Source organism: Dyadobacter sp. LHD-138, from assembly GCF_030929615.1.
GTDB lineage: Bacteria > Bacteroidota > Bacteroidia > Cytophagales > Spirosomataceae > Dyadobacter.
Map to the genome: position 1 here is coordinate 1 of NZ_JAVFVU010000052.1, position 40,475 is coordinate 40,475.

Below are 40,475 nucleotides of genomic sequence, written 5' to 3' on the forward strand. Positions count from 1 at the left end.
CTTGTGGAAGTCTGGTTTGGAATTTTCACCAGAAAATCATTAAACGGAGCCAGTTTTAGTAGTACTCAAAAACTATGTGAACATATAAAAGCTTATGTAGATTCGGTTAACCAAAACCCAATTCCATTTATTTGGAAGAAAAGAGAGATTAAAGGAAGTCAACTGAAAATAATATAGCTAACTTTCGCAATTAGATGCTAGCTTATGCAGCATAGGTGGCTGTAACGTCAGAATAGGAACATCAAAGTAGCCGTTCAGATTATTCAAACTTATCTCATGCAAAAACGGAAGTGTGCGCTGAGTGACTTCTGCGTAAATGAGAGGGTGTCTTCATTTCTTGCTGCACAAATTTGATCATGAACCAGCTACATACCTTTTCATCTCATTGGGTGTTTTACCAAATATTTTTCTAAATTCTTTACTGAAATATTTACTATCCTCAAAACCTATCATCGAGGCAACTTCGTTGACGGGATAAATACCTGATTCCAGCAGTTTTTTGGCTTCATTAAACCGGATAGATTTAACAAATTCATTAACTGTCATGCCCGTAAGCGACTTCATCTTTCTGTACAGCACAGACACACTCATTCCTATCTGTAAGGCTAGTTCATTTACGCCAAAACCGGGGTCAGACAGGTTTTCGACAACAAGGTCCCTAAGCTTGGCGATAAACGCTTCGTTTACATCCCTGGCAATGCTTTGGGGCGCGTCATTATCCAGCAACACCGACTGACGGTAACGCTTTTTCTGGTCATCTCTTAACCGGATCAGGTTAGTGATCTTTAATTCGAGAATCCGTGGATCGAAGGGCTTGACCAGATAATCATCAGCGCCAGCGGAAAGTCCTTCAATGATTTGTTCATTTTGGGTCCGGGCCGTGAGCAAAACCATCGGAATGTGCGAAGTTGCGACGGTGCCTTTCAGCCGGCTACACACTTCAAGCCCATTCATCTCTGGCATCATTACGTCGGATATAATAATGTCTGGAATATGCTCATTGGCCAGTTCCAGTCCCTGAAGACCGTTTTCTGCTTCCAGTGTCTTAAAATCTCCCTCAAAGAGCTCCCTGATAAATACACGCAGCTGGTCATTGTCTTCAATGATCAGGATGGTGTTAGTTTGTTTCGTATGCGGAATATTGTTAGCATCAGGCATCGTCATTGTTTCCGCCAGCATTTTATCAAAATAACCGTCGTTTTTCAAAGCAATCTGATCCGCAGAAAAGTGCCGGTTTTCACACAGTATCCGGATGGTTAGCTTCGTTCCGCCTGGTGACGACTCCGTAGCAAGATGGCTCTCGGCTGTGAGGTAGCCATGATGCTCTTCAACGATACTCTTGGATAACGCCAACCCGATTCCGTAGCCGGGCTTTTCAGAATCCGCCTGGTAATAATAAGTAAACAGTTTTCGCAAATGGTCATCGGATATCCCTTTGCCATTATCTGCCACAGAAATGATTACTTCATTCGAAATTTCGGTAACAGATACTGCGACCTTGCCCCCCTCGGGCGTGAACTTGTAAGCATTGCTCAGCAGATTATAAAATACCTTCTGCATCTGGGCGATATCAAGCCACAGCATGACTGGCGTTTCCGGGCTAACGAAGGTTGTCTGAACATCCTTCTCATTTGCCGTGTGCTCAAAGGCGGCGACCACACTTTTAATAATTTTGACCACATCATGCTCCCGTACTTGCAGCCGGAGGCTACCACTCTGAATTTTACGAAAATCCAGCAATTCATTGACCAGTAACAAAAGTTTATCAGAACTATTTCTCGCATAACCCAGGAATTTTTCATTGTTTTTGCCTTCGGCAGACTGCTGAAAGGCCTTTTCCAACGGGCCGCTGATCAGTGAGAGGTGTGTTCTGATTTCATGGGATACATTGGTAAAAAAGTCGAGCTTAATCTGGTTCAAAGCATTTTCCCTTCTGAACAAGCTGCGGATCCAGAGAAACCGGGTGACCGTATAAAGGCCAGCAGCGATCAGAAGCACGTAGAAAAGATAAGCATACCATGTTTTCCACCAGGGTGCCAGAACCACGATGCTCACTTTAAGCGGTTTTTCAGTCCAGAATCCGTCGCCATTGGCAGCATAAACGACAAGCGTATACTTCCCCGATGGCAAGTTCATGTAAGTAGCTGATGGCACCGACACTTCGTTCCAATCCTTATCAAAACCCTCCAAACGGTAACGATACTTGTTTTCATGTGATCTTGCATAGCTTAGAAGCGCGAAATTCAGGGTGAAAATGTTCTGATCATGCCTGAATATCAACTCTTCCCTACCCCTGACGTCCTGCTGCAGTATTCCGCTCTCATCATTGGCTTTGACAGTCTTATTAAAAAGCCTAAGCGAACTCATGGCGATGGATTCAGGTCGGTTGTTAGTCAAAACTTTCTGTGGATCAAAGGAAAACATCTCCTGACTGGTGTTGAAGAATAGCGTTCCTTTATCATCCTTCGCTGCCCCCCTCAGTGTAAGCGTGGCTTTTCTGGGTAGACCATCAATATCATTATACGACTGTATTGTCTTATTATCGGGATGAAACCGTATCAGACCGTTTCCGCCACTAATCCATAAGTAGCCTTTACTATCTGCCTGAACGTCACCTAAACCCTCCGTTAATACCTTGAAGGTATTACTTACAGGCCTGAATTGATTGTTTTTAGGATCAAAGTATTTCAGCCCCTTTGCACTCGCAAGCCATATTCTTCCCTTCCGATCTTCACTGAAACGCCAGACGGAACTATGCAGAACAGCTTCGGGAGATGCATTTTTGTCGAGAAGGATTCTTTCTACCTGCTCTTTGCTGTATCTTATAAGCCCTACGTAATTATTTCCTCCAAACCAAATGTTACCACCTGAATCTTCAAATATGCTTTCTACGCTCTTGTCGCTGACCCAGTTGCGAAAGGTCGAGGTTCCTTTGTCAAAAGATAGTATACCCGCGTCCCCACCAAGCCATAACTTTTGATGTTTATCCTGGAATATGGTGTACACATCGTTTCTTTCAATGGGGACACGCCCTAAATTAGGCATCTTGTATGCCTTTTTGAGACCTTTTTTGAAGTCATAACTATAAAAGACTCCTGCTCCCCCACACCAAAGAATACCCTGTTCATCAACAAAAAAATGGTTGAAATTTCTGGCGAATTCCATTTCCAGATTAAAACTCGTCGTTTGGTTAGTAACCCGGTCATAAAAGACTATTTTGGTTTTGTCACCCGCCAATAGCCAGGGCTTTTGGTCGGGTGTCAAACCCATCCATGAATTTGTGAATGCGTTTTTCGTGACGCGGTTGCTAAAGAATGGCCACCTGGAAAATGCGGGCGCGGACGTATTCATATAGTCAAGTCCGACATAGTAACTCCCGATCCAAAGGCCACCTTGCCGATCTTTGAAGATGGACATCAACACATCGTCAGCCAGACTTTGATCATTACCGGGATCGTTGACATACCATTCGGCCTGAAGTGTTTTTACATCAAAATTGACTAATCCCGACATGGTCGCTATCCACACTTTTCCATGCTTGTTAGCTGCAAATCCTGAGAGGTCAGGCCAGTCTCCTGCACTGCTCTTGAAACTGGATATGAGCTCGAATGTTTGGGAAGAAATATTGAACCGCATCATTCCACCTTTCCTGATCCCAAGCCAGATGCTTCCGGATGCGTCATTAAAAATATGCGTAAAGTCATTGATCAAAGGCAACCTTGGGTCCGGGTTTGCTTTAAAAATTTTTGCTTTCCCCCGATCAAACCAAACCAGGCCATTGGAGGTAGCCAGCCATAATTCCTGATTTGCACCGGTTGCAATACCATGGACGGCATAGGCAGATTCCCCCGGCCTTTTCTGGAGAAAATGGCGGAAGTTTGTCTTGCCGTCTTTTAGTTCAACCCGATCCAGTCCGTTTGCTGTTCCAATCCACACGTTTTTCTGTTTGTCTTCAATAGTACAGTAAACCGTCTCCGAACTGATAGCACCTGATTCTGCGTCGTTTGGCTTAAATGTTTGAAAAGATTCACTTTGCATGTCATAACGGCAGAGCCCGCTCCTGGTACAGACCCAGACATCACCACGGGAGTCACAAAGCACAGAAGTGGTGTAATTGGAAGCCAGTGTTGTGGAATCGTTGGGATCGTGGCCGAAATATCTGAAAGTATGCGCGTCATACTTAAAAAGCCCTTCCGTTGTAGAAAACCACATAAAGCCCATTGGGTCCTGAGAAGCCGCAAAAACTATGGCACCGGGAGCTCCTTGTTTATCAGAAATGTGCTGAAAAACCTGGGCAAAACAATTCTTCGGGATGGCACACAACACCAAAAACAGCACAAGGAGTAGATGTACAAAATATTTCACCACAACAGACAGATGTTTGATCGAAAAAATTCTAGTCGGATTTACATTCACAAACATACATTATTGGTGAATACTTTGCATAAAAACGGCACACCAATCATCCATTTGACAATTTATCACCCCAAAACGACCAAAAAACACCCATTGAATTCACTAAAATACTTTAGACTCTGAAAATAATAAATCAAACTTATTCGATATTCCTGCATGAAATAGTTCTAATGATAATCATGCAGGAATGCAGACAGCAATTAAACCGTTCCCGGATATTACCTTCCCGGCCATCCCCTAAATGACCAGCGTCCCCTATCAACTGGCTTAAATCACGAAACATGAAGCAACTTACAGGATCAGAAATGACCAGCCTTCACGAACCGATGACTAAAACTGTCGCCGTTGTCGTAAGATACACGGATATAATAAATTCCTGTTTTGAGTTTTTCCAGACCTACTGATGTGTTTGAACCAGCGATCATTTGCGGACCGATAACGACAAGACCTTTTACATCGACTCCTGCTGAAAAAAGTCCTTCAATTTTGATAACATCACTTACAGGGATCCGGTATACTTTAACAACATTTTCGGAACCAAAACGCACTGAACGAATTGCTCTATGTCTATATAAGTCTGTAATAATTTACACCGAAAAAAGGGCTTTCATGCACATAGGAATAAGTCTGAGCAGCACCGCGCCTCGTTCGTTACACTTCCTTAATAATTGAATTTTCGGACATCAGCCGACCATTCAATTTCAAAATGATTATTATTTTTTTCAGAGATTGTTTCCCAAATCAGTAACATTACTCATATCACAGCCTAACAAACCCATTCCAACCAGGTTTGAAGTACCACTGAAAGCGATACGCATACTACTTACTCCACGCAAGTCCGGGGCTTCGCCAGCAGGTCAAAGTCAGATTGGAACATAGTCGCGTACACTTTACACTAAACATATCCTCAAACCGTAATATCGAGCAATTTCTCGCTGATAAAAAAAACAGTTGCCCATGAAGGCAACCGTTTCCCACTTACCGAGGTACATACATGCTCCAAACTTTAACATCTCCGAAGAGATTATTTTCTCACCATGAGTTTGAGTACTTCTCTGCTTCCGTCAGCTTTCTCAATGTGCACTAAGTACAGACCATCTGCCAGGCTTATTTTAATACCCTGACCAGACAAAACACCTGCATTTTCCCATACTGTTATCCCTGCCGTGTTTAGAACTTTCACCGATTTTACCTTACTGAGATCAAGATCTTTAAGAACAAAGCGGTCGGAGGCCGGGTTTGGGTAAAGCGAAACATGTCCGGAATTATCCAGCCTCAAGCTGCGGATTGAGCTCATGGCAAAGGTTCCGTCCTTGTCCACCATCCTGAGACGATAGTAATTAAGTCCATCGTTTAAATCAACATGTTCGTAACGATAATCCTTCTTCACATTACGCTCTCCTGTGGCAGTAACTCTGCCCAGCGCTGTCCAGTGTTTCGCGTCGGGGCTATGCTCCACCTCAAAGTAATCACTGTTCTCCTCTTGGGCCGTACTCCACGTCAACCTGGCAACACTGCTTTCTAATCGGGCAACGAAGTTAACGAGTTTGACCGGCAGCGGATTACCCCAGCTAATCGTATAGTTTGCCGGGGTGGGATCTACTACTCCGGCTGCATCGACATAGGCATACCCAAAAGTGGTACTGGTATAACCTGTTCCGGTAAGTATGAGACTAAATTGTGAAGGATCATCAAACAAAGTGCCATTGGCTACATCAGTCGCTGATACCAGCACAGGGAAGCCGAAACCATAATACCATAATTCTCCTTTTGTGGGCAGCGATGTAATCACCACACCCCGCGGGTCATTTACAGTGCCTGAATTACCCGTATAGGTCCCATCTTCGGGATCGCTGCCTGTCATCAGCGGACCACCACTGCCATCTAAGACCAGTTCATCATTCGCAGCTGGCTGGCTAGTTAAAACATGCGAGACAGGATTCGTATTCGGCTCCTGGTCAATTCCAAAGTTTACCGGATTAGTGGTGGTCCCGGCTGCTACTGTGCTTAAATCTCCAATGGCTAAAAGACCTGTTTGGTTTACTATATCAACAGAAGTGGTACCGCCACGGTTTGTACCGGTGTACTGGTAGTTGTTGAGGGGGGTATCTCCTGCGACAATATTCGTGCCAACACTTTGGCTGCTATTTGTTAATGCTATGGAATAACTGCCCGATGCTGTCAGAACGCTTTTGGGTATCTCCAGGTTATATGAACCGTCTGGCTGTATTTCGACTGATGCTATTACGTTACCAGAAGGGTCGAGTAAGTTGGCCCACAAGCCATTGGCAACACCGCCTTCACCTGCATCGGTTACACCATCGCCGTCTGCGTCTATCCATACCTGGCCAGGAATATTTATTGCAGGACCACAAATTCTGTTAATGATTACATTATCTGTGCTTACACATCCTCCCAATGGCGAAGTAATCTGCCATGAAAACTCATAATTGCCTTCCTGCGTCAAACCTGTAACGCTGGTTGAGGGACTGGTTGCATTTGCGAAAACAGGCGTTGATCCCACTGGTGATGACACCAGAACCCATTGTCCACTACCTGCACCGGGAGAATTTCCGAGCAGGGCTACCGTAGTTGGGCATAGAATGGATACATCACTCCCTGCATTCGCATTGACCCGGTTCTCTACATGTATGGTAAAGGTATTGGTCAGTGACGTCCTCGAACAGGCATACTCTCCGGCCAGAAATGCACCTATTGCACTACCAGCTGAGGGTGCTGCTGTGATCCGAAACACATAATCTCCGGCAGTAGTCAAATTACCGATCGTAGCACTGGTAAGCGTCGTTGCCCGTTCGTTCGATGTGCCATAAGTTGGATTCCCCGAGCCGGCCGGCTTGGATACTACAGTAAAATTGTAAACCCCTTGAAAATCCTGAAAGTAACTACTGTTAACCACCCCCTGATAAACTGCCGGCAAGGGGATATTTGCAGATATGGCTCCGGTTCCCGGATAGCAAACACTCTGGTCGGCCACTGCTACATTTGGTCTGTTACTATCTGAAATATGGATGTAATAACTCTGAATTCTTCCGCAGGATCCCGAGAAGCTTGCATTGATATTGAACTTGTAAGTTCCAACCTGCCAGCCACCGGCCGGAGGAGTTACCGTGGCGACTCTGTTGGCTATTCCTGCACCACTCACAACGATAGAAGCGGGAGCACCGCCCGGAGGGTTGATACCAATGGAGGTAACCGATGTTGTAACGTTCGCAGCATTATCCAAGGGGTCAATATCAAAGTAAAACGTTTCGGGCGTAGTAGAACCAACTTTGCTGCTACAGTGCAGCTCTCCGCCGGAATTTCCGCCAGAGTATACAACCATCTGTTCAGGGTGTCCGGCTACCTGAAAGTTGAGCGGATGTGGTGTGGTGCCCGTATATGTAAAAGCAATTTCGGGGGTTGTGTAGGTTCCACAGCTATTGGCTACTGTTAAAGTAAATCGGTACAACCCGTCAACATTCATACCATTGAAGTACATTCTTCTCGTATCATCCAGGCGGTTAAAACTGATAGCACCGCCAGCAGGTTGGGCAATCACGTTTACAGTAATGGTCGTGCCATTTGCCACCGTCCCGGCCGAACCAGCGTAATTGGTATTGAAAGTAGGTGAAGCCGCCAGTAGATCGATATAATGATCCGGATCGACGGGATTACGGCATACAGTTTTTGTTGCAGGTGGAACTATTATCGGATTTGGAACAAATCTTACAACGGTAGTGTCCTCGTAACTGCAAAGGCCATCGGCAGACGCAATCTTCAAAATAGCCCAATAGGCAGGGTCTATTGGGTGGTTCGCTTTATTGGTCAAAGAAAACGTGGGCGTGGCAGAAGCGGTGCTGCTGAATTCAGAATTCGTGGATACTGTTGTACCATTCCTGTTTTTGCTAAAGATATTTACAGACCTCCATTGACCCACAAAACCGGCAGGTATTACGCCTGCTAAAGGAGTTGTTCCCACAGTGGCGCAAATCCCGGTAACATCTGCCCCAGCTGTAAATGAAGCTGGCCTCGCACGGGCTGTAATGGTAACCTGGCTAGTCGCTGTTCCTGTACCACATGCGTGGCTGAGTTGAAACACATAAGCACCGTCCACTGTCATACCTGATACATTGGTGGTGAATTCGGTGGGTGAAACAATCGTTGGAATAACAGGCCCAGAAACAAATGTCCAGGTTGGGCCTCCGGCTCCAGCATTGTTTTCAACCCCTCCTACCAGGGTCGTACCGGATCCACAAACAAGAGCATTGCCACCAGCATTTACACTGCAGTCCTGTCCAAGCAAGAGAGATGGCATGAAGAGCCCCAAAAATACTGCGATAATAAAAGTGCTCCTGATTAGGGCTACACGGGTCGCTTCCGTAGGATTCAAGCGAGTAAATGGTTGTTTCATGGTTGCTGATTTACGTGAAATTCATTTAAAGTGATGAAATGGATTACATCTTGATCGAATGGCAACAAACCATAAATCTTAGCTGATTAAATTTACAGCCAGGAAAACGATCACAATGTCTGAGAATTTTTCAGGCAGAGAGAGAACAAATACAGAATGGATTGCTTTTGATAACAAAGTTGTTACTTTGTCGCCTTCGGAATTCGGTTACTGTCGACATTTCCGCGAGAGTCGCCTTTGCTTTACTCTCAATAGCAATTATCTGAACATCTGTAACTAACCCGTCTCCTCGGATGTGTTGGTATATTCTTATCCGTTCATAAGTCTCAGGAAAAGGCAAAAAAAATATTGGGAAATTTGAGCATGCAGTATGTTTAAGTGTAACGATGAATAAGATGTGATCAATTATTCTGAATAGTGAGTTAAGCGTTTGAAACTTTCCATCCGTCTTTTCAAAAAATTTATTTCTGGTATTGAAATAGTTCCAGGCTGTTTGTTTAATTAATTGTAAATGTTAAATTTTTTCTACACATGCATGGGAGAGAATTTTAGCTATTTCAGGTGATTATCTTATCAATTATATTGTATTGTTAAGACACAGGCCTTAATTCGCAAATTGAGGGTATCTTGAGAAAAGAATACAGTTCTCTAACCAAAGTATATTGAAGTAGAATTACTTCTATCAAAAACTTGGAGACACTTTGGATTGCTACGCATTTCAAAGGTCTAACACCAGCACGCCAAAAAACAAGAAAGGCGTGAGATCGAGATCCCACGCCTTTGCTTTTCCGAAGTCAAAACCGACTCTGTATTGCGCTTTTACTTCACTAAAAACGTACTGGTTTGTACTTCTCCGTTTGCAGATTTGACACTTAAAACATACAAGCCCGATGCAAGACCGCTCACATTCAGCTCCCGTTCCTTACCAAGGTTTTGCTGCAATACCCGCACGCCACTCAGGTTATGTACTTCCGCGCTATAAGATTCTGTACCAGCAAGAGCGATTGTAAGTTTGCCGCCGGATACCGGATTGGGATAAGCAATCATTCTTTCTACCGCAGCCCCGATATTAACTGACAGTATTCTACTGAATGCAAAGGTTTCATCCAAATCCACCATTTTCAAACGATAGTAATTTCTACCGTTTAATGGGGAATCGTCATTGAACTTATAACTTCTGGTAGATCCACTATTGCCGCCACTTGGAACGCTGCCCAAATGTTTCCATTCCTTACCATTTGCACTGCGCTGAATTTCAAAACCCCTACTGTTTGTTTCGCTGGAAGTAGACCACCACAATGCAACAACCTTATTTTCAGGCCTTGCCTCTAAACTGATCAGGGTTACAGGCAGTGGCGTATAACTTGCAGATCCGCAGAATGCTCCGTCGTTGTTTCCGGTATTGCTGCTGGTAGCAACCAAAGTAGCGGTGCGGCTCGAGATAGCAACCTTAAACAGGCGGCCAGTACCGTTGTCAAATACCATGAAGTTACCAGCGGCATCAATGAAAGTGGAACCAAAAGCCGTAGAAGTCTCAATTCCAGCACCTGAAACAACTCCACTCAACGAAGATGTTCCGGTTAGTGGGTCCAATACCATAAGATTACGTGGGCTTCCGCCGGTGTTATCGATTAGACCATAGATTTTACCATCCAGAGGATTGTACGCCCAATCTGATACAGATCTGCCTGCTGTGGTGGTACCCCAGGGTGCGGTGGTTTTGGCAGCAAAGGAATTCGTCGGATCCAGGATGCTGAGATAAGTACTGCTGGCGGGATCAATATCTATCGTTACATAGCTTGAAGCACCTGACAAGTAAAGGTACAGGTGACCGTTGAGGTCGGCTGTGCCAACATTTACTGTAGAAAGTGTCGAGGTCAGGCCAGGAATTGTATAGCGCTGCGTTAAGCCGTCTGATCCAATCTTGATCAATTCATCGGTTGCATTGTCGTAACCCCATATCAGATTGTCCTTCACGTTAAACGCAATACCATTTATATTGGTGCCGGCAAAACTGCTGGCCAAAACACGACTGCCATCCGTTTGATATTTATACAAACTGCTACCATCTACGATCTGGTAGTAAATATCACCGGCACATGGAAATGGTGCTGGCCCTGAAACTGCAAGCCAGGTAGCGCTGGCTTCACGGAATGGGTAGGGATTATTTCCTTTGCTAATCCCTAAAAATCCCTGATAAGTAGCTTTGGGATAACTATCACATGGTTCATAAACCAAGAGATTATTTACATTCCAAAAGCCTGGTTGGTTGTATACGACACGTATGGAAGCAACTGCATTTACAGCACTGGTAACCGAAACCGTCGCTGAAGCCGGTGCTGAAGCAAAGGTAATGGTCTTATTGCCTGCGTTATAGGTAACCCCCGAACCCGTTACAGAGTTAACCGTTATACCCGCCGGAATCTCTAGCGTATACACTCTCGAATATCCTCCGTCATTTGTCAGATTTACGACAAAATTCTGCGCAACTCCAGGTGCCACACCAGATGAGGGTCCTGTGATGGAAAAAACGGGTTCTACCGGAGAATTAAGGGAGGGAATGGCAGCTTTGGCGTCACCGAAAAGTCCACCAAAATTTCCGTTTGGGTTGCTATTAGTATTATCTATTGCACTTTGTACCTCAATGAAATTATCGAAGTTCGAAATTGGCTGGGGCGCATGAGATAAAATATAAACAATTCTTGCAGCGATAAGCTGATCAATTGGCTCCACAGTTCCATTCTCGTCGTAATCTGTACGTACCGTCGGATGAAAAACAAATTGACCCGGAAAATCACTGTTGCCAATTGAAGGCGCATCTTCGCCATAATCCGTGCAGAAAGATATTTCTGAGGATACCAACTGTTTGGATCCATTGAAGTAAGCTGTTGCTATTGGCACAGCCCAGTCCGGATAATTTTCAAGTGCAATATAGGAGTTAGGTGTAATAAAATTTGTCCAGTAGGCAACCTGAAAACCAAATGGCGAGGTTACTACCTGATCTCCGGTCGTATAAGTTATCTGTATATTAAAATCACCGCTCGCAGCAGGAGTAGGGCTCACAAAAGTAACTGTGACTGGGCCTGTGTACGTACGCGTTTGTAACAAGTAGCTTGCTGCATTCGCATTATTGATTACCTCGGCGGGTGTGCCAGTAGCCGAGGTGCCCGGATAAATTTTGATAACGGCGCCAAGGGCTGCCATTGTTAGTAAATCAAAACGCAAAACGACACGACCTACCGTCCCGTCTGTAAATTCCGGATTAATGGTAACGGTTTTGAGCGGGTAAGCTGCCGTCATTGGGTCATCGGTTCTCAATCGCCCAGCGGTGGCATGATCACTTCCAGTTTTTCCGGCCGGAAGAGTCGCAGGAAAAAAAATGTCATCAGAATCGCTCGTAAAGATAAAGGCGCGCGTGCCTCCATCCAATACCGGGCAAGGCTGGGCATTGGCGAAGGACAGTGTCATCAGTAATAAAAGAGTAATAAAAACGCTACTGCTGAACCACCTGGTCCGCAGGATGTGTGAATAGTTTACCATGGAGAAGTTGTTGATTTAAGTTGTAATCATTTGACAGGAAAATAAATTTTCTAAAAAGACGCGCGGGCAAAACATAGGCATACCAGGCTCTTGTTAAAGGTTAAATCCAGAGCATTTTTCTCCTATACCGACCGGCACCATGCAGAACGAGCCAACCGTACGGATTTTCAATAACGATGGCCGGATCGTAGTTTTTTCTTCATACTAGAGGTCATTTAAGTTTTGAGGATTGCTTTACGGTACTAACTGATATATAGCACACTACCGGGTACTTTATACAATTAATTCTAGCACAAAGTAACCGATTTCAAATGATCGGAACGGGAGACAGAATTATCGATTTATGGCGAAAATATTGTCATTTTACGTTTTCAGACAATATTTTCCTACTGGTAGATTTGTATCCAAGCAGAAAAACCGCTAGCCAATTCCGAATTCCTATAGAATATGCTTTACAACTACCCGATCTTCACTTCGTTTAACCCGGCACGACTTGCAGTATTTCCTCAATTTGTCAAAACCCGGAAGCCCTACTTTTTATTCCCCAAAAAAGCAAAAGCATAGTTAAGCTGAACGGCAACAATAAATGCAATACTTGCATAGGTATCGATGAAACATAACAGCGCTCCTGCAAGATATAATAGCTGCGCGGATATAATTCTCTTCTTGATTGGGCCGTAAACCGCATCCCTCATCTCACTGGCAATGAAATGATGCCGGTTGGCATATTCCCAGTTGATATACAACATCACCCCCATCAGCAAAATATTCAGCCAGTACAGAAATATTGAAAATTTAAACATAATGTGATCCCCTAAAAAAGCGGTGGAAAACGGAAGGGTCGATACAAATAGCAGAAACAGTAAGTTGATCCAGTTCAAATTCCGGTCGCTGGTTTTGATGTATCTGAATTGCGCGGATTGCCCGGTCCAGAAGATACCGGCTGTCATAAAACTCAAAAAATAGACGAGAAATTTGGGCATCAATGCCCAAAAGGCGGCCGCCAATTCCAATTCTGTAATATGCTCCTCAAATTCGGGCACTTTTATTTCCAAGACCAAAAGTGTCATGGCTACACCAAAAACGGCATCGCTGATCGCATCGATACGGCCCGCACTTTGTCCTGATAATTTATTATATGTTGTCATGATTGTTGTTTCAAAGATTAATTCTTACAAATGGGCCTATGTTAAATTCCTTTTCCAGATGCTCGCTCTTTCCATGCTGACCCGCTTCAACACCTAGTCCAAAACCCAGTTTTTCATTGTATTGCAGACCTGCTTTTACTTGCTGGGTACTAAAAGCATGACCGTGCTTGTAGCTGATAGCCGTTCTTAGTTCGGATCGGAACACAAGTCTCCACTTTTCATTGATCTCGGGCAGGTAACCCAGAATTACCAGCATATGTCCGTCCGGATCTTTGGTAACCGCAGAGGAAAGATTGGCATAGATCAGAAGTGCCTCGGTTTCTTTCATGTACTGAACACCAAGTCTGGCACTGAACGGATACACCGACGACGCATAGGTACCGGCCGTAATCCCAAAATGATTTTTGAAATTGTAGGAAACCGTATTGTAATTGACAAACTCGGGGTGATCCCTTTTGTACGCAATCAGATGCAGCTCACTCCTGGAAATGACGCTCCACCGGTTTGCCTTGTCAATGGGTTTCAGAAAAAAGAACTCCGACGTAAACCCCTTATGGCCACCGAGCATGTCAATATAATCCTGCGATTGCGCCTGAGCACGTAACGAAAAAAGCACAATAACTACGACAAGTAAAGTTTTTTTCATGAATATGATTTGTTGGTAAAATGAGCTTCTGAACAGGTTTTGTCTCTCATGTACTGCTGACCGATACTCCCTACAGGCTACTCCATAGCAATCCCAGCCAATTCCGCGGTGTGGATTTGGCCCGAAAATATCAGGTCCCGGAAAAGAAAAAATATAAGCCGCTTACCAATACCGGCTTGCGGTGACGCCCAGGATTAGTAGCTGGCCTGCCCGATTTCGAGTTTGGTTATTTTGCCGGTATTATCGATCGTGAACCTGAAATAAGTCTTGAAGTCTCCCCACTGATCGCTATGGAAATTTCCGTAGACAGCCGTTCCGTTATGCTCCACCTTATCAATGGAAGTAAAACGTTCGTGCCCGATCGCATTTTTATTAAAAGCAGCAAGGTCACGTTTATTTCCGTCATCGTAAAAAGAGGCATTAGCGGCAAAGGCCGAAGACCAGGCTTTACCGTCTCCCTTTTGCAGGGCATCAATGGCGGCTTTCACTACCGGATCTGTGATTTTGTCGGTGTTCATGTTGGTTTGGTTTTTAGTTGATGTTAACTGTTGTGCACTGACCTTCTCCATAAAACAGAGACCGGCGAAACACAAAAAAATGAGGAGCCTCATCTTAGTTCGCTTTAAAAAGATCTGCAAACGGATACCTCAGATAGATGATGACGAGATTCATCAGCAGGAAAGGCAACTCGATCATGACACCTTTCAGATCGCGGTCCAACAGGTGAAAACAGATGATCAGCAGGATTCCGGCAGCCATCAGAAAATTCCCCCAAACGAATGTCCTGGGATGCAAAATAAGCAAGGCGCTCAGTAGCGTGACGCCGCCGTTCAGCATTAAACCGGTTTTACTGACATTCCATTTTTCAAACATTTCAAGCATCTCAGGTTTGCCTGAACACATGGCCCAGCCCTGTTTGAAGCCCATAAAAACTGCGCCAAGGATAAGCGCAGCGTTGATAATTTTCAATACCATAATTTTCCCGGTTTTGATACAGTGATAAATTAGATGCTGAACAGACCGTTTCTACTTAAAACGGCTGTCCAGCATCTGTTCCCAGATAAAAATTATCTGGTTGTATAACCCCCGTTGGCAAAAATGGTTTGCCCGGTGATCCACCATCCATCAGTTACAAGAAACTCCACCAAAGGTGCGATGTCTTTGATGTCCGTCAGCCCGCCTAAGGCAGAAGCTGATTTGTGGTAGGCTACAGCGTCATCGCTTTCCTGTCCATAAAAGAAAGGCGTATCCATCGGCCCCGGAGCCACCGCCGTTACCGAAATACCACGGCTTCCGAATTCCTTCGAAGCGGCTCTTGTAAAATGCTCCACCGGCGCCTTTGCCCCTGCGTACGTAGAATACAAACCCGTGTAAGCCGCCAGCAACGACGTAACGACCGTACAGATTTTTCCGTTGTCGTTGATCTTCTTACCCGCTTCCTGCAAAAAGAAGTACGCGGCTTTCGAATTGACGCCAAACATGACGTCATATTCTGCTTCGGTTGTCTCCGTGAAAGGCTTTTTCAACACCATTCCGACCGTATTGATCGCAATGTCAATACCACCAAATTTTGCGATCGTTTCATCAAAGAACTTTGTGATATGGGCAACCTGTGTAAGATCACCCTGAAACAGGAAAGCTTCGGCTCCCAGCGCCTGCACGGCTGCCAGTGTTTTTTCGCTCTCTTCCCGGGATGCCTCACTGTTGTAGTGAATGGCCAGTTTTGCTCCCTTTCCTGCAAAATCCCTGCTTAACAGGGCACCCAGATTTTTGCCCCCACCGGCAATAAGTACTACCTTGTCTGTTAAATTAGCTGTTGACATATGATTGTTTGGTTAATGGTATGCAAAGAGATATCCCCGGTCATCACTTTTGTGAAAACCATCCGGACTGTTGATCAGGTTGCCTTTTCTTTAATATAGAACTGGCCTAATTAAAGTCCTCTGAAAGTTGTCCTTGGCTTGTCAAAGCCGAAAGAAGCAGCCCAGCAATAGGTAATTTAATTTTCACGTTTATATATTTATGATTGTTGATAAAATGCACAAATTTGACGAGACACATCTCAGTGGTGTCTTTGATCACCATCCGTAAAGATTTCCCAAGCTATCTTTAAACGATAATTTTGGCTATTGTCTGAAAGCAATATTAGGGAATAAGGTAGATCTGTATGGTAGATAATTTTGTTAAAAAAGGATCTTTATCTTGTCAAAATGAAATAGATGACAAAAAAGAACCGGTTCGTCGTTTTTTTTTACAAGGTCATGAAATGGAAGCTAAAACTTTTCTCGTAGTCGCTTAACTATTATTTTTTCATCTTATTCGGAATGGAAGATATCTTTTCATGAATTCTGCACCGGCTTGTGATAACCAATTACCGCCTGGAAGCAAACACCTGGTGTCTTTTCATGCTAGATAAGTTGCTCGGCCAACTCGACTACATTACGCTTAATTTCCATGGGTGTTTTTCCGAAAGTTTTACGGAACTCCTTGCTGAAATATTTGCTGTCTTCGTATCCGACAGCCGTTGCCACCTCGTTCACTTGATTAATTCCAGTCTCCAACAATTGCATGGCTTTCTTCATTCGTATCGTTTTCACGAAATCATGAACCGTAATTCCAGTAAGCGACCGGAGTTTTCGGTAAAGCACCGAAACACTTACACCGGCCTGAAACGCCATCTGATGTACGCCAAAGTCGGGATCGGAAATATTATCATGAGCAAGCTGCCGTATTTTATCAAGGAATGGTCCTTCCGACTCACCCTGTTTGAGCGGCGGCGAAAGCTCCTCTGGATACTGCCCTCTCAAGGCTTTTCCAAGATGGATCAGATTGTCTATTTTGAGTTCCAGGATTTTACTATCGAGTGGCCTTGAAATGTAGTCGTTTGCACCGGCACGCAATCCTGCAAGCTCCCTTAGTTCGGATCCCTCCGTATCCAGCAAAATGAAAAAGATGTGACTGGTAGCACTGTCTGACTTTAAAATCTCACACACCTCAAGGCCACCCAAGAGTGGAACCGACATCCCGCAGAGTATCAGATCCGGACCTATTTTTCTGGCTATCGCGATACCATCCGCTCCGTTATCGGCCTGGACAACATGGAAGTACTTTATGAGCACATCCTTACAGAAGTTACGAACATCTGTACCATCCTCTATTACTAAAACAATCATTGCGTTTTTAGAATTTACATTATTGCAGAGGCGCAACAAATTGCTTGGTCATGCAACCCTTATTGCGCTTAACATCAAACCAACAATCTTACCCGGCAGTGGTTTGCAAACATAGTTCCCGAAATACTCACCATCAAATCACGCAATCGCCAAACGGACCTAAAACATAAAATTCACCCAAAATAGACAAGAATTTCTCCTATGTTTAGCCACAACATCGTACGTTCCAATCCGCTCATAGCCGATACGCCAAAACTGTTTCCCCATTAACAAGATTTCGTGCAAAACGTCTAAGCAATTGAATAAAAATCTGGCTACAAATACGATACATAAAGTGATGCATTTCCCCTATTGCATTATCCGGCCGAAAGCTGGCTTGTGTTCCCTGACAAACTACTTCCCGATCATCATTTTTTAAAAGTTATTATCCCGACCAGCCTGCCACGTTAGATAGAAGATAAAAACATACTAAAACGACAACTATTTCCCCCTTGTATATGCTGATATAATAGCAAATTGCAGTAGGAAATTTATCATCAAAATAATTCAAGTACTGAATTGCTAATCAGACCAAATTGTATGAATAGTTACAAGAAAAATAAGGACAATTCATTTGCCATAATCGATAACCGGCCTATGTTTAGCGCTGGTCTTAAAAGGTCGATTCAATCAATTACGTCTCACGATGAGGTTTCAGAATACGGATCATTCAATGAATTATCCTGGGACAACCCTCAAATTAAATACACCAGCTTTTTTATCAAAGTAGGAAGCAGCCCCTTCAACACGATGGTAAAAAATATCCGCAAACTTAAATCGTCCAATAAGTCATGTAAGATTATACTTTATGACTATCAGCTATCCATCAATTACATTATAGCTTTCTTCGGTGAAAAAATCAATGCCTATCTGCCCGACAATTTCGATGAAAACGAACTAAGGGAATGCCTGATTTCGATAGATGCCAACAGACTTTATATCAACAACCAAATCGCTATGCAGCTACTGAAAATCAAGCCATCACGAGGAGTTAACAAAAATATCCGGCTCACCGTGACAGAAACCAAGGTGGCAGATTTCCTGGTCCAGGGGATGAGACCCTCGCTTATTGCAAAGGAAATGGACCGAAAAATCTCTACCATAAGCACGATCAAATCAAACATCTTCAAAAAGACCAATGTAGATAACATTATTGATCTCAGGGTAGTTATGGACAGTGCCGCAATGGGATTTAGTATCTGACACGTAGTACATTGTACGGCAGAACCATGATCTTTCGGCTGTCAGACGAATCTTAATTCTGATTTAAGCCCCTGTCCTCCCGCATCAAAAAATTGGTATTAAATCACAGCTTTTGATAAGCGCTGGTTATAAATTTTATGGCTTTCTCTTTTGCGGGAAAGCCATATCACCAAGAAAGAATGTTTCCTGGTAACAAAAGCGAGGGTCGGTGAATTGCTTCTGCAATCCACCGACCCTCGCTTTTAATTGGTTTGACGCGGTTTATTTTACCACAAACGTTTTACTGTAAACATCGCCACCTTCGTACACGACTTTCAGTACGTATACCCCAGCAGGTAAACTCTTAACATCCAGTGTCACGCCGGAATTTCTCAAACTCAGAACTTCCAGACCAGAAATGTTTAGTACAGAAACCTTGTGTGAACCGCTGCGAGGTAAATTCAAAGACAGACTTCCATTCACTACCGGATTAGGATATACGAATAGTGAACCTTTGTCTGATTCGAACTTCACCGCCGCAATGGAACTGTAACGGAATGCGTCGTCCCAGTCGATCTGTTTCAGGCGGTAGTAATTTGTTCCGGCCAGCGGAGTCGCATCTGTAAAATTGTAGCTTAAAGCTCCTTTACTATTGCCTCCTGTCTGATTTTCAACAAAACCGAGCGTATGCCATGCCCGAGCGTCAGCACTTCTTTGAATTTCAAATCCTCGGTTATTTACTTCTTCGGTGGTTCCCCATTTAAGGCTCGCAACGCGTTCCTCTTTGGCTGCATTGAAATAGGTCAGCGTAACAGGAAGCGGGTTGGCCGAAGTGGTCGACAGATAAATAAACGACGAGAAGGAAGAAAGGTTATGGAATTCAACATAATTCACGCCGTCTTCAACGCCGGTGGCATCTGGTGTCAACTGGGTTGTTTTTGTTCCATCCAGTGATCCCGAGCTATAAACATTCCCCAGTACCTCATCAGCAGTTCCTTCGTATTTGAACCATCCACTTACCTGCGCGCCTGAAACCTGTGTGGCCGCCAGCTCCGATGCAGCGTAGTACACGCGCACCTTACCACTTGTGAACGGTGTTGCCGATGCATCGGTTACCGTCGTGATACGTGGCATTAGTCGGGTGGTTTTGGTGCCATCCTCATAGGTTACGCCTTCCGGAGTCACTTTTACAGTCAGGCCGTTCAATACGGCCGGCGCGATGTTGGATGCCGCGAAGAATTTCAGCGAATTGTCATCCGTTTTACGGAAATACGTCCACTCGCCAGTACCGCAATTGTCGTTGTATTGCGTAGTCTGCTCAACAACCGCTGGCAGATACACAGTACCCGTTGTAATCGGTGTCACTTTTGCGAAAGTGAAGTAGCTTGCACCGGCTGGGAAGCTGTGAACGGCTTCGTAATCTGTACCATTGACCGTCAGCGGTGTAGATGTCACATTGCTAGAGAATGCAGCATCCGAAGCAAAAACGATCACATACCCTGCGCAGGCGTCATTGGCCAGCATAGTCGTTCCGACAGATGCCACCGGGAAGCGAACGAGTACATCCGAAGTCACGTTTGCATTCTGTACTTTCCAGATGCGGTTCATACGACGTGCGTTGTTGATACTACCTGAGTAAACAAACGCCGTGTACGTGCTGGCTGTGTTTGTCATGGCCTGCGTGTTGCCGTTGTCACCCCATACCAGGAACTGACCGTCGGTTAGCTGGCTGGTATTAGCATCGTTGGTTGCAGCGATACCACCCAGACCGATTGTCACCTGGTTGTTGGTGTTCGTATGCTGGCTCCGGCTTTGCTTCTGATTCAATGCCGATAAGATATCATTACCAATCCCTGCCACGTTGGTGTAGTAACCCGCATTGGCCGTAGCATCCCAAACTACAATGTCCTTAGAGGTCGTGTAGTTGTTGCTGTTATGCAACGTAAGCCCATACTTGATCGCCAGATAGGATTCAACCTTATTCCGTTCCGCAGGTGTATTGTTGCCATTACCATAAACAATTACCTCACCAATGTTTCCGACAAATCCTGCATTGTCACTTCCATTACCTGAGAAAACAGTCGATCCTATCGCATGTCCACCGGTCATCTGTCCATTGACTGCATAGGTTGCAGTAGTTCCGTTTGCAGCACCATTCAACCCCTTTGCAGCAGTGGTGTTGGTAAACGTATTGTACATGATGCTAGAATTACCCGCAGCATAATTGATATTCCCCGGATTTGCAAAATAGGTCTGCCCCCTGGTGGTGTTGACACGCTCAAGTGTACCGTTCTGGTTCAAACCAATTCCATCCCAATGTCTTATCCCACCGGTCGTTGTAATATTGTCAACCAATGAACTGAAAACCCTAGAGTTACCTCCACCCGATGCAAGTCCTTCTTTGGTCAGCGTGTAAATATCAAAGTTCAGCGCAGTAACCGTTTGAACGTTTGTATTTCCCAAAGTCTGAGCTCCTGCGGTATAATTCAAGCCCGGATTGAAATTGAAATAGGCTGAGTTCCCCGGCTTAAACTTAGGTAGGTCATTATCGCCTAACTGTGAAATGGTTGTACCGGAAGTAAAGTCAGTCCAGTCGTCTACATCCGCATCTTCTACGGTTGCTCCCACCAGTTTGTCAGCTCTGTACCAATAGTTCAGGTTATTGGTGACCCCACCCGGGCCCTGCACAAAGGCGGCGAATGTAAAGAAGCTACCATTAGCCAATGTTACATCGGCGTAAGCATATTCCTTTCCACCGATCGTCACCGTAGAAGACATCTCCGTAACTGCATCGGAAAGATCAATTACATTGTCTGTACTTTGCACAAGTTTCAGGTTGGCATATCCTTTTACCCACGCCACACGAACTGTTCCAACTGATCCGGTATTCTGTACCTTCCAGATGGCCGAGAATCGATTATAGGGCAAGCCGGCAATTGTACCAAGTGAAATTGTGGGCGCTTTACCTAATCCATTATCTCCCCAAACAAGGAACTGCTGATCGGTCAACATGGTTGCGTTGCTCGCGTTGTCGTCAGCCAGGCCTGTTGTGCTGATCAATACCTCATTCGAAGTGTTGATACTCCACGATTGCTTCTGGCTCAACGAACCATAGTCATCACGTGCTATACCGGCAATGTTTTTGTTATAGCCAGTATTGGTCGTCTGATCCCAGAATGTTGTAGTACCGTTCGCAGCAATGTAATTGTGAGGCAAGGTAATACCATACTTAATGGCCACATAACTACGCACCCTTTGCTTCTCCGGTTCGGCCAGGTCTCTCTCATAGGCAATTAATTCCCCTATGTTGCCATTTCTAACTTCCGCCTGTGCCCCCAAAACACTCCCATTCGCATGCAACGCCAAGCCAGCAGCAAATGTTTGGTTTACTGTAGCGGTCTGTCCATTTTGTCCATATTTGATTCCGGGAGTCGCAACAGTATATGATACATCATCCAGATATAAACGGTTCAATACTACACTTGGCAAAGCCGGGGCCGTAGGATATGGATACAATACAATATTGTTGTTAAGTTTCGTAAATGCCGGTAAATCCGCAGCAGCAAACCCAGTACCCGTTGTAGTTGCGCCAAAACCTATAATATCTGTATAACCGGATGGGGCTTTACTTGTAGTGGCGGAAAAAATCGTACTACTGGTACCATTGGCAGAATAGGGTTTCCCTGATGGCACCACCATAAATCGGGCGTCAGCACCTGTTGTGCCAAAGTCTACCATCGGATTGAAATTATACAGCTTTGATGCAGTAAAGGGTTGGCGGCTTTCATTTGTTTGGGTATAATTATTGGCATTCCCCGACAAGTCAGCCCACGAGTCAGGAGTAAATCCGGCATCTGAGCGCAACCATACGCGCAGATTCAACGCCACACCACCCGGACCGTTCAACTGCGTAGCGAATGTGAAGTACTGTCCATTGGCAAGTGTAACGTCGGCATAGTTGTAAGATACTCCATTCAATGACACCGTATTCGAAGTCATCAGTGTAGACGATGCAACCGAAGCAAAAGCAGGATCACTACCCTGAACCAATGTAAGGTTCGTCAAACCTGCCGGCCATGCTACCCGCACAGTACCAACGCCCGAGGTATTCTGCACTTTCCATACAGAGGCAAAACGGAAGTTGACACCCGAAACACCGCTAATGGCTACGGCCGGTACTTTCCCAAGACCATTATCTCCCCAAACCAGCGATTGTCCATTCGGAAGTACATTATTATTTGATGCATTGCTAGCTGCCAATCCGGTTGTTCCGATAACGACCTGACTCCCGCTGTTGATACTTTGTGATTGCTTCTGAACCAGCGCACTTCCCTCATCACTGGTGATACCGGCAATATTTTTACTGTAACCCGTATTCGTCGTCTGGTTCCAGATTACTGTAGTCCCGTCGCTTGCGATATAATTGTGAGGCAATGTGATGCCATACTTAACAGCGGTATAAGTTCTTACGCGTTGTTTTTCCGCTTCTGTAAGATCTCTTTCATAGGCGATCACCTCACCGATTAAACCATTTCTATCTTGTGGCTGCGAACCTAAGATACTTCCGTCGGCGTGCTTGGCGTAAACCGCTGCGAAAGTTTGCGTATTTGACCCGGTGGTACCGTTCTGACCATACTTAATTCCAGCAACGCCCACAGTAAATGACACGTCATTTAAGTATAATTTATTTGCCGCTACTGCGGGTAAAGCAGGATTGGAATCTGTGTAAGGATAGTTGATTACGTTCGTACCCAACCTTGTAACTACTGGGCTGTTCGCCTCAATCAGGTTTGCAGTGGTGGTGGTTGCTCCAAACCCAAGAATATCAGCATATCCTCCGAGACCTCTATCCAGGTTGACAGTGAAAATGGAACTGTTGGTACCGTTGGCCGAGTATGGCTTACCCGCAGGCACAACCATAAAACGGGCATCAGCTCCAGTGGTCCCAAAGTCAATTACCGGATTGAAATTATAGGTAGTAGCTGCAGTAAATGGCTGACGTCCCGCGTTGGTTTGCGTATAGTTATTAATATTTCCTGAGTTGTCATTCCACTGTGCAGGCGTAAAACCATTGTCTGATTTAAGCCAAACTCTGAGATCTGTATTGACACCGCCTGGTGCAGCTACTTTGGCTGCGAAAGTGAAATACTGGCCATCAGTCAAAGTTACATCCGCATAGTTATACACCACGCCGTTGATCGTTGTCTCATTGGCAGCCATATTGGTCACCACGTCCGACGAATTGATTACGTTGTCTGTGCTCTGAATCAAGCTCAGATTCGTGAAGTTCTTCGCCCACGCCACGCGAACCGCGCCTACACTTCCGGTGTTCTGCACCTTCCAGATAGAAGCAAACCGGTGGCTGATGCCACTGATACCCGAAATAACCACGTTCGGCGACTTCGCCAAACCGTTATCTCCCCAAATAAGGAACTGCCCGTTTGTAAGGGCTGCTCCGTTACCCGTGTTCGTGTTTGACAATGTTCCGGTTCCGATCAGTACCTGAGCACCGGCATTGGTGCTCCACGACTGCTTCTGATGTAACGCACCAGCATCATCGCGACCGATACCTGCAATGTTGTTCCCCAAACCGGTATTCGTCGAAGCGCTCCACACGACAGCGCCGGTGGAGCTCTTGTAATCTCGTATGCCTACAGCGTAGGTCGAACCATACTTGATGGCAAGATAGGTTTCTACGCGGTCCAGCTGGTCTGAAGTCAGCTTGTTTTCGTAGACTAAAACCTCATTTAACTGACCGCTGAATGCGCCATAGTTATTATCGGCACCGATACGGAAATCGCGCGCACCCGTGCTCAAATTCGCATTAAGTAGCTGACTTCCGTTGTAATCCGTTCTTGTTCCATTCAAAGAAACAGTCGCAGCGGCATACGATGCATTCGTACCAGCGCCATTTTCCCATCCCGAACCGGCGGTAAAAAATGTATTCGCTGTCATAGCTGATGCACTCAATCCCTGATAACCAGGACCGCCCGTGAAAAACAACAGCTTGTTGTTACTTCCGAAAATGTGCAGACCGGGATAGTCCATTGTGGCATTAAATCCGGCAAATCCACTCTGTTTCATCGTGCTTACGTAACCAGCCGTGTAAATGGCTCCGTTGGTACGGTCGATCACGTTCACGCCAGTACCTGCCGTGAATTGCAGAAAGTCGTTACTGCCATCGAAAGTAACAGTCGGGTTAAAGTTGGCCAGCGTTGAACTGTTTGAAAATACCGGCCTCGCACCCACCGAAGCCTGTAAGAGATTATAACCTGAACCTTGTGCCTCGTTCCATTGCTGGACTGTGGCATTGTTGGCGGCAACTGTTGTCCCCGCATCAGAAAATACGGATCCGGATCCATCCGCCCGGTACCACGCGGCAGGCGCAACACCTCCAGGTGTTTGCGCCCGTGCGCCAAAGCACGCTAGCATCGCAGATGCTAGCGTGAAGGCGGCGACTTGTAAATTTCGTCTCATAAAATAGTTTTCAATTGTTAATTAAGGTTTACACTTCGTACTCCGTTTTATTTAATCATAATCGGTTTGTTAAGGATTGATAAATGAAAAACTGATCTACCTGAAAAGAATATTTTTCACGTTTCCGGACTACATAGGAAAATGAACCGAACGCTATCAGAAAAACGAATTCATGGCAATGCTAAGGAAGGCACCTCCCTTAGTACTAAAAAAACGGTTGTTTTCGGGCATAGTCTGGTGGCAGGATTTTACCAGACAGACGAAAATCTGATGACTACATAATCGATTCATCAAACGCTGAAAATGACATAGTGTGGCATAGTGTAAACAGTATGGCATAAAGTATACGGTTACGTAGATTGTATACAAAAAGAATAAATTCTAGTATAGAGGAGGATTTTTGAGTTATATCTCTACACAAATGTCTTAACTTAATTCGACGAAGAGAGGCGAATATTTTAGCTAATTAGTAGGGTTTTCTTGTCGCACAAGCGTAAAATCATCTTTTTAAGCTATAAATTATACGAAAGTAGCTCGATCAGGCTGAGAATTATTACTACAACTGTTAAGAGTCAAGAAACATTGATTCGTCATTTTACTATAGTGTGTTGTTGCCCTGGGGTTCCAGGTTCAGGGCCTAAATTTGCTTTTATTTTATCGACTTGGTTGATAAAAGCAAATTATCGCTACCTAGAAGTCCTGAATAACAATTCGGGGTAGGTAGATATATTTAGATACTGGATATCACCACCAGGCAAACCTCCACTATTATACTTAAAAAGTACTTATCGAATATTTTGTGTTTAAAATCAAAAAAAAATTGATATTTGGATAGAATTTTTAACCGGAATGTATTTTTTTCCGGCTAGTTCATATGACTTGACCGTATTCCATACTTGCGTCTATGTTGGCTATTATTTTGAAACTCTTATCAGTCCCAAGTCAATCTTCCCCCATAATGAATCGTCGTAAAAGCGTTTTGATATGCCTGATTTTTACCCTTGTCTCTGTTTTAAAAATATACGGACAATCGTTCAAAAACTTCACTGAAATTGATAGCGAACCCATTGGCGCAGTTTTAGGCATTACACAGGACAAGAATGGACTCATGTGGTTTGGTTCGACGGCTGGTCTGATCCGATACGACTCCCGAACGTTTAGGTGCTACCGGAATGACAAAAAGGGAAATCCGATCCTTGCTGACATCAGAGATGTTCTTTGCGATTCAAAAGGAAACATCTGGGCAGCGACTGCATCGGGGTTAACGCATTACGACCTTAACAACGCTAGTCTTACACATTTTGAATATGATTCCGTCCAAATTAACTCACTGTCAAACAACTATATTAACTGCGTTATTGAAGATAGTAAAAAGCAGATCTGGCTTGGGACACAACATGGGCTTACACAAATCGTCTCTGAGCATGGAAAGATCAAAATATGGCGGCATCTTCAGACTGAATTTAAAGACGGAGCTCTGAACGCAAAGTGCCTTATTGAGGGAAAGGACGGAAACCTTTGGGTTGGGACTGCCAATGGACTAATTAAATTGAAGGGAAAGGAAGGCAAGCCCGAGCTATACCGTATGCCCGCATCAAAACATGAGACACTAAAAAACGAAATCCGAGCTATTTATCAGGACGAAAAGGGTGTAATATGGCTGGGAAGTGGCGCAAGCGAACTGGTACGATTCGATCCTGTCACTGAGGAATTTAGTGTAATTAAAAACTTCAAAAGCCCATCAGGCGATTTTCCTGTTGTAACAAAAATCATATCGGATGGTAGATCTAAGCTCTTGCTGGCAACGTCATCTGGGCTGGCACATTTCGATCCGCTAACTGGCTATACTGATTGGTATGTGAACCGACCAGGCGATCCGTACAGCTTACCTACGAATTCGCTGTGGTCCGTGTACCGGGACAAACAGGGAGGGCTTTGGCTGGGATCATATTATGAGGGGATTAGTTACTTTAATTTTGACGCTCCAAGAATCAAACGCTGGCCGTTTACTTCGGAAGATTCCCGGGGAAAATATTTTAGAAACGGATGGATGGGTAAAAGCAAATCGAATTTTATCTGGAGCATTTCAGATAAATTGGACAAGCTCCTTATTTTTGATACCAACGGTAAGAACCCGTCGAGTTATCCCCTCAAATTATCTACCCAAGCCGATTATTACTCCTTTTATCTGGACGAGAATAAAGTGCTTTGGGCTGGTGGCAATACTGTTTTAACCAGTTATGATGTCGCGCGTGGCGTGTATCGGGACTATCCGTTCAATAAATCGGAACAGGAAAAACCGGTAAAAGGGAGAACATACATATTAACCGAAGATAGTTACGGGCGCTTCTGGGTTGGAGGATCTTACGGTTTGCTTTTGTTTGACAAGCTAAAAGGTACTGTTACCAAGGATCCGACTGTCACCTATGCTGCGACAATCTATGAAGATTCTCAACATAACATTTGGATAGGCGGCCATAAAGGTCTTTACCGGATAAAATCTGGTTCGCACAGTTCCCATGCACCGTTGGTAGAGAAAGTTCAATCCCAGTCCGATCTGCTCATGGCCTGGCGTATCCATGAAGACATGTATGGTAAAATTTGGGCCGCTTGTCACACGCGTCTTTTATTTTATAATCCTAAAACCAATCAATTTGAGCTCAATACCGATGTTCCTCAGGAGGCTGTGCTGGATATCGTTCCAGATACTAAAGGCTATCTGTGGATCAATGCTTCGTCTAAGCTCTATCGATATCATCCTAAAAACAGAACACTTCAATCTTATGGCTACCAGGACGGATTGCCGGCAAAAGGAACATTGAGGCAAGGTGCAGGCATGATCGATAAAAACGGCAGCCTCTATTTCGTCTCAGATGAGGGTATGTTTACATTTGATCCCACAGCCATTTCAGTTGGAAATCATGCATCTCCTATTGTTTTGAGTGCTATGAAGCTGTATAATAAAGAGGTGAAGACCGGCGATAGTACCGGTATCCTTAGAGAGCCGCTTTCAAAAACAAAGGAGATTACATTCACGCATGAGCAAAGTATTTTTACGCTTGATTTCGCACTTCTGGATTATGCGCGGTCAAATCTCAACAAGTATGCCTATAAAATAGATGGCATTGACAAAGACTGGAACTATGTTCAGACGCCATCTGCCACTTATACGAACCTACCCGCAGGAACATATATTTTTCAGGCAAAAGCGGCCAATGGCGACGGCGTTTGGATGAAAAAGCATCTTAGTGTGAAAATTACCATCCTACCTCCCTGGTGGAGAACCTGGTACGCATATTTGTTCTACATGCTCTTAACGGCTCTTGTCACCTATGGCATCACCCGGTTCTTCTGGATCCGCAGCTCGTTCAGAAGGGAAAATGCATTGAACCAGATTAAACTCGATTTTTTCACCAATGTATCCCATGAAATCAGAACACATCTCTCGCTGATCAGCGGGCCTTTAGAAAAGGCTTTTCAGCAGTCTGTGGAAGGTAAAAACAATGAAAAATTCCTGGGTTATGCGAGAAATAGTTCTGATAAACTTTTACTGCTGGTCAATGAACTGCTGGATTTTCGTAAAATTCAGAGTGGTAGCCTCCGGCTGCAAGTACGGAAACATGATGTAGTAAAGATTGTCAAAACGGTGATCGCTGCATTTGAGCATTCAGCAAACGAGAAGGATATTGAGACAACCTTCGTTAGCCCGGAAACGCCGGTCATGCTGTGGTTCGATATCGCCCAGATGCAGAAGGTATTTTATAATCTGCTGAGCAATGCTTACAAGTTCACACCCGAGGGCGGCAAGGTCGTAGTATCTGTTACCGAGATTTCGAATGAAGTGATCATTTCTGTGGCAGATAATGGTAAAGGCATTTCCCATGAACATTTGCAAAAACTGTTTACTTACTACTACCAGGCGGATTCTGAAAAGCCCGGTTATGGAATCGGGCTGGCGTTGTCCAACAGCATCGTGAAAGAGCACCATGGCCACCTCACCACCGAGAGCCATCTTGCCAAGGATTCTTCATCAGGCGGAACCAAACTTACCATCCGAATGCCGCGTAAAAACGGACACTTTTCTGCGGATCAGATTGCTTCGAAAAACGGTGGTTATTTTGATAAAATGCTGGCGGAGACAATGATGATGCCTGATGCTAACAGTGTTCCGCATACGAAACAAACTAACACCATCCTGATCATTGAAGACAATGACCAGCTGCGTGTATTTCTCAGGGAGCTCTTTGAGGGAGAATTTAAAACGTTGGAAGCCGAAAACGGCCTTCGGGGACTCGCATTGGCCGATGAACATATTCCGGACATCATCCTTTCCGACGTTATGATGCCAGAGATGAATGGGTTAGAAGTGTGTAACCGGCTGAAAAGCAACGTCACAACCGCGCACATACCAATTGTTCTGCTAACAGCCAGAACTCAAAACGAGCAAATCATAGAAGGCCTTTCATCCGGAGCAGATGACTATTTGATCAAGCCATTCGATCCACGGATTCTCGAACTCAAGATCAATAACCTGATCCGCGTAAGAGACGAGATGAGGACGCGGTACCGCCAATCCGTATTCGCAGAAGAAGGTTCTGAAAACAGTATCGCACAGGATTTTAACGAAGAATTTATTGCCAAACTCAGAGCAATAGTTATAGAAAACATATCAGATTCCGGCTTTGGCGTGAACGAACTTGCCTTTCAGATTGGCATGAGTGTGTCTGTATTGTACCGGAAAATGCGGTCACTTACAGGTATGACGGTCAACGAATTTGTCAAAACCATTCGCCTGACTGAAGCCAAAAAGCTGCTAGAAGCGGGGATATACCAAGTCAGTGAAGTGGCTACCATCATCGGGTTCGAAGACAGCAAGTATTTTAGTAAAGAGTTTAGAAAGGTATTTGGTAAAACTCCCATCGAGATCAGAAGACAAGTAACGCAGTAATAGCACTGAGCAGCAACAACGATGGCCTTTGCGACTTACAACGTATTGGACTTTTAACCAGTAGTTGAAACTAAGTGGACTAAAATCCGCGGATAGAAGCTGAACCCAAAAAGAATGTTCACTGGCCACTTCTATTGGTGCTTTTGTATCACGTCTGGAATCACCCAAAAGAAGGGCCAAGTATAACGTAAATCACCTAAATACATGGGCAAAAGTTTTTAACTGTTCACCAAAAGATTTCTTACCGGAAACACCACTTTAAAATAAAAAATCTGGGATGGTAAATTTTCATCATTTTCGATATTGAAAGTTTAAAATAGTTTTTTTATCAAAATTGCTTCCTGACAGAATGTATGAGCTGCTTTCCAAAACGTAATTCCCGTTTATTTCAAAGTACGGTATATAATTTCCCTCATCTATACTCACTTTGGAAGTGCTTTCTGACTGAACAATTACGTAATCTGTTCCTTTCGGCAATATTTGTGATAAGGTATAATTGCCTTGCTGATCTGTATCTGAAAACACACTGAATTTTTCAAATCCGGAAAGGCCAGCTCTTTCGGCACCAATCATAATTATCCTCGCTCCTTCCAAAGGAACGTTGTTTTGGTCTACTACTCTCCCAGTAACAATTGTCGGAGTAGCGGGTAGTTTTTCTTTACAAGATGCAACCCAAAGTATTGGCGAAAATGTGCCAATGAGTTTGAGAATCTGTCGTCGTTTCATCGTTACAACTTTCATGTAGTCAAAAATTTCCCCATAAATATTCTATTACCATACGCCATTTAAGTAGTAAAGAAATGCCAAATCAAATCAATATAACCAATCGGGTGGTCTTATTGATTTGATTTAGCAACAGCAGAAAATGGCGTCACGGTCATTGTTGAACGTATGCGACTAGCAGCTTAATTTTGTTGGGCTGCTTTGCCGGCTTATTCATAAATGAGCGTAAAGATGTATGTCATCAGGTTCACCAGCAGAACCATTCCGTACAAGCCGTTCGTTCGGCCTTTGTTTAGTGATAGCATTACCGTAAAAACCGAAAGACCCAATAGAATCATAGATTTTTTGTCAAGACCTAAAACAAGTGGTAAATCCAGTGCAGTACAAAGTATTGCCACAGTAGGAATACTTAACCCAATGCTCGCCAGAGCCGACCCCAGGGATAAGTTAATACTGGTTTGGAATTTATTTTTTGTAGCGGCACGCACCGCTGCGATGCCTTCCGGCAACAGGATGACCGCGGCAATGAAAACGCCAACCAATGCGTTGGGCAAACCGGCAGCAGCGACACCGCTTTCAATAACCGGCGAAAGTGATTTTGCCAGTAAAATAACCACCCCTAAACACACGAGCAAAAGCAACAAGCTAACCAAGGATTCTTTTCGGCTTATAATTGTCGTATGCTCCGATTCTTCTGTCAAAAAATATTCGCGGTGACGAATGGTTTGGGTAAACAGAAATGATCCATAGATAAGTACGCAGGCTATTGTTACCATAATTAGTTGCGGCTTACTGTAATGTGGCCCTGCAACGCTGGTTGTAAAATTGGGCAACACAAGCGTGAGCACCAGGATAGAAACAAGTGCAACCAGGGCTATGGTCACCGATTTTGTTTGAAACGTTTGCTCTTTATGTTTTAAAGCGCCTATCAACATGCTGATGCCCAAAATGCCGTTTAAGATCAACATCACAGCAGAGAATAAAGTATTCTTAGCATAACTTTCCGATCCTTTGCCTCCTGCCAGCATCAGCGACACAATGATGGATGCCTCTAACAATGTAACTGCTATTGCCAGAATGATCGTGCCGTACGGTTCGCCAACTCGATGGGCTACTACTTCTGCATGATGCACCGCTGCCATGACACTCCCGACCAAAAAGGCTCCGGCTATTAGATTGACAGTCAGATCTGTACCGATGGGGATAAAGAAATAAAGAGTCCAGGCAAGCACTGGTGCTAAATACGTCCAGTTAAAAATCTTTTTCACGCGTTATACATTCAAATGGTTGAGACGGGGTTTAATTCAGTTATGCACATCCTTTCCCGAAAAAAATAATTTTGTTTAAGATATTAAACTTTCCGCAAAGGGCTCGTACAATTCATCAATTTCCTTATTGCCAATCCGCAATGTTTTAGGGTTTTAAGCAAAGTAATGCAATGAAATTCCCCATTCAGATTGGCATCATTCATAACAGCCGGATCGTTTGGGATATATTTTAAACTAAGCCAGGTGCGCCTTAACGATGTTTTGTGAGATGGACAAATAAGCCTTGCGGGTATATCTTCTGATAGGTTTACTTTATAATACTATCAAACATGCCAACAGAATGACTGCAAAGGAGAAACAGACACAATTTATTAAGAATTATTTGAAGCCGACTTTGAAAAAATCCGGATATATGACAAGCGGACAAACTTGGTGGAAGGACAAAGGTGACTTTTTCAATGTGATTAATCTTCAAAATTTCTCTTGGAACTCCAAGGACAGTGTCGATTTTATATTTAATATAGGTATTGCATTAAAAGCTACCGTTAAAGATGAGCAAAAGAAAAAGGCGACACATTATGATTTAACAACTAATGTCAGTCACACAGCTTTTATCCCAGATTGGGAAAATAGAAATTTGGATAATAATAATAACTGTTATTCCATAACTGAGATAACGGATTTGACCAATTTTATTTTATCAATGCAGTATGATTTTGAAAAGCATATCCTGCCAGGACTTGAAGAACCGCAAAATTTAAACGACTTGATAAAATTTTATGAACAATTCCCTTTGCATGGAGACAGATTAAAAAGAGCAATAACAAAAAACAAACTTCTACAAATCTGACTTTTAGACAGAGTTCATTTTACAGTCTCGCAACTGCACCAGATGAAGTTATCTGGTTGGCCACTCCCCTTTATTGCATCTTCCGGAGTGAAACTAGGCTTATTTCCTTTAAATTTAATGTAGTTTTAATTGATCTCACTAAACATACTATCTATGAAAAAATATATCCTTACATCTTTCTTTTGTATTCTCATTTTTCCCCAAAGTAGCTCTGCCCAGGAAACCAAATGGTATAATCTTCCTACTGCTCTGAAAACGCAGATGATCGGTGTAGGACCAACATTTTTCGGGGTAAACCTAAAAGGGGGGATTTTCCTTAAAAAACATTTTCTGTTGGGTGCATCAATGGAAGCACATGAGTTGTTTTCTTCAAGAAAAGAGGCCGGGGTTTTCCTGAGAAAATATGTAAACAGCAATAGACTCTCTTTTTTTATACAAGCAGGGGCTTCTTACGGATCTTTTCAGGCGTGGGATCTAGATATGGATAACGAAACACCTGGCACGCCACCTTTATATTATCGCCCGAAAATGAACGGCGTAGCCGGAGCCGAAATTAGAATAACGCCGCTGATAAGTATTGAAGGGGAAGTGGGGATAGGCCGGATTATGAATACTGACTGGTGGGCTCCTAGCATTCGGAGTTCGATAAATTTCCGTTTTCACAAAAAATAAGAAGGACAAATTATGGGGTTAAGTTAAAAGATTGTACTCTGGATAAAAAGAATCTCATGTAACCCTATCTCCGGGATTTGAATCAGATTGGGGAGCTCGGAAGGAATTCTGGCGGATGTACAGATCAAAGCAATTCCATATTTTTAATGCATTGCCAGACGAATGGTATACCGAGGGTGGGTCCCGCACGGAGCTGGCAACTAAATATCCTTCTGGTGAATTTCTGGCGCCATTAACTTCTGCCTATTATTATGTAACCCAGGTAATTTTGTTTCCAGCCAGGCTCACAGCCAATGGATTGTACAAGCAAACACGGTGTGAAAGTTACAATGACCTACCATAAGGCGCGAGGACGAGAAATTTTTACAGGGACTTTAGAGATCGCACTATTTAAAATTCCTGCCCGTAGGGAAAATCTCCGTTTGAACCACTTTGGCTGCTTGTACTTTCTTACTTCTCCTATCAGAAACGGATTCATCTTTTTCATCGGCACGGGAGAGCGCTTGAACGAGATCGTCAGCATCTTCTGCTGCATTCATTTCGCGCAACAGGCCTGACATATCATAGCACCGCCTGACGACAACATGTGTAACTTCCCCTTCACGCTGCAATTTGCCTTCTACCATCAGTAGTGTAGAGCGCATAATTTCTTTCCGATAGCGATCAAAGAGCTTTTTAAAAACAACCAGGTTGGCAATACCTGTTTCATCCTCAATGGTAATAAAACAGATGCCACTTGCTGTTCCCGGCCTTTGCCTGACCAGTACCAATCCAGCCACACGGACAATCGCGCCATCGTTCAATGCATTCAAGTCTTTATTGCAGGTCACATGTTGCGCTTCTAGCGGCTTCCGCACAAAGCTTACCGGATGGGCTTTCAATGACAAGGCCATAGAAGCGTAGTCCTGTACCACATGCTCAACCGCATTCATTTTGGGAAGCTCAACATCTTTTTCAAATGCGCTTTGGGCCTGATGTCCCAAAAAAAGTCCCATTGGCCTGTCGGAAAGGGCGGACGCTTCCCACATGGCCTGACGCCTGTCCATACCCATAGAGCGGAACGCATCGGCATCGGCCAGTTTTTCGAGCACCGTCTGCGAAACACCTGCATCCCTTAACGCCGGAATACTCGTGTAGGCACTTTGACGAGCAGAAACTAAAGCTTCAATATCTTCCTGCTTCAATCCCTTAACCTGTCTAAAACCCAGACGCAGCCCGTGATACCTGCCGGCTTTTCCTTCCAGGTTGTTATCCCAATCAGAAAAGTTTACATCCACCGGCAAGACCCCTACCCCATGCTTGCGGGCATCGATCACAATCTGGGCAGGCTGGTAAAACCCCATCGGCATGCTGTTCAGTAATGCTGCGGCGAATACATCCGGATAGTAACACTTGATCCACGACGATACATAAACCAGCAAAGCAAAACTAGCTGCATGACTTTCGGGGAAACCATAACTGCCAAAGCCTTCCAATTGCTTGAAGACCCTTCTGGCAAACTCTTCGGTATAACCATTGGACATCATACCATCGACCAGCTTTTTTTCGTACTGGCTCACCAGTCCTTTCGCTTTAAAGGTAGCCATGCTCCGCCTGAGCCCATCAGCTTCTGCCGGTGTGAATCCCGCTGCTACAATGGCGATCTCCATAGCCTGCTCCTGGAACAAGGGGACCCCCAAAGTCCTTCCAAGGATCTGCTCGAGTTCCTTGGAAGGATACACAATAGGCTCTTCTCCGTTGCGGCGGCGCAAATAGGGATGCACCATATCGCCTTGTATCGGACCGGGTCTTACGATGGCTACCTCAATCACCAGGTCATAAAATGTTTTTGGTCTGAGCCTTGGCAGCATCGACATCTGCGCACGGCTTTCGATCTGAAAGACGCCTATAGTATCGGCATGGCTGATCATCTCGTACACAGCTGGATCATCCTGCGGAATATTGGCAAGCGTCAGATCTAATCCATAATGGATTTTGGCCAGATCAAATGCCTTACGGATACAGGTCAGCATACCCAAAGCCAGCACATCCACCTTTAAAAAACCTAAGGCTTCAATATCATCTTTATTCCATTCGATGTTGGTCCGGTTTTCCATCCGGGCATTCAGGATCGGGCACAGATCTGAAAGCTTGCCCCGCGTGATGACAAAGCCCCCAGTATGCTGTCCGAGCTGACGCGGAAAACCGATATACTGCTGCGTAAGCGCTAACACTTTAAGCAGATGCTTATCTTTCGGGTCAAAACCTTCACTTGACCCTGACTTGCCTTCAAACCATTCCGGGGTAAGCTCATAACCAGATTTGGAAAGCCGGTCTACTGCGTCAACCGACAATCCCATAGCCTTGCCAACATCCCGAATAGCACCCTTCCAATGGACCTGCGTCACGGTAGCTACAATGGCTGCACGATCACGGCCGTATTTATTAAAGATATACTGCATAACTTCTTCCCGCCGCTCGTGCTCAAAATCAACATCAATATCCGGCGGCTCATCACGTGCGTCGGACATAAAACGTGCGAACAACAGCTTGAATTTGGAAGGGTTTACGGACGTGATCCCCAGACAATAACAAACAACAGAGTTGGCCGCTGACCCACGCCCCTGGCAAAGGATATTGCGGTCTCTGGCAAAACGCACAAAGTCATACACAGTCAAAAAATACGCAGCATAGTTCTTACGCTCCATAAAATCGAGCTCATACTGAATGGTCTCTTTAATGTTTTGCGGAATGTTACCACCGAATTTTTCGTTTGCACCCTGCCATGCCAGTAGCACCAGCTCTTGCTGCGGCGTGCGGCCTTCACTGGTAATTTCTTCGGGGTAGACATATTCCAAGCTGTCCAGGGAAAATTTGCACGCTTGTGCTATTTCCTGGGTTCGCGCGATCGCATCCGGGTATTGCCGGAATATCCGGACCATTTCTTCAATCGGTTTCAGATGCTGCTCCGCGTTCTGATGAAGCCGGAAGCCTGCATTATAAATCGTACATTTTTCGCGGATGCAGGTCAGGATATCCTGCAACTGCCGACGCTCATGGTGGTGATAATGTACATCGTTGGTTGCCACCATTGGAATATCCAGGCGGCTTGACAACTGCACGAGACGGTGCAACTTCTTGGCATCATCACCAGTATAAGAACGGTTGACGCCAAGATACAGCGCTTCCCCAAATACTTTCCTGTACTGCCTTAAAGCAATTTCAAACGAAGGATCAAAATCAAACTGCTCATTCAGTGATGATGGTGGGATAGCGATGAATTTTATGCCAGCCGCATACGCATATACATCGGCTTTATACAGGTCACATTTACCTTTCTCGGTACGAAGGTTGCCAAGTGACAACAAAGCGGAGAGTCCTGCATAGGCCTGTTTTGTTGTCGGATAGGCTAGCAAGCCCGGGCCATCGAGCAATTCTAGCCTGCATGCGGGGATAATTTTGATCCCTTTTGCTTTCGCGGCCACATGGGCGCGGACGATGCCAGCCAGCGTATTGTGATCGGTAATGGCAATTGCTGAGTAACCCAACAAAGCAGCCTGCTGCACGAGCTCCTCAGGATGCGAGCCCCCGCGAAGGAAGCTGAAATTGCTGGTTACCTGCAGTTCTGTATAGCTCATCTCTCTATCTGTTCATTAAGCGAAAAAGCCATGAATAAACCACTGTGGCTTGCTTATCTCATGATAATGTCCCAACCGAAAAATCCAGTAACGCGCACCCTGTTGATCTTCGACCGCATAATAATCCCTGTGCAATCCCTGCTCTAACCACCACTGCTGTTCAATACGCTCAGGCCCGTCAGCTCTGGCGATTTCGTGAACCGTTCCCTGGTATCGGAACAGCATGGGTGGGTAATCCGGGATCGGTGCGGTGACGTCGATTCGTTCCGGCATGGGCAATAACAGCACAGGTCTTGGATGATCTGTACGCCAGCTGGTCAGCGGCTTCTCATCCAGGGAGCAAGCCTCTTTAATAGACCGCTCGGGCCAATAATGCTGATCTGGCAGATAGCGGTGCGCAATACCGGCACCTGCCCGGGCGGTGAGCCTGTCCAGAAGCTCGGCTATTTCGGACAGGTCATTGCTGCCGGAAATATTCCAAAGGGTTTCCTGGATCTTGTCAGCGTCGTCGACAACGGGGGCTTCCAACATAAATAGCTCAATACCCAGACCTGGTCTGATCGAAGAAACTTTTAATTCAAAGAGCTTGAACAAATGCGCTGCGCTGCAGCTGGCGCTGCTGGTGCCGACTTCAATCTGTTGCACTTTTCCATCAATACGATAGCATCTAAAAACAGCTTTGCGAAGGCCTTTGCCTTCTTTGGCAAGGCGGCTGCATAATACCTCCAACAGTTTTTTCAATGCAATGTGAATACCGGTTGCCGTGCGAATCGGTTCCAGACTGGGCAACCTTTCCTGGTATGGCTCAACAGGCCGGATGGGCTGGATTGTTTCCGGCGCGCGTCCCATGGCCTGATCGATCCTTTGCAAGAGCGGCTGCCCGAAGCGTCTGCGTAAGACAGGTCCCGGTATATGTACAAAAGCACTGATCTGGTAAAACCCCAGTTTGTGCATTCGCTCTATCGTAGCTGTTTCCAGTCGCAAAGCAGCCGGTGGCAGTGATGCCAGGGCAGCCATTTGATTACCGGTCTGGACAATCGGACTGATCTTTCCATAACGACAAACCGCGTATGCGGCGGCCATGGTATCTGCAATAGCAGCGCGTACGTCATAGCCAGCGCCCCTGAGGCGGTTAACAATATCTGTAAGGTAACGGCGCTCACCACCCCAAAGATGCGGGCAGCCGGTAATATCCAGGATCAGCCCGTCCGGCAGGTCAACGGCCACAATCGGGCTGTAACGGAGGCACCGTTCGGCCAGGCCATTCAGGAGCTTCTGCGGCTGTCCTGCTTTATCATCCATAACCAACAGGCCCGGAAATACAGCCCTTGCGTCTGCCACAACCATCCCTGTAGCAATACCCATTCCCTCCGCACAAAGACTAGCCGCTTGAATGACCATCCGGTTTCGCTCCGGCGCAGCCAGTACAAAGGGGGTGTCCTTTAACTGTGGCTGACGGATGATCCACCGGTCGGTAAGCAGATGACGGAACCATATGGACATATAACGCTTCTGCATTTTAAGCGGTTTGTAAAAGATTAATTTCCGGTACAACAATCTCCGGTTTCAGTATATGCTCAAAATGGCCTGATATCCACTGGACTTGCCAGCTTCCGGGTTCTCCATTACGTACTTTCAGTAGCTCAACATGCCAGCGGTAAAAACCCATACCCGGCAAATCTTCGCCAGGATTACTGGGTAAAGATGAAATTTTCCAACGCGATACCGCCGCAATGGTATTGGCATTTCGCGGGTTATGCCGGTGAAGCAGTCCTGTCACCCGGCTTTGCTCCACAGCCAGCTGTAACCTGCGGGATTCGGTCAGGTTGACTTCCTGTAATTCCCCGACAACGGCAGCCAGCGCCTGACATTTCAGCGCTTCTTCCACCATCCACAACAGGTCCTTTTCATTTCTGACATCGATAAAAATGACCCTTTCCGGCTCAACACCAAAAAATTTTAAAGCCGCAGGGAATACGGTCCGTTTACTGCTGAGCCACACGCAAAAGCCGCCCCGCTGCATCGTGCGGCTGAGCAGGCCTGCCATAAAGCCTGTTGTTGCGGCAGCATTCTCTGTGTTATCACTTAAAAATTCGTGTACAGCACCGGTCGGAAAGACACCGTTGGGAAAAGCGGCTTCTATCGGTCCCAGGCCAAAATGAACTTTCTGACTGTCAGTAGGCACACGGAAACCTTGCAAAGAGAGTATGTCTTTTCGCAGTTTCTCTATCACTTCACTTTTTGCTGCCACCTGCTCCATAATTCAAAAATTAAACGCTATATTTGATACAAATTGTATCAACATGTTGATTGTAATGATAACAAAGAAAAGATGAACAACCAAGAAATATTTTTTCAGAAAAACATAAAATTCCTGCGGGACCGCAAAAAACTCAGTCAGGAAATGCTTGCAGAGAAACTTTCTTTAACGCGTACCAAACTGAATGCACTGGAGCACGGGCACACCAAAGCCCCGCAACCAGAGGATTATGTGAGGTATTCGGATTATTTTCGGATCAGCGTTGATAGTTTGTTAAAAGTGGACCTTTCCAGACTTTCTGAATTAAAAATAAGGGAGCTGGAAGCTGGTAACGATGTTTACATGACGGGCAGCCAGTTGCGCGTGCTTGCTATCACGGTAGATAAAAGCAATAAGGAAAATGTGGAGTATGTTCCCGTCAAAGCGAAGGCGGGTTACCGGGCAGGTTTTAATGACCCGGAGTATATTGCCGGCCTGCCCAAGTTTTCTATGCCTAATCTCCCAAAAGGGGCGACATACCGCATATTCCCAACCACCGGCGATTCTATGCTGCCTATACCGGAAGGCAGCGATATCGTATGCCGTTTTATGGAGAACTGGTCAACCCTAAAACCGCGCACACTTTGTATAGCGATATTAAAAGCAGAGCAGGATTTTGTTTTCAAGCAGGTCACCTTGCAGCAAGATGGACTGCTGATGGAATCGCTGAATAAAACATACCTGCCATATGCTGTTCCTGTTTCCGAGGTACTGGAACTTTGGGAGTTTCATAGCTATCAAACTAGAGAAATACCAGAAGTGCAATCCGACTTACAGATGCTGGCCAAGGCTTTCAGAGAAATGCAGGAGGATATAAAGGTTATAAAAAACAAGTTGGAGGTTGTTACATGAATAACCGGAAACAATTTATCGTGCGCCTGGCAATGCAGATGATTTGCATACCGATCCAGCATTTTCAAAGGTATTTGCAGAAGTGAAATCCTTGAGGGAGTGTACGCTGAACTGTGTCAGGATTTTATTTAGGCAGATTCAGCTACCAAGAAAAAATTCGCGATCGGCCTGTAATCTGTCACCAAATTTAATGTACAATTGAGACATCGTCAAG

Annotated in this window: 23 protein-coding genes; 7 read left to right on the top strand and 16 right to left on the bottom strand. The window is 44.9% G+C overall.

Features of this window, described 5'->3' with window-relative positions; translation table 11 throughout:
- Positions 1-354 precede the first annotated feature (354 nt).
- The 10 genes from RB622_RS27260 to RB622_RS27305 form a co-directional block, all read right to left on the bottom strand.
- Positions 355-4,422, bottom strand: coding sequence for a two-component regulator propeller domain-containing protein (locus RB622_RS27260; RefSeq protein WP_308049968.1), 4,068 nt, complete (start codon positions 4,420-4,422; stop codon positions 355-357).
- A 293-nt stretch (positions 4,423-4,715) separates the two neighbouring features.
- Positions 4,716-4,964, bottom strand: coding sequence for a hypothetical protein (locus RB622_RS27265; RefSeq protein ID WP_308049969.1), 249 nt, complete (start codon positions 4,962-4,964; stop codon positions 4,716-4,718).
- Positions 4,965-5,440: 476 nt separating this feature from the next.
- Positions 5,441-8,827 carry a T9SS type A sorting domain-containing protein gene (locus tag RB622_RS27270; protein ID WP_308049970.1) on the bottom strand — a complete coding sequence of 1,129 codons (3,387 nt, stop codon included), beginning with the start codon at positions 8,825-8,827 and terminating at the stop codon, positions 5,441-5,443.
- Positions 8,828-9,646: 819 nt separating this feature from the next.
- Positions 9,647-12,295 (bottom strand): T9SS type A sorting domain-containing protein, encoded by a 2,649-nt coding sequence (locus tag RB622_RS27275; protein WP_308049971.1) that lies wholly within the window; start codon positions 12,293-12,295, stop codon positions 9,647-9,649.
- A gap of 602 nt (positions 12,296-12,897) precedes the next feature.
- Positions 12,898-13,515 (bottom strand): TMEM175 family protein, encoded by a 618-nt coding sequence (locus RB622_RS27280; RefSeq protein WP_308049972.1) that lies wholly within the window; start codon positions 13,513-13,515, stop codon positions 12,898-12,900.
- Positions 13,516-13,525: 10 nt separating this feature from the next.
- Positions 13,526-14,161: a hypothetical protein gene (locus tag RB622_RS27285; protein ID WP_308049973.1), complete on the bottom strand. Its 636-nt coding sequence runs from the start codon at positions 14,159-14,161 to the stop codon at positions 13,526-13,528.
- A 194-nt stretch (positions 14,162-14,355) separates the two neighbouring features.
- Entirely contained in the window at positions 14,356-14,679 is a 324-nt protein-coding gene (locus RB622_RS27290; protein WP_308049974.1) for a hypothetical protein, read from the bottom strand.
- A 94-nt stretch (positions 14,680-14,773) separates the two neighbouring features.
- Complete coding sequence (locus RB622_RS27295) at positions 14,774-15,136, bottom strand: DoxX family protein (RefSeq protein WP_308049975.1); 363 nt, start codon at positions 15,134-15,136, stop codon at positions 14,774-14,776.
- A gap of 92 nt (positions 15,137-15,228) precedes the next feature.
- The gene (locus RB622_RS27300; RefSeq protein WP_308049976.1) at positions 15,229-15,984 is read right to left on the bottom strand and encodes an SDR family oxidoreductase; all 756 of its coding nucleotides are present in this window, start codon (positions 15,982-15,984) and stop codon (positions 15,229-15,231) included.
- 585 nt (positions 15,985-16,569) lie between these two features.
- Positions 16,570-17,334 (bottom strand): helix-turn-helix domain-containing protein, encoded by a 765-nt coding sequence (locus RB622_RS27305; protein WP_308049977.1) that lies wholly within the window; start codon positions 17,332-17,334, stop codon positions 16,570-16,572.
- 579 nt (positions 17,335-17,913) lie between these two features.
- On the opposite strand from RB622_RS27305, the gene RB622_RS27310 reads away from it, so the two are divergent.
- Entirely contained in the window at positions 17,914-18,576 is a 663-nt protein-coding gene (locus RB622_RS27310; RefSeq protein ID WP_308049978.1) for a LuxR C-terminal-related transcriptional regulator, read from the top strand.
- A gap of 261 nt (positions 18,577-18,837) precedes the next feature.
- On the opposite strand, the gene RB622_RS27315 is transcribed toward RB622_RS27310, so the two are convergent.
- Positions 18,838-25,032 (bottom strand): T9SS type A sorting domain-containing protein, encoded by a 6,195-nt coding sequence (locus tag RB622_RS27315; RefSeq protein ID WP_308049979.1) that lies wholly within the window; start codon positions 25,030-25,032, stop codon positions 18,838-18,840.
- Between the two features lie 141 nt (positions 25,033-25,173).
- Between RB622_RS27315 and RB622_RS27320 the strand changes: the two genes are divergently transcribed.
- A complete protein-coding gene (locus tag RB622_RS27320; RefSeq protein WP_308049980.1) occupies positions 25,174-25,314 on the top strand; it encodes a hypothetical protein in 141 nt (46 codons plus the stop codon).
- A 676-nt stretch (positions 25,315-25,990) separates the two neighbouring features.
- Complete coding sequence (locus tag RB622_RS27325) at positions 25,991-29,980, top strand: two-component regulator propeller domain-containing protein (protein ID WP_308049981.1); 3,990 nt, start codon at positions 25,991-25,993, stop codon at positions 29,978-29,980.
- A 291-nt stretch (positions 29,981-30,271) separates the two neighbouring features.
- Here RB622_RS27325 and RB622_RS27330 read toward each other — a convergent pair whose 3' ends face one another.
- Both RB622_RS27330 and RB622_RS27335 read right to left on the bottom strand, forming a co-directional pair.
- Positions 30,272-30,721: a carboxypeptidase-like regulatory domain-containing protein gene (locus RB622_RS27330; RefSeq protein WP_308049982.1), complete on the bottom strand. Its 450-nt coding sequence runs from the start codon at positions 30,719-30,721 to the stop codon at positions 30,272-30,274.
- Between the two features lie 191 nt (positions 30,722-30,912).
- Entirely contained in the window at positions 30,913-31,971 is a 1,059-nt protein-coding gene (locus tag RB622_RS27335) for an ionic transporter y4hA (protein WP_308049983.1), read from the bottom strand.
- Positions 31,972-32,311: 340 nt separating this feature from the next.
- On the opposite strand from RB622_RS27335, the gene RB622_RS27340 reads away from it, so the two are divergent.
- From RB622_RS27340 to RB622_RS27350, 3 genes are all read left to right on the top strand, one after another.
- On the top strand, positions 32,312-32,821 hold the full coding sequence (locus tag RB622_RS27340) for a DUF4304 domain-containing protein (RefSeq protein ID WP_308049985.1): 510 nt from the start codon (positions 32,312-32,314) through the stop codon (positions 32,819-32,821).
- Between the two features lie 153 nt (positions 32,822-32,974).
- A complete protein-coding gene (locus RB622_RS27345; RefSeq protein ID WP_308049986.1) occupies positions 32,975-33,493 on the top strand; it encodes a hypothetical protein in 519 nt (172 codons plus the stop codon).
- Between the two features lie 115 nt (positions 33,494-33,608).
- Positions 33,609-33,836, top strand: a complete 228-nt coding sequence (locus RB622_RS27350; protein WP_308049987.1) for a hypothetical protein — start codon at positions 33,609-33,611, stop codon at positions 33,834-33,836.
- A gap of 43 nt (positions 33,837-33,879) precedes the next feature.
- Here RB622_RS27350 and RB622_RS27355 read toward each other — a convergent pair whose 3' ends face one another.
- From RB622_RS27355 to RB622_RS27365, 3 genes are read right to left on the bottom strand one after another with little or no spacing between them, the layout of a single operon-like run.
- A complete protein-coding gene (locus RB622_RS27355; protein ID WP_308049988.1) occupies positions 33,880-37,110 on the bottom strand; it encodes an error-prone DNA polymerase in 3,231 nt (1,076 codons plus the stop codon).
- A 15-nt stretch (positions 37,111-37,125) separates the two neighbouring features.
- Complete coding sequence (locus RB622_RS27360) at positions 37,126-38,628, bottom strand: DNA polymerase Y family protein (RefSeq protein ID WP_308049989.1); 1,503 nt, start codon at positions 38,626-38,628, stop codon at positions 37,126-37,128.
- Between the two features lies 1 nt (position 38,629).
- Positions 38,630-39,370: an Error-prone repair protein ImuA gene (locus tag RB622_RS27365; RefSeq protein WP_308049990.1), complete on the bottom strand. Its 741-nt coding sequence runs from the start codon at positions 39,368-39,370 to the stop codon at positions 38,630-38,632.
- Positions 39,371-39,442: 72 nt separating this feature from the next.
- Here RB622_RS27365 and RB622_RS27370 point away from each other — a divergent pair, with 72 nt between their 5' ends.
- On the top strand, positions 39,443-40,261 hold the full coding sequence (locus RB622_RS27370) for a helix-turn-helix transcriptional regulator (protein WP_308049991.1): 819 nt from the start codon (positions 39,443-39,445) through the stop codon (positions 40,259-40,261).
- Positions 40,262-40,475: the final 214 nt, after the last annotated feature.

Bases quoted from the DNA above. Each gene is read 5' to 3' on its own strand.
- RB622_RS27260 (WP_308049968.1), bottom strand. From the start codon at position 4,422: ATGTTTGTGAATGTAAATCCGACTAGAATTTTTTCGATCAAACATCTG.
- RB622_RS27270 (WP_308049970.1), bottom strand. From the start codon at position 8,827: ATGAAACAACCATTTACTCGCTTGAATCCTACGGAAGCGACCCGTGTA.
- RB622_RS27275 (WP_308049971.1), bottom strand. From the start codon at position 12,295: ATGACACTGTCCTTCGCCAATGCCCAGCCTTGCCCGGTATTGGATGGA.
- RB622_RS27280 (WP_308049972.1), bottom strand. From the start codon at position 13,515: ATGACAACATATAATAAATTATCAGGACAAAGTGCGGGCCGTATCGAT.
- RB622_RS27285 (WP_308049973.1), bottom strand. From the start codon at position 14,161: ATGAAAAAAACTTTACTTGTCGTAGTTATTGTGCTTTTTTCGTTACGT.
- RB622_RS27290 (WP_308049974.1), bottom strand. From the start codon at position 14,679: ATGAACACCGACAAAATCACAGATCCGGTAGTGAAAGCCGCCATTGAT.
- RB622_RS27295 (WP_308049975.1), bottom strand. From the start codon at position 15,136: ATGGTATTGAAAATTATCAACGCTGCGCTTATCCTTGGCGCAGTTTTT.
- RB622_RS27300 (WP_308049976.1), bottom strand. From the start codon at position 15,984: ATGTCAACAGCTAATTTAACAGACAAGGTAGTACTTATTGCCGGTGGG.
- RB622_RS27305 (WP_308049977.1), bottom strand. From the start codon at position 17,334: ATGATTGTTTTAGTAATAGAGGATGGTACAGATGTTCGTAACTTCTGT.
- RB622_RS27310 (WP_308049978.1), top strand. From the start codon at position 17,914: ATGAATAGTTACAAGAAAAATAAGGACAATTCATTTGCCATAATCGAT.
- RB622_RS27315 (WP_308049979.1), bottom strand. From the start codon at position 25,032: ATGAGACGAAATTTACAAGTCGCCGCCTTCACGCTAGCATCTGCGATG.
- RB622_RS27320 (WP_308049980.1), top strand. From the start codon at position 25,174: ATGAACCGAACGCTATCAGAAAAACGAATTCATGGCAATGCTAAGGAA.
- RB622_RS27325 (WP_308049981.1), top strand. From the start codon at position 25,991: ATGAATCGTCGTAAAAGCGTTTTGATATGCCTGATTTTTACCCTTGTC.
- RB622_RS27330 (WP_308049982.1), bottom strand. From the start codon at position 30,721: ATGAAAGTTGTAACGATGAAACGACGACAGATTCTCAAACTCATTGGC.
- RB622_RS27340 (WP_308049985.1), top strand. From the start codon at position 32,312: ATGACTGCAAAGGAGAAACAGACACAATTTATTAAGAATTATTTGAAG.
- RB622_RS27345 (WP_308049986.1), top strand. From the start codon at position 32,975: ATGAAAAAATATATCCTTACATCTTTCTTTTGTATTCTCATTTTTCCC.
- RB622_RS27350 (WP_308049987.1), top strand. From the start codon at position 33,609: ATGTACAGATCAAAGCAATTCCATATTTTTAATGCATTGCCAGACGAA.
- RB622_RS27355 (WP_308049988.1), bottom strand. From the start codon at position 37,110: ATGAGCTATACAGAACTGCAGGTAACCAGCAATTTCAGCTTCCTTCGC.
- RB622_RS27360 (WP_308049989.1), bottom strand. From the start codon at position 38,628: ATGCAGAAGCGTTATATGTCCATATGGTTCCGTCATCTGCTTACCGAC.
- RB622_RS27365 (WP_308049990.1), bottom strand. From the start codon at position 39,370: ATGGAGCAGGTGGCAGCAAAAAGTGAAGTGATAGAGAAACTGCGAAAA.
- RB622_RS27370 (WP_308049991.1), top strand. From the start codon at position 39,443: ATGAACAACCAAGAAATATTTTTTCAGAAAAACATAAAATTCCTGCGG.